Source organism: Gemmatimonadaceae bacterium, assembly GCA_019637355.1.
Taxonomy (GTDB): domain Bacteria; phylum Gemmatimonadota; class Gemmatimonadetes; order Gemmatimonadales; family Gemmatimonadaceae; genus Pseudogemmatithrix.
Map to the genome: position 1 here is coordinate 3050634 of JAHBVT010000001.1, position 55765 is coordinate 3106398.

The 55765-nt window shown below is 68.6% G+C and carries 61 protein-coding genes (2 of these 61 only partly in view); 28 read left to right on the forward strand and 33 right to left on the reverse strand.

What is annotated here, in order from left to right; genetic code table 11:
• The 4 genes in view from KF689_13945 to KF689_13960 are tightly spaced (each overlapping or abutting the next) and all read right to left on the reverse strand, a layout consistent with a single transcriptional unit that may run on beyond the window.
• Positions 1–820: the 5' portion of a threonylcarbamoyl-AMP synthase gene (locus KF689_13945; protein MBX3134479.1), read on the reverse strand. 191 nt of this gene lie to the left of the window's left edge; only the first 820 of its 1011 coding nucleotides appear in the window; its start codon is at positions 818–820; the stop codon falls past the left edge of the window.
• Entirely contained in the window at positions 817–2013 is a 1197-nt protein-coding gene (locus tag KF689_13950; GenBank protein MBX3134480.1) for an amidohydrolase, read from the reverse strand. Before KF689_13950 ends, KF689_13945 begins: the two co-directional genes overlap by 4 nt.
• Entirely contained in the window at positions 2010–3131 is a 1122-nt protein-coding gene (gene menC, locus KF689_13955) for an o-succinylbenzoate synthase (protein ID MBX3134481.1), read from the reverse strand. The genes KF689_13950 and menC overlap by 4 nt, the downstream gene beginning before the upstream one ends.
• Entirely contained in the window at positions 3128–3790 is a 663-nt protein-coding gene (locus KF689_13960; GenBank protein ID MBX3134482.1) for a hypothetical protein, read from the reverse strand. The genes menC and KF689_13960 overlap by 4 nt, the downstream gene beginning before the upstream one ends.
• A 177-nt stretch (positions 3791–3967) precedes the next feature.
• On the opposite strand from KF689_13960, the gene KF689_13965 reads away from it, so the two are divergent.
• Together KF689_13965 and KF689_13970 are read left to right on the forward strand one after the other, a co-directional pair.
• Complete coding sequence (locus KF689_13965; protein MBX3134483.1) at positions 3968–4798, forward strand: phosphatase PAP2 family protein; 831 nt, start codon at positions 3968–3970, stop codon at positions 4796–4798.
• On the forward strand, positions 4795–5319 hold the full coding sequence (locus KF689_13970) for a 2'-5' RNA ligase family protein (protein MBX3134484.1): 525 nt from the start codon (positions 4795–4797) through the stop codon (positions 5317–5319). Before KF689_13965 ends, KF689_13970 begins: the two co-directional genes overlap by 4 nt.
• A 46-nt stretch (positions 5320–5365) precedes the next feature.
• On the opposite strand, the gene KF689_13975 is transcribed toward KF689_13970, so the two are convergent.
• The 3 genes from KF689_13975 to KF689_13985 are packed head-to-tail and all read right to left on the reverse strand — an operon-like array spanning position 5366 to position 7677.
• Positions 5366–5875, reverse strand: coding sequence for a TlpA family protein disulfide reductase (locus tag KF689_13975; protein MBX3134485.1), 510 nt, complete (start codon positions 5873–5875; stop codon positions 5366–5368).
• Positions 5875–6591: a sulfite exporter TauE/SafE family protein gene (locus tag KF689_13980; protein MBX3134486.1), complete on the reverse strand. Its 717-nt coding sequence runs from the start codon at positions 6589–6591 to the stop codon at positions 5875–5877. The genes KF689_13975 and KF689_13980 overlap by 1 nt, the downstream gene beginning before the upstream one ends.
• Before the next feature lie 12 nt (positions 6592–6603).
• Positions 6604–7677: a succinylglutamate desuccinylase/aspartoacylase family protein gene (locus tag KF689_13985; protein MBX3134487.1), complete on the reverse strand. Its 1074-nt coding sequence runs from the start codon at positions 7675–7677 to the stop codon at positions 6604–6606.
• 201 nt (positions 7678–7878) lie between these two features.
• Here KF689_13985 and ettA point away from each other — a divergent pair, with 201 nt between their 5' ends.
• Positions 7879–9546, forward strand: a complete 1668-nt coding sequence (ettA, locus tag KF689_13990) for an energy-dependent translational throttle protein EttA (protein ID MBX3134488.1) — start codon at positions 7879–7881, stop codon at positions 9544–9546.
• An 86-nt stretch (positions 9547–9632) separates the two neighbouring features.
• Here ettA and KF689_13995 read toward each other — a convergent pair whose 3' ends face one another.
• Complete coding sequence (locus tag KF689_13995) at positions 9633–10205, reverse strand: hypothetical protein (protein ID MBX3134489.1); 573 nt, start codon at positions 10203–10205, stop codon at positions 9633–9635.
• A gap of 89 nt (positions 10206–10294) precedes the next feature.
• Between KF689_13995 and KF689_14000 the strand changes: the two genes are divergently transcribed.
• Positions 10295–11488: a hypothetical protein gene (locus tag KF689_14000; GenBank protein ID MBX3134490.1), complete on the forward strand. Its 1194-nt coding sequence runs from the start codon at positions 10295–10297 to the stop codon at positions 11486–11488.
• A gap of 40 nt (positions 11489–11528) precedes the next feature.
• Positions 11529–12437 carry an MBL fold metallo-hydrolase gene (locus KF689_14005; protein ID MBX3134491.1) on the forward strand — a complete coding sequence of 303 codons (909 nt, stop codon included), beginning with the start codon at positions 11529–11531 and terminating at the stop codon, positions 12435–12437.
• Positions 12438–12447: 10 nt separating this feature from the next.
• Here the strand turns inward: KF689_14005 and KF689_14010 are convergent, their stop codons facing one another.
• Positions 12448–13173 (reverse strand): DUF2490 domain-containing protein, encoded by a 726-nt coding sequence (locus tag KF689_14010; GenBank protein MBX3134492.1) that lies wholly within the window; start codon positions 13171–13173, stop codon positions 12448–12450.
• Positions 13174–13254: 81 nt separating this feature from the next.
• Here KF689_14010 and KF689_14015 point away from each other — a divergent pair, with 81 nt between their 5' ends.
• Positions 13255–14028: an SGNH/GDSL hydrolase family protein gene (locus KF689_14015; protein ID MBX3134493.1), complete on the forward strand. Its 774-nt coding sequence runs from the start codon at positions 13255–13257 to the stop codon at positions 14026–14028.
• A gap of 39 nt (positions 14029–14067) precedes the next feature.
• Positions 14068–14550 carry a glutathione peroxidase gene (locus KF689_14020; GenBank protein MBX3134494.1) on the forward strand — a complete coding sequence of 161 codons (483 nt, stop codon included), beginning with the start codon at positions 14068–14070 and terminating at the stop codon, positions 14548–14550.
• A gap of 67 nt (positions 14551–14617) precedes the next feature.
• Here KF689_14020 and KF689_14025 read toward each other — a convergent pair whose 3' ends face one another.
• Complete coding sequence (locus KF689_14025; GenBank protein ID MBX3134495.1) at positions 14618–17986, reverse strand: PD40 domain-containing protein; 3369 nt, start codon at positions 17984–17986, stop codon at positions 14618–14620.
• A 93-nt stretch (positions 17987–18079) separates the two neighbouring features.
• Here KF689_14025 and KF689_14030 point away from each other — a divergent pair, with 93 nt between their 5' ends.
• Together KF689_14030 and KF689_14035 are read left to right on the forward strand one after the other, a co-directional pair.
• Positions 18080–18679, forward strand: a complete 600-nt coding sequence (locus KF689_14030; protein ID MBX3134496.1) for a TlpA family protein disulfide reductase — start codon at positions 18080–18082, stop codon at positions 18677–18679.
• An 87-nt stretch (positions 18680–18766) separates the two neighbouring features.
• Entirely contained in the window at positions 18767–19237 is a 471-nt protein-coding gene (locus tag KF689_14035) for an OsmC family protein (GenBank protein MBX3134497.1), read from the forward strand.
• A gap of 34 nt (positions 19238–19271) precedes the next feature.
• Here KF689_14035 and KF689_14040 read toward each other — a convergent pair whose 3' ends face one another.
• The gene (locus tag KF689_14040) at positions 19272–20090 is read right to left on the reverse strand and encodes a hypothetical protein (protein MBX3134498.1); all 819 of its coding nucleotides are present in this window, start codon (positions 20088–20090) and stop codon (positions 19272–19274) included.
• A 37-nt stretch (positions 20091–20127) separates the two neighbouring features.
• Between KF689_14040 and KF689_14045 the strand changes: the two genes are divergently transcribed.
• The 4 genes from KF689_14045 to KF689_14060 all read left to right on the forward strand — a co-directional run bounded on the left by KF689_14045 (position 20128) and on the right by KF689_14060 (position 24043).
• Positions 20128–21174, forward strand: a complete 1047-nt coding sequence (locus tag KF689_14045; protein MBX3134499.1) for a S9 family peptidase — start codon at positions 20128–20130, stop codon at positions 21172–21174.
• Positions 21175–21178: 4 nt separating this feature from the next.
• On the forward strand, positions 21179–22441 hold the full coding sequence (locus KF689_14050; protein ID MBX3134500.1) for a threonine/serine exporter family protein: 1263 nt from the start codon (positions 21179–21181) through the stop codon (positions 22439–22441).
• Positions 22442–22730: 289 nt separating this feature from the next.
• Complete coding sequence (locus KF689_14055; protein MBX3134501.1) at positions 22731–23036, forward strand: FKBP-type peptidyl-prolyl cis-trans isomerase; 306 nt, start codon at positions 22731–22733, stop codon at positions 23034–23036.
• Positions 23033–24043: a fatty acid desaturase gene (locus tag KF689_14060; GenBank protein MBX3134502.1), complete on the forward strand. Its 1011-nt coding sequence runs from the start codon at positions 23033–23035 to the stop codon at positions 24041–24043. Before KF689_14055 ends, KF689_14060 begins: the two co-directional genes overlap by 4 nt.
• Positions 24044–24067: 24 nt before the next feature.
• On the opposite strand, the gene KF689_14065 is transcribed toward KF689_14060, so the two are convergent.
• Positions 24068–25324 (reverse strand): hypothetical protein, encoded by a 1257-nt coding sequence (locus KF689_14065; GenBank protein MBX3134503.1) that lies wholly within the window; start codon positions 25322–25324, stop codon positions 24068–24070.
• 320 nt (positions 25325–25644) lie between these two features.
• Between KF689_14065 and KF689_14070 the strand changes: the two genes are divergently transcribed.
• From KF689_14070 to KF689_14090, 5 genes are all read left to right on the forward strand, one after another.
• On the forward strand, positions 25645–26175 hold the full coding sequence (locus tag KF689_14070; GenBank protein MBX3134504.1) for a hypothetical protein: 531 nt from the start codon (positions 25645–25647) through the stop codon (positions 26173–26175).
• A gap of 163 nt (positions 26176–26338) precedes the next feature.
• A complete protein-coding gene (locus KF689_14075; protein MBX3134505.1) occupies positions 26339–26785 on the forward strand; it encodes a hypothetical protein in 447 nt (148 codons plus the stop codon).
• A gap of 118 nt (positions 26786–26903) precedes the next feature.
• Positions 26904–27392 carry a hypothetical protein gene (locus tag KF689_14080; GenBank protein MBX3134506.1) on the forward strand — a complete coding sequence of 163 codons (489 nt, stop codon included), beginning with the start codon at positions 26904–26906 and terminating at the stop codon, positions 27390–27392.
• Complete coding sequence (locus KF689_14085; GenBank protein MBX3134507.1) at positions 27392–28225, forward strand: hypothetical protein; 834 nt, start codon at positions 27392–27394, stop codon at positions 28223–28225. Before KF689_14080 ends, KF689_14085 begins: the two co-directional genes overlap by 1 nt.
• A 15-nt stretch (positions 28226–28240) precedes the next feature.
• A complete protein-coding gene (locus KF689_14090) occupies positions 28241–30823 on the forward strand; it encodes a hypothetical protein (protein ID MBX3134508.1) in 2583 nt (860 codons plus the stop codon).
• A gap of 35 nt (positions 30824–30858) precedes the next feature.
• Here the strand turns inward: KF689_14090 and KF689_14095 are convergent, their stop codons facing one another.
• The 3 genes from KF689_14095 to KF689_14105 all read right to left on the reverse strand — a co-directional run bounded on the left by KF689_14095 (position 30859) and on the right by KF689_14105 (position 33396).
• Positions 30859–31641: a DUF1080 domain-containing protein gene (locus KF689_14095; protein ID MBX3134509.1), complete on the reverse strand. Its 783-nt coding sequence runs from the start codon at positions 31639–31641 to the stop codon at positions 30859–30861.
• A 64-nt stretch (positions 31642–31705) separates the two neighbouring features.
• On the reverse strand, positions 31706–32518 hold the full coding sequence (locus KF689_14100) for a hypothetical protein (GenBank protein MBX3134510.1): 813 nt from the start codon (positions 32516–32518) through the stop codon (positions 31706–31708).
• A 56-nt stretch (positions 32519–32574) separates the two neighbouring features.
• Positions 32575–33396: a helix-turn-helix transcriptional regulator gene (locus KF689_14105; protein ID MBX3134511.1), complete on the reverse strand. Its 822-nt coding sequence runs from the start codon at positions 33394–33396 to the stop codon at positions 32575–32577.
• Positions 33397–33754: 358 nt separating this feature from the next.
• Between KF689_14105 and KF689_14110 the strand changes: the two genes are divergently transcribed.
• Positions 33755–34012 carry a hypothetical protein gene (locus tag KF689_14110; protein MBX3134512.1) on the forward strand — a complete coding sequence of 86 codons (258 nt, stop codon included), beginning with the start codon at positions 33755–33757 and terminating at the stop codon, positions 34010–34012.
• A 17-nt stretch (positions 34013–34029) separates the two neighbouring features.
• Here the strand turns inward: KF689_14110 and KF689_14115 are convergent, their stop codons facing one another.
• From KF689_14115 to KF689_14125, 3 genes are all read right to left on the reverse strand, one after another.
• Positions 34030–35109, reverse strand: coding sequence for a hypothetical protein (locus KF689_14115; GenBank protein MBX3134513.1), 1080 nt, complete (start codon positions 35107–35109; stop codon positions 34030–34032).
• Positions 35106–35444 carry a hypothetical protein gene (locus KF689_14120; protein ID MBX3134514.1) on the reverse strand — a complete coding sequence of 113 codons (339 nt, stop codon included), beginning with the start codon at positions 35442–35444 and terminating at the stop codon, positions 35106–35108. Before KF689_14120 ends, KF689_14115 begins: the two co-directional genes overlap by 4 nt.
• 106 nt (positions 35445–35550) lie before the next feature.
• Complete coding sequence (locus KF689_14125; protein MBX3134515.1) at positions 35551–36372, reverse strand: CPBP family intramembrane metalloprotease; 822 nt, start codon at positions 36370–36372, stop codon at positions 35551–35553.
• Between the two features lie 102 nt (positions 36373–36474).
• Between KF689_14125 and KF689_14130 the strand changes: the two genes are divergently transcribed.
• Positions 36475–36774, forward strand: coding sequence for a hypothetical protein (locus KF689_14130; protein MBX3134516.1), 300 nt, complete (start codon positions 36475–36477; stop codon positions 36772–36774).
• 37 nt (positions 36775–36811) lie between these two features.
• Here the strand turns inward: KF689_14130 and KF689_14135 are convergent, their stop codons facing one another.
• From KF689_14135 to KF689_14145, 3 genes are read right to left on the reverse strand one after another with little or no spacing between them, the layout of a single operon-like run.
• Entirely contained in the window at positions 36812–37369 is a 558-nt protein-coding gene (locus tag KF689_14135) for a dihydrofolate reductase family protein (protein ID MBX3134517.1), read from the reverse strand.
• A 10-nt stretch (positions 37370–37379) separates the two neighbouring features.
• Complete coding sequence (locus KF689_14140) at positions 37380–37958, reverse strand: GNAT family N-acetyltransferase (protein MBX3134518.1); 579 nt, start codon at positions 37956–37958, stop codon at positions 37380–37382.
• A gap of 1 nt (position 37959) precedes the next feature.
• Entirely contained in the window at positions 37960–38751 is a 792-nt protein-coding gene (locus KF689_14145; protein MBX3134519.1) for an ankyrin repeat domain-containing protein, read from the reverse strand.
• A gap of 194 nt (positions 38752–38945) precedes the next feature.
• Between KF689_14145 and KF689_14150 the strand changes: the two genes are divergently transcribed.
• Together KF689_14150 and KF689_14155 are read left to right on the forward strand one after the other, a co-directional pair.
• A complete protein-coding gene (locus tag KF689_14150) occupies positions 38946–39389 on the forward strand; it encodes a hypothetical protein (GenBank protein ID MBX3134520.1) in 444 nt (147 codons plus the stop codon).
• Between the two features lie 38 nt (positions 39390–39427).
• On the forward strand, positions 39428–41110 hold the full coding sequence (locus KF689_14155; GenBank protein ID MBX3134521.1) for a S41 family peptidase: 1683 nt from the start codon (positions 39428–39430) through the stop codon (positions 41108–41110).
• A 34-nt stretch (positions 41111–41144) separates the two neighbouring features.
• Here the strand turns inward: KF689_14155 and KF689_14160 are convergent, their stop codons facing one another.
• Entirely contained in the window at positions 41145–42590 is a 1446-nt protein-coding gene (locus KF689_14160; GenBank protein MBX3134522.1) for an insulinase family protein, read from the reverse strand.
• Complete coding sequence (locus KF689_14165) at positions 42590–44014, reverse strand: insulinase family protein (GenBank protein ID MBX3134523.1); 1425 nt, start codon at positions 44012–44014, stop codon at positions 42590–42592. The genes KF689_14160 and KF689_14165 overlap by 1 nt, the downstream gene beginning before the upstream one ends.
• A 77-nt stretch (positions 44015–44091) precedes the next feature.
• Between KF689_14165 and KF689_14170 the strand changes: the two genes are divergently transcribed.
• Positions 44092–44985: a GntR family transcriptional regulator gene (locus KF689_14170; GenBank protein MBX3134524.1), complete on the forward strand. Its 894-nt coding sequence runs from the start codon at positions 44092–44094 to the stop codon at positions 44983–44985.
• Positions 44986–45018: 33 nt separating this feature from the next.
• Here the strand turns inward: KF689_14170 and KF689_14175 are convergent, their stop codons facing one another.
• Positions 45019–46140, reverse strand: coding sequence for a hypothetical protein (locus KF689_14175; GenBank protein ID MBX3134525.1), 1122 nt, complete (start codon positions 46138–46140; stop codon positions 45019–45021).
• A gap of 140 nt (positions 46141–46280) precedes the next feature.
• The gene (locus tag KF689_14180; GenBank protein ID MBX3134526.1) at positions 46281–47312 is read right to left on the reverse strand and encodes an AraC family transcriptional regulator; all 1032 of its coding nucleotides are present in this window, start codon (positions 47310–47312) and stop codon (positions 46281–46283) included.
• 158 nt (positions 47313–47470) lie between these two features.
• Between KF689_14180 and KF689_14185 the strand changes: the two genes are divergently transcribed.
• Both KF689_14185 and KF689_14190 read left to right on the forward strand, forming a co-directional pair.
• The gene (locus tag KF689_14185; GenBank protein ID MBX3134527.1) at positions 47471–48193 is read left to right on the forward strand and encodes an NAD(P)H-binding protein; all 723 of its coding nucleotides are present in this window, start codon (positions 47471–47473) and stop codon (positions 48191–48193) included.
• On the forward strand, positions 48183–48896 hold the full coding sequence (locus tag KF689_14190) for a hypothetical protein (protein MBX3134528.1): 714 nt from the start codon (positions 48183–48185) through the stop codon (positions 48894–48896). Before KF689_14185 ends, KF689_14190 begins: the two co-directional genes overlap by 11 nt.
• Here the strand turns inward: KF689_14190 and KF689_14195 are convergent.
• Positions 48793–50004, reverse strand: a complete 1212-nt coding sequence (locus KF689_14195; protein MBX3134529.1) for a beta-lactamase family protein — start codon at positions 50002–50004, stop codon at positions 48793–48795. The genes KF689_14190 and KF689_14195 overlap by 104 nt on opposite strands.
• 207 nt (positions 50005–50211) lie before the next feature.
• Between KF689_14195 and KF689_14200 the strand changes: the two genes are divergently transcribed.
• Positions 50212–50445, forward strand: coding sequence for a hypothetical protein (locus tag KF689_14200; GenBank protein MBX3134530.1), 234 nt, complete (start codon positions 50212–50214; stop codon positions 50443–50445).
• On the opposite strand, the gene KF689_14205 is transcribed toward KF689_14200, so the two are convergent.
• The 4 genes from KF689_14205 to KF689_14220 form a co-directional block, all read right to left on the reverse strand.
• Positions 50403–50903 (reverse strand): DUF2938 family protein, encoded by a 501-nt coding sequence (locus KF689_14205; protein MBX3134531.1) that lies wholly within the window; start codon positions 50901–50903, stop codon positions 50403–50405. The genes KF689_14200 and KF689_14205 overlap by 43 nt on opposite strands.
• Entirely contained in the window at positions 50900–51055 is a 156-nt protein-coding gene (locus tag KF689_14210) for a hypothetical protein (GenBank protein MBX3134532.1), read from the reverse strand. The genes KF689_14205 and KF689_14210 overlap by 4 nt, the downstream gene beginning before the upstream one ends.
• Before the next feature lie 27 nt (positions 51056–51082).
• Complete coding sequence (locus KF689_14215) at positions 51083–51289, reverse strand: hypothetical protein (GenBank protein MBX3134533.1); 207 nt, start codon at positions 51287–51289, stop codon at positions 51083–51085.
• Positions 51290–51525: 236 nt separating this feature from the next.
• Positions 51526–52134: a hypothetical protein gene (locus KF689_14220; GenBank protein ID MBX3134534.1), complete on the reverse strand. Its 609-nt coding sequence runs from the start codon at positions 52132–52134 to the stop codon at positions 51526–51528.
• Positions 52135–52301: 167 nt separating this feature from the next.
• On the opposite strand from KF689_14220, the gene KF689_14225 reads away from it, so the two are divergent.
• Entirely contained in the window at positions 52302–52970 is a 669-nt protein-coding gene (locus KF689_14225; protein ID MBX3134535.1) for a hypothetical protein, read from the forward strand.
• Positions 52967–53944, forward strand: a complete 978-nt coding sequence (locus KF689_14230; protein ID MBX3134536.1) for an NAD(P)-dependent alcohol dehydrogenase — start codon at positions 52967–52969, stop codon at positions 53942–53944. Before KF689_14225 ends, KF689_14230 begins: the two co-directional genes overlap by 4 nt.
• Here KF689_14230 and KF689_14235 read toward each other — a convergent pair.
• From KF689_14235 to KF689_14245, 3 genes are all read right to left on the reverse strand, one after another.
• On the reverse strand, positions 53925–54713 hold the full coding sequence (locus tag KF689_14235) for a helix-turn-helix transcriptional regulator (protein MBX3134537.1): 789 nt from the start codon (positions 54711–54713) through the stop codon (positions 53925–53927). The genes KF689_14230 and KF689_14235 overlap by 20 nt on opposite strands.
• A gap of 93 nt (positions 54714–54806) precedes the next feature.
• Positions 54807–55436, reverse strand: a complete 630-nt coding sequence (locus tag KF689_14240; protein MBX3134538.1) for a dihydrofolate reductase family protein — start codon at positions 55434–55436, stop codon at positions 54807–54809.
• Positions 55437–55567: 131 nt separating this feature from the next.
• Positions 55568–55765, reverse strand: partial view of a hypothetical protein gene (locus tag KF689_14245; protein MBX3134539.1) — the end only. It continues 756 nt past the right edge of the window; the window shows 198 of its 954 coding nt (coding positions 757–954); the start codon falls outside the window, past its right edge; it ends in the stop codon at positions 55568–55570.

Genomic DNA, 55765 nt, shown 5'->3' on the forward strand with positions numbered 1-55765 from the left:
CGGGCGCGAGCGTGCAGAGCAGTAGGCCCGTTGCGGCGCTCGCGGGCTCGCCCACAAGCCGCGCCGACAGCTCTGCCGGCTCCAGCAGCTCGACGCGCGCGCGCGGCGCATAGTGCCGCGCCGCCATCCCCGGCGAGGCCTGTGCTGCATCGGCGCGAGCCGGCGCAGCGCCACGACTCACCGGTCCCACCACGGCCTCGAGCTCCTCGCGCGTGATGCTGCCTGGACGCAGTAACACCGCGCGGCCGCCGCTGACGTCCACCACGCTGCTCTCGATGCCGACGCGCGTGTGCCCAGCGTCGAGGATGAGATCCACCGCGCCACCGAGCCCGCGCGCCACCTGGGCCGCCGTGACGGGCGAGACTTCGGTGAAGCGGTTGGCGCTGGGCGCGGCGAGCGGCAGTCCGCAGGCGCGAATCAACGCCAACGCGACCGGATGGTCCGGCACACGCACCCCGAAGGTGTCGAGCCCAGCCGAGAGCGCTGCCGGAACCGTCGCCTTGCGACGCACGACGAGCGTCAGCGGACCCGGCCAGAACCGTTCAGCCAAGGCCTGCGCCATCGTCGGCCATTCGGCGGCGAGGCTGCGCGCCTGCGCTGCGTCGGCGACGTGCGCGATCAGCGGATTCTGTGCCGGTCGCCCCTTGGCGGCGTAGATGCGCGCGATGCTTTCGGGCGAGAGCGCGTTGCCGGCCAGTCCGTACACCGTCTCCGTCGGCATCGCCACGAGCCCCCCGCGGCGGATGACCTCGGCCGCCCGCGCGATGACGGCGGCGTCCGGCGCCGCCGCATCCACCGGGACGATGACGGGCGAGCTCATCCGCCTCGTAGTGCGCGGCTCGCGGTGCGCGCGCACTCGGCGAGGATCGCGGCGGCCACGAAGAGCGCGTCTTCGTCGGGATCGAAGCGCGGCGTGTGCACACCGGCGCGCGGCCGCCCTTCGCGCCAGGTCCCGATGCGCATAAAGCAGCCTTCCACACGTTCAGTGTAGAACGCGAAGTCCTCGCCGCCCATATTCGCCACCGGCAACGTGTGCAGTGATTCCGCACCGAGCAATGCCGCGGCGGCATCCTGCGCCCAGGCGGCGGCGCGCAGGCCGTTGAGCAGCGGCGGTGTGCCTTCGGATAGCTTCACTTCGGCCGTGAGCCGGTGCGCCGTCGCGACGGCGTGGGCGAGGCGTTCGAGCTCTTCGCAGAGCAGCGCGCGCGAGCCCGGCGTCGTGGCGCGGATGGTGCCGGTGCAGCGTGCGGTCTCCGGAATCACGTTCGGCGCCGAACCGGCCTCGAACTGGCCGACGGAGATCACGCCGGGCAGGGCAGGGTCGAGCCGCCGCGAGACGATCGTCTGCACGTCGCTGACGAAGGCCGCCATCCCGACGATCGGGTCGAGCGTGTCTTGCGGCCGCGCGCCGTGGCCGCCGCGTCCGGTGAAGACGATCTCGAAAGTGTCTGTGCTGGCTGCCAGCGCGCCGGCCGTGGCGACGAGTTCGCCAACGCTGTAGCGCCAGTCGACGTGCCCGCCGAAGATCGCCCCGACGCCCTCCAGCGCGCCCTCGGCGATCATCCGCGCGGCGCCCTCGCCGACTTCTTCTGCGGGCTGGAGGAACAGACGCACTTCGCCGAGGGCCGGTTGCCGCGCGAGCAGCAAGCCCGCGCCGACAGTCCAAGCGGCGTGCATATCGTGGCCGCAGGCGTGCATCACGCCCTCGTGCATCGAGGTCCAAGGCTGGCCGCTGGCTTCTTGGATCGGGAGCGCGTCGATGTCGCCGCGCAGGGCCACGGCCGGTCCGTCGGGATTGACGCCGGGGATCCGCGCTACCAAGCCCGTGTCGGCGATCGCGGTGATGTCGGTGATGCCGACGTCGAGCAGGGCCTCGCGCAGGCGCTGCTGCGTCTGCCGCTCCTGCCACGAGAGTTCGGGTCGTCGGTGCAGCGAGCGTCGCAGCTCGATGAGGAACTTGCGATCGGCGTCGGTGAACTGGTCGGCGACTGCTGTGGGCAGGGTCGGGGTCACGCGCGGAGCTCCTCGGTGCGGACCGTCAGGGCCCGGATGCGTTCTTCGTCAACGGCGACGCCGAGTCCCGGCGCCGCCAGCGGTACGTCAACCATTCCCTGCGCGTCCATCGTCCACTCGGGCGTGACGACGTCCTGCGCCCAGTAGCGGCGGCTCGGCGAGAGGTCGCCGGGCAGCGTGAAGTTCGGCAGCGAGGCCAGCGCGACGTTGTAGGCGCGCCCGATCCCGCTCTCCAGCATCCCGCCGCACCAGACCGGAATGGCGTGCTCCTCGCAAAAGTCGTGGATGGCCAGGCTCTGCGCGAAGCCGCCGACGCGGCCGGGCTTGACGTTGATGATGCGGCCGGCGCGCAGCGCGACCATATCCTGCGCCCGTTCGAGCGAGGTAATCGACTCGTCGAGGCACAGCGGTGTCCGTAGCCGCTTCTGCAGCTCGGCGTGCCGCACGATGTCGTCGTGCGCGAGCGGTTGCTCGATCATCATCAGGTTCAGGGCATCGAGTTGGGCGAGGCGGTCGGCATCGGCCAGCGTATACGCGTTGTTCGCGTCGGCCATCAGGTGCGCTTCGTCACCGACGGCGTGCCGTACGGCCGCCACCCATTCGACGTCGCAGCCAGGCATAATCTTGATCTTGACCTTCTGGTACCCCGCCGCCACCGATCGGGTCGCCTTCTCCACCAGCGTCGCGATGTTCGGCTGGATGCCGAGCGAGATGCCGGTGGCGATCTGCGTGCGCGTGCCGCCGAGCAGGCGCGCGAGCGGCAGCCCAGCCTGCAGCGCGGCCAGCGACCAGCAGCCCATCTCGAGCGCGGCCTTGGCCATCTGGTGTCCGCGCACGTCCTGCTCGAGCAGTTCGTGCACCGCCGTGTGCGCGACCGGCTTGCCGAGCAGGCGCGGCGCGAGGAATCGCACCAGGGTCGGCCAGGCGGTGTCGATGGTCTCCGACGAATAATTGGGCGCGTCATCCACCACGCTCTCCGCCCAGGCCATCGCACCGTCGCGGTCGTAGAGCTCTACGAGCAGGATGCGACGGTCGCTCCACACGCCGGACGAAATGCGGAACGGCTCCACCAGCGGGAGGCGGATTTCGCGGAGGACGATGCGGTCGAGCGTGATCACGGCTGCGTCCGGCTCAGGAGATAGCGGCCACCGTCGTCGTCGGCGAGGAAGCCGAGCACGCGGTAGCCGCGCGGGAGATAATGCGTGAACGCGCGTCGCGTGGCCGCACGCCAGCGGCGGGCGCTCGCGATGTCGTTGCGCACCAAGGCATAGATGTCGCGCGGCACGCGCACCACTACCTGCGGGGCCTCGGCCAACGGGAGCTCCGCGGCGTCGGCACCGACCACCAGCGGCGCGTCGTCCGGGATTGTCGCGAGCGCTGGGGCGCCCTGCGTCTCATCCACGGGCCAGGCCACGATGAAGCGATCGGTCGGCATATCGCCCTGCAGCGGCGAGTTGGTGGTCTCACCGTACATCGATTCCACATACTCGGCGGCGCGGGCGCCCAATCGCGTGAGGTTCAGGTGGGCGTTGCGCGCGACGAGTGGATCGAAGGTCCAATGGATGAACTCGACGCCAAGCGTTCGGCAATGCTCGCGCTGGAAAGCCTTCAGGCGCTCGCCCACGTGGTGCCCGCGCGCATCGGGATGCACCGCGAGCATATCGGACCAATGGGCGAGGCGGCCGTCGCGCAACCCGCTCATCCCGAGCACGAAGCCGAGCATCTTGCCGTCCTCGGCGAAGGCACCGGCGCAGATGCCGCCCAGCTTCTGCATCACGATGAGAATGGCGGGCGGGATTTTATCAGCATAACCGACGCCCCAGATGAGTTCCTGGAGTGCAACACACTGGGTGCGGTCAGCGTGGCTTTCGAAGTGGCGGATCTCGTAATGCACAAAAGGACGGAGGACGGAAGACGGAAGCGGAAGCACGGCGCCCCAGCTAAACTAGGCGCTATGCAATGGGTTCGCATTGGGGCATTCGCGTGGCTGCTCGTGCTGGCACCGACGGCGGTAGCCGAGGCGCAGGCTTCGACGGACAGTGCGCCGCCGCCGCCCTCGCCGGCGTTCAGCTGGCCGGAGGTGAAGGGGTTCTCGGCCACCTTCGCGCTGGGCGGGCTCGCCTACCTCGCGGACCAAGGCGCGCGCGACGCCGTGCGGGCGAGCGGTCCCCAGGGCTCGGCGGCGCTCGATGGCCTGACCGCGTACGGAAATGCCTTCGGGCAGCCGGGAGTGGTCGTCGCCGGAGTGCTCCTGTACGGTGGCGGTCTGGTGGCCAAGCGTCCGGTCGTCGCGTCAACGGGATTCCGGGCGCTGGAGGCCATCGCCGTGAGTGGTGTCGTGACCTCGGGGCTCAAGGGCATCCTTGGACGCGCGCGTCCCGCCGTTGCGCCTGATGCGCCAGATGATTGGCAGTTCGCGCGCGGGATGCGCGTTAAAGGGGGCGACTATCAATCGATGCCCTCCGGACACTCGACCGCCGCCTTCGCGTTCGCCACGGCCGTGACGCTCGATGTCCGCCGTCGCGCGCCGCAGCACGCGCGGTGGGTCGGGGCGCTGAGCTACGCGTCAGCGCTCAGCACCGCCTACGCCCGGATGCACGACGACCGCCATTGGCTCAGCGACGTCACTGTCGGCGCCGGCATCGGAATCGTGACGGCAATGGCGATTGACCGCTGGCACGCCACACGTCGCGACGATCCCATCGACGGGTTCTTCCTGCGCCCGCTGATCGCCGCTTCGCCCCACGGCGGGGCGATGCTCGGCGTGTCGATCCACACCCGATGAACAGCGGCATCTTCATCACTGCCGAGCTCGAGGGCGAACTCGCGGCGCAGATTCACGCGCTGCAGATGGAGTTCGACCCGAAGATGGCGCGCGCCTTGCCGCCGCACATTACGCTCACGGGTTCGTCCGGCGCCGGGCCGTTGCCGCCGGAGCTCTCGGTGGCGGAGCTGAAGGCGGCGATCATCCCCGTGACGGAGCGATTTGCTCCGGTGACGCTCGTGTTCGGCGCGCCCGAGCGGTTCATCGGGCGCAACATCGTCTCGCTGCGGCTGGACCCGCACGGTCCGCTGCGCGCGCTGCACGAGGCCCTCAAGGGCTGTGGGCTCCCCTTCCAGCCGGCGCGCTGGCCGTTTACGCCGCACTGCACGCTCAACTTGTATCCCGAGCTGACGCAGGAGCGCTTGCGCAAGATGCTCGCCGTGCGCATCAGCGAGCCGTTCACGATCCGTCGCTTGCACGTGTATCACACACGGGAGCCGCAGGCTCCGCGGTTGTTGTTCGAGGCGCCGCTGCTCGGCTAGCGCATCGGGACTGCCACGGGCGCGCGGCCCGCGCGCCCGTCGTGCCTCAAGGCCGCAGCGCGCGCTGCACCGCCGAGTCGATGTCCTGATCACCACCCACGCCGCCGTAGATCACCTTACCGCTGCCGTCGAGCACCACCACATAGCTCGTCGCCGGCACGTCATAGTTGGTGACCGCCTGACCACGCCGGTCATAGAAATGCGTGAACCCGCGCAGATGCTCAGCCACGTAGCGCCGCACGCGCTCGGGCGATTGGTTCACGCTTACCGCCACTCCCACGAAGCGCACGCGATCACCATAGCGGCGCTGTGCGGCTTCCATCGCCGGCTCGAGCTGACGGCAGGACGGGCACCACGTGGCCCAGAACTCGATCACCGTCGGCTTGCCTCCGCCGATAACGGAGCTGAGGTTCGCGGCAGCGCCATCGAGCGTCTCGACCGCGGCGGCGGGACCGAGCGTACCGAGCGGAAGGCCGGTGTCTTGCGCACCGGCCGTCGCGGCCGTGCAGAGAAGGAGCGCGCCAAGCGCGCGTCGGAGCATCGTCAGCGTCTTCATCAGAACAGCAGCTTCCCCATTTCAATGAGATAGTACTCGGCTACCGCGAGCATCACGACGCCGAAGCCCTTCTTCACCCAGTTCATCCACGCGCCGGCGCGCGGCAGGCGGGCCAACGCGCCACTCGAGAGCCCGACGACCACAAGCAGCGTGCACATCCCGAGCGAGAACACCAAGAGATACACGAAACCCAGCGTAGGGCTCCCTTGCGTCCCTACCCACGTGAGGATGGCGGCCATCACCGGCGCCCCGCAGGGCGCGGCGACGAGCCCGGACATCGCACCCATAACGAGGGCGCCGCTCACGCGTCCGGCCGTGCCCGCTGTGGCGGCGCGTGCCTGCCACGAGGCCGGCAGACGGATGGGAATCACGTCGAACATCGCCAGCGCAGCGAGGATCAGCACGTTGGCCATCGCGAAGTACAGCCACGGGTTGGTGCTGATGGTGCCGAACATCGTGCCCGTCACGCCGGCGATGATGCCGAGCGTGGAATAGACGGCGGCCAGACCCACCACATACGCCAGCGTCAGCAGCAGCGTGCGCCCTCGGGGCGGCTTCGCGTCCCCGACCGTCTGCCCGCCGACGATGGCAGCAGTAATCGGGATCATCGGGTAGATGCAGGGATTCAGGCTCGTGAACACGCCCGCGAGGAAGACCAGCCCGAGCGCAGTGAGCGGGCTGGACGAGAGTTGGGCGGAGATGCCGGTGAAGTCCACGAATCGATTCGGTCAGGGCGCGGCGACGAGGCCGGTGATGACGAGCGGAATGCCGGCTTGCACGGGCCCGGCCCTACGAAGATGCAACACGAGCCCGCCGTCTGGGCTGCGGACGGCTGACTCCACCCCCGACGAACTCCGCAGCCAGCCGGCTGGTTCGCCGGGGCGCAGGCTCTCGCTGGGTGTCGTCGCCGGACGCCAAGTGCCGTCGATCGCCGCGGTCACGACGGCACGGCGGGCCAGCAGGGTCGGCGCGTGCGCTTGGGTCGCGGGCGTCGCCGTAGGCATCGCTGCTTCCTCCAGCATCCCGAGCGAGGCCAGCACCCGCTGCGCCCCTTCGACGAACGCCGCCGTCGCTCGAGCGTCCTCGCGCGCGGCTCCGCGTTCAAAGACAGTGATGGCCGGCACACCGCTCAGATGCGCAGCCGTCTGCAAGAAGCGCGACTCGGCGAGGTCGCGCGGCCCGCCTTCGTCCCAGACGATGGTCGGCGTCGCCCAGACAGCCGCGAGCGCGCGCGCCGCCGAGTCTACGCGCGGGTCGAGGCCGGGGCGTGCCGCGTAGGCGAAAGCGCCGACGGCTTCGTCGCCATCGGAACCGTGCAAGTCCACGAGGTAGTCCGCCTGCGCGACGACCTCGCGCAACAGGCGCGCGGCCAGCCGCTCGGTCGGGCGGCCGTCGGGATTGCCGGGAAACACCCGGTTGAGGTTGAGGGAGTCGTCGGGCGAGACCTGGGCGAGCCCGGCAGCGAAGCCTGCGGCATTCGCCGGCGCGACGAGCAGCACGCGGCCGCGGCGTAGGCGGCCTGGTAGGAGCAGCCGAAGCGAGTCCACGGCGTGTACCGCCGCGACCTTCCCGCCGTGGACGCCGGCGACGAAGGCGACCGTCGGTCCAGCGGCCGGACCCGTGATCGCGGTCACGGGCAGCGCAGGAGCCGGCGGGTAGCGTTGCTCGGGCGTCCCGGTGCAGGCGGCGCCGGCCAGGACGATCCAAACCGCCAGCAGCCGGGTATACGCCTGAAACGAGAAGCGCCGCTCGCGCGTCCCTGTGGCAACCCCGTTCCGGAGACATCCCGTGTTCAGCCGCATCCGTGGAATGTATGAGGCCCTGACCCAGACCCTCGAGGCAAGCTGGCTGCCGCTGGTGGTGGGCTTGGCGGTCGTCGCGGTGCTGGCACGGGTGACCTGACGGGTCGGCGGGCCGCCGACCGGGGCGGCGCGAGTATCTTTCACGGCTGGATGCGCTCGAGTGCGCATCCAGCCGTTTCGATTTGACAGGAGAGATCCCGCGTGGCTCCGCAGTTCATTTATGTGATGAAGGCGCTGAAGAAGGTCGTGCCGCCTTCGCGCATCATTCTCGACGACATCTGGCTGTCCTTCTACCCCGGCGCCAAGATCGGCGTGCTCGGCGCCAACGGCGCGGGTAAGTCCTCGCTGCTGCGCATTATGGCCGGCGTCGACACCGAATTCCAAGGCGAGGCCTGGGCCCACAAGGGCACGCGCATCGGCTACCTGCCGCAGGAGCCGGAACTCGACCCGAACCTCGACGTGCGCGGCAACGTGGAGCTGGCCGTGAAGGCGCAGCGCGACGCGCTCAACGAGTTCAACGCGATCTCGGAGAAGTTCGCCGAGCCCGACGCCGACTTCGACGCGCTGATGGAGCGTCAGTCCAAGCTGCAGGAATACATCGACCAGCACGACCTCTGGAACCTCGACAACAAGATCGAGGTGGCGATGGACGCGCTGCGCCTGCCGCCGGCCGAGGCGCCGGTGACGAATCTCTCCGGCGGCGAGAAGCGTCGCGTGGCGCTCTGTAAGGTGTTGCTCGAGGAGCCGGATATGCTGCTGCTCGACGAACCCACCAACCACCTCGACGCCGAGTCGGTGGCGTGGCTGGAGCACTTCCTTGAGCGCTTTCCGGGCACCGTCGTGGCCATCACCCACGATCGGTACTTCCTCGACAACGTCGCCAAGTGGATCCTCGAGCTCGACCGCGGCAAGGGCGTGCCGTACGAGGGCAACTACTCCGGCTGGCTCGAGCAGAAGCAGCAGCGGTTGGCGCTGGAAGAGAAGCAGGCCAGTGCCCGCCAGAAGACGCTGCAGAAGGAGCTTGAGTGGGTGCGGATGGCGCCGAAGGCGCGGCAGGCCAAGAGCAAGGCGCGCCTCCAGGCCTACGAGCAGCTCGCCAGCGAGGCGCAGAACGACCGGGTGATGCAGAACGAAATCATCATCCCGCCGGCGCCGCGGCTCGGCAACGACGTGGTGCGCGCCAAGGGCCTCAAGAAGGCCTTCGGCGACAAGCTGCTCTTCGACAACCTGAACTTCGACCTGCCGCGCGCTGGCATCGTCGGCATCATCGGGCCCAACGGCGCCGGCAAGACGACGCTGTTCCGGATGATCAACGGGCTCGAGAAGGCGGACGGCGGCACGCTCACCATCGGCGAGACGGTGCAGATCTCCTACCAGGACCAGCACCGCACGCTCGAGGGCAAGCGCACGCTGTGGGAAGAGATCTCAGGCGGCCGCGAACAGATCGTCGTCGGCAAGAAGGAACTCAACAGCCGCGCCTACGCCTCGAGCTTCAACTTCAAGGGCGCCGACCAGCAGAAGCTCGTCGCCAACCTCTCCGGCGGCGAACGCAATCGCCTGCACCTCGCCAAGACGGTGATGCAGGGCGGCAACCTGCTGCTGCTCGACGAACCGACCAACGACCTCGACGTCGATACGCTCCGCGCGCTCGAAGAGGCGTTGCTCGACTTCTCGGGCTGTGCGGTGATCATCTCGCACGACCGCTGGTTCCTCGACCGCGTGGCGACGCACATCCTGGCCTTCGAGGGTGACTCGGAGGTGGTGTGGTTCGAGGGCAACTACCAGGCCTACATCGAGGACCTGAAGCGCCGGAAGGGCGCGGATGCGGATCAGCCGCATCGGCTGAAGTACAAGCCGTTGGTGCGGTGAAGACGGAAGACTGAAGACGGAAGCTTGAAGGGCGCGCTGAGCTCACTCGGTGCGCCCTTCAAGCTTCCGTCGTCCGTCATCCGTCTTTACTCGTGCCCGTGCATCCCCGCCATACTCCCGTTCGCGATGCCGAGGTGGTGCGGGGCGTGGTGATCGCCGAGCGCCACCACGCCGATGAAGCCGAGCCCGCGGATGCGGGCGACGGCACGCGCGTCACTGGGGTTGGCTGCGAGGGCGGCGAAGCGGACGCCATCGGGAACCTCGGCCACTGACATCCGGATCGCGCCGGTAGCGTCGCCGGTCCGCGCGCGCGCCTGGGTCATCCGGCGGATCGCCTCAAGCGTACGACCGCTCCCCGTCACGGTGAACGCGGCGCCCCCAGCTACCGATTCGGCCCGCACGGTCGCGCGCATCGTCACCTCGTCCATATCGATGAGGTGCTGCCGCAGTGCCTCGATGTTCACCTTGGACCAATCCGTGCGGGGGTCGGCATCGAGCATCCGCACGATCTCGGCGATGGCCGTGAACGCGGACTGCCCGCCTTCCTTGGGCGGGTCGGCGGCGGGATGCTGCATCCCCGGGGTGTGAACGTGATCCTGCGCCTGCGCCGGGACGGCAAGCGCAACAACGGCGGTGAGACACATCACGAAACGGCGCATCGGTTTCTCCGTAAGTTTGCGGTGCCGCCCTTCCGCAGATGCGGCGGCCACCATCAATGTAGTTGTACCACCAACCACCATCACCACGTATGCGTCGCGCGCTCAGCACGTTCATCGCTTTTCTGCTCCTCGCCACCCCGTTGTCCGCGCAGGACCTCACGATCACCACTGACGTCCTCGACCGCTTCGTCACGGCGCACGACCGCGAGCGCGAGGAGATCGCCGCGCTGGATCCGCAGCTGCGCGAGGTGGACCAGAAGATCCGTCGCTTCCGCGAATGCCGCATTGCCTTCGAGGCGGCGGGCTCAGCGTCACGCAGTCGTCTTGGCGGATTGGCTGCCCGTGCCGGCATCCGCGCCCGCTGCGGCGCCAATGACGAACAAGAAATCGCGCGCGAGAAGGAGACGCTGCGCACGCAGGCCACGGCGCGCGCTGCGCAGGCCGGCAACTTCACGGTGCCGCAGTTCTCGCGGCTGCGCCTGCGGCTCGAGCGCATCTACGCCTACGGCGACCGGGTCGGCCTGTCCGACTCCGAGCTCGACGCCGTCAACGCGCGGCGCGAACGCTTCGGCAGCATCTACGGTGTGAACGCCGCGGCCGTCACGGCGGCCGTCGAAGGGCTCGGGCGCAGCACAAGCGGGATTCCCACCGCCGGGCAGTGGACTCCTGACTACACGTGGCTGTACGTCGCCCAGCTCTGGGGAATGATGTACGGCACTGGCGCGAACGTCTTCGACGAGGCCTACCAGCCCGGGCAGTGGACGCGATGGGAGCTGGTCGGCGGCGGCGCGGACGAGAAGATGCTCATCGAGCGCGCCTTCATCAGCCGGGCCGAGGACGGCAGCGAATGGTGGCGCTACAAGTCGGTCACGGCCGGCGACACGCTGGTCCTCGAGGGGCTCTTCAAGAGCGCCGGCGACGGACTGCAGGAGCTCGTGCGGATGCGCGGGCGGATGCCAGGCGAGCGCGAGGCCAGCGAGTTGATGGTGCCCGAGAATATGGCGACGCTGCAGGCCTGGGGGATGTTCCGCTCGCGCCCGACCAAGGAGAGCGTGGACGGCGCGACGGTCGGCACGGAGAACGTGAGCACCCCGGCCGGTAGCTTCTCTGCGCGCCGCGTGCGCTTCGGCGGCGCAGGAGCGCGGCAGGAATGGTGGCTGAGCGCGCAGGTACCGGGGGGCTGGGTGCAGTACGTCGTGCGCGCTGACGAGAAGGAAGACGGCTTCACGATGCGCTTGGCGGCGCACGGGACCGGCGCCCGCAGCGAACTCGGGTCGCGCTGAGTCGCTCGACATTCCCAGTGGCCCGGGCGAGATTCGCGTGATGAACAATCTCGCCCGGGCCTTCGCGCTGCTCGCCGTCGCCGCGGCCCCCGCCGCCCCCGCCGCAGCGCAAGACACCAAGCTGGTCGTTCTCGGCACGGGCACGCCCAACGCCGATCCCGAGCGCAGCGGTCCGGCGCTGGCCGTCGTGCGCGGCGAGCGCTCGTACTTGGTGGACGCCGGACCTGGCGTCGTACGGCGTGCCAACGCGGCCGCCGCACGACACGGCCTCACGGCACTCACTCCGCCGCAACTGCGCACGGTGTTCCTGACGCACCTGCACTCAGACCACACGCTGGGCCTGCCCGATGTGATCTTCAGCGGATGGACGCTCGAGCGCGACGTGCCGCTCGTGGTGTATGGTCCGCCCGGCACGAAGGCGATGGTGGACCACCTGCACGCGGCCTATGCCGCGGACATCCGCAATCGTCTGGATGGCGCCGAACCGGCCAACGCCGATGGCTGGAAGGTGACGGTGCACGAGATCGAGCCGGGCGTCGTGCTGGACGACGGCAACCTGCGGGTGACGGCCTTCGCCGTGCCGCACGGTGACTGGGAGGTCGCGTTCGGATATCGCTTCGATGCCCCCGACCGCTCGATCGTCATCTCGGGCGACACGCGCGCCAGCGATGCAGTCGTCGCCGCTTGCAACGGTTGCGACCTCCTCGCGCACGAGGTGTACTCGGCGGTGCAGTTCCGCACGCGGCCTCCGGAGTGGCAGCAGTATCACGCGCGGGCGCACACTTCCACTGACGAGCTGGCGGCCATCGCCCAGCGCGCGCGGCCGGCGGCGCTGCTGCTGTATCACCAGCTCTACTGGGGCACCGACGACGCCGGCCTCGTGGCCGAGCTGCGGAGTGCGGGTTGGCGCGGTGCGCTGGAATCCGCGCGCGACCTCGGCGTCTACTGAACGCGACGCGTCAGCGGACCACCCACACCCACGAGAGCACGAGCGTGTGGTTCCATTCGTGCACCTGGCGGGAGGTGATGCGGCTCCATTGGTGCAGGTAGCCGAGCTCCACGCGCTGGCGTGCGTCGATGGGGATGCCGACGCCGACCTGCGCACGATTCTGAAAGCGGCGCTTCAGCGCGTCGTCGTGCCCGATGGGCAAGAAGAATTCGTTCGCCACGAAGCCCAGCGCCGGCCCCGCCGACGTCGGCTGCCACGCGAGCGGACGCTGCGCCCTCGCGAAGTATCGGACGCGCTGCTGATACGTGAACGGGCTGAGGTCCCCGTCCGGCTGCACGACGCCACCCCAGCGCTGCTCGAGTCGCAGGCGCTGCACCACGCTGCCGCTGCCCACCGCCGAGCTCAGCACGAGCTGCTGCCAGGTGCGGTGCTCACGGATTGGCAGCGGGTTGGGCGATTCGCCGTACGGCGCTGTCGCGATGTACGCGTAGCCCCCGCCCGCACGCAGTCCGTCGCGCAGGGTCACCTGCACGCCCGGACGCAACAGCACCTGCTGCGGCTCGGCGCCAAGGTCCATCCGGCGCCAGTGGCCATCGAACCACAGCGCCGTGCGCGGCGCCACGGCGTGGTCCACGAAGGTGTTGAGCCAAGTGGCCGGCTGTTGCAGGGTGGTCCAATCATCCTGCGCGGCGAGTGGTGCGGCGCCGAGCGCCAGCACGATGATGAGTCGTCGCATCCCGAAGGATAACAAGGTGCGCAGGGCGCGACCTCCCGCTAACTTCGCGGCATCACAACTTTACTCGCTCACGACGCAGCCTTGATCTACTCGCGGTACGTCGCCCTCGGGGATTCGTCCACCGAAGGGCTGGAAGATCCCGGCACTGACGGACGGCACCGCGGCTGGGCGGACCGTCTGGCGCAGCACGTAGCCGATGCCCAGCGTGCGCCGCTGCAGTACGCCAACCTTGCGGTGCGCGGTCGCAAGACGCGGCACTTGGTGGAGGAGCAGCTCGCGCCGGCGCTGGCGATGCAACCTGACCTCGCCACGGTGTTCTCGGGCACCAACGACATCATCCGCTCCAACTTCTCGCTCGATTCGGTGATGGCCGACCTGCGCACGCTGCACACGGCGCTGCGCGGCGCTGGGGCGACGGTGCTGACGATCACGATGCCCGACCTCAGCGAAGTGGCGCCATTCGCGCGACGCGCGCGACCGCGGCTGCTCGCATTCAACGAGGCGGTGTGTGCGCTCTGCGCGGAGACGGGCGTGTTGCTCCTGGATGTGGCGCGCTTTCCGAGTGCCTGCGATCCGCGGCTCTGGCACGAGGACCGCCTGCACGCCAACGCCGAGGGGCATCGCCGCATCGCCGCGGGGCTCGCGCACACGCTCGGCCTGTCTGGCTTCGACGATTCTTGGGCTGCGGCGCTGCCGCCAGCGCCAGCGCCGAACGCGGCGGCGCGTGCGGCGGAAGACCTCCGCTGGGCATCGAAGTATCTGTTTCCGTGGCTTCTGCGCCGTGCGCTCGGGCGCTCGTCGGGCGACGGGGTGGAGCCGAAATACCCGCAACTGCGTCCCGTGCTGCCCGGCTGACCCGCTTCACGCCGGGCCAGAAATGCGCCATACTGGGAAATGGCGACGCTCTACGAAATCCCCGTCACGACGATCGACGGCCGGGACCAGACGCTGGACGCATACCGCGGCCAGGTGCTGCTCGTCGTCAACGTAGCGAGCCAATGCGGCTTCACGCCGCAGTACACGGGACTGGAACGCCTGCAGCGCGAACTGGGTCCGCGCGGGTTCAGCGTGCTCGGGTTCCCCTGCAACCAGTTCGGCGCGCAGGAGCCCGGCGACCCGGAAGAGATCAAGTCGTTCTGCTCGCTACGCTACGACGTGAGCTTCCCGATCTTCAGCAAGGTGGAGGTCAACGGCAGCGGCACGCATCCGCTGTTCGCCAAGCTCAAGCGCGAACGCCGCGGCGTGCTCTGGACCGAGGCGATCAAGTGGAACTTCACGAAGTTTCTCGTCGGCCGTGATGGTCGCGTGCTGGCGCGCTTCGCGCCGAAGGACACGCCGGAGATGATCCGCGGCGCAATCGAAAAGGCGCTGGGGTAGTCCCCCGGCGCCTGTTCGACTGCCTTGCGCTGCCCGCGTCTTGCGCGTTCCGGTTCGCGCTGCGCGCTCAGCGCATTCCGGCCTTGGTGTCCGGATCGCGGCGCAGTCCGTCCACGCTCGGGCCCGGCCGCTGCCGCGGCCATTGCTCGGCCAGCGTCATCCCGTCGTAGAGCCGGCCGTTCTTCATCACCGCGCTGATGCTGTTGGTATTGCGCAGGTCGGCGAGCGGGTCGCGATCGAGGATCACGAGGTCGGCCAGCTTGCCGGCTTCGATTGAACCGAGCTGCTGTCCCAGCCCGATGGCGTCGGCGCCGACGGTGGTCGCCACGCGCAGCACGTCGTGGTTGGACCAGCCGCCTTCCTTGAGCAGCCACATCTCCCAGTGGTAGCCGAGGCCCTGGAACTGGCCGTGACTGCCGATGCCCACGCGTCCGCCCTGCTGGAAGATCTTGTACGCATCGGCGGCGTGCTTGGGGAAGGCGTACTCGTCATCGGAGAACCAACCACCCGGCGTACCGTCGGTGGGGCGGCGGCCGACGCGGCGGCGCGTGTTGGCCGCGAGCTCCGCGTACGGCATCCAGCGCCGCACCTTGGGATCGTCATACGGCTTCTCGCGTGTGTAAAACCAGTTCTCGCCCCAGGGGCCGCCGTAGTTCACGACCAGCGTCGGCGTGTAGGCGATGCCCGTCCACGCGAAGAAGCCCGTGACGTCGCCGTACAGCGGCGTCACCGGAATGTTGTGCTCCTGGCCGCTGTAGCCGTCCTGTGCCATCGAGAGGTTGAGACGGAAGTCCAGCGAACCCTCGGTGGTCGGCATAATCTCCTGTTCGCGCGCGGCCTGGATGATCCACTGCCGCTGCTCGCGATTGCCGGCCACGTACATCTTGATGGTCTTGGTGTCGTAGTAGCGGCTGTAGCGCCGCAGCACGCGCCGCGCGTCCTCGAGGTTGCGCACGTTCTCTTCCCAGAACACGCCCGGGCCGGTGCTGTACACGCGCGGGCCCATCGAGAGTCCCGCGTCCACCATATCGCCGTAGGTGAGCACGTCGGTGGTCGCGGTCTGTGGGTCGCGTGTGGTCGTCACGCCATAGGCGAGGTTGGCGAGGTACATCCACGGCTGCGCCTTATGGATGCCCCACGACGGCCACATATGCGCGTGGGTGTCCACGAAGCCCGGGATCACCGTGCGTCCGCTGACGTCGCGGATGGTGGCGTCGGCGGGAATCTCCACGCTGCCGCGCGCGCCCACGGCGCGGATGCGGTTGTTGACGATGACGATGTCGGCGTTCTCGATGATCTCGGTGCCGCGCATCGTGATCGCGCGGCCACCGCGCAGCACCAGCGTCCCGCGCGGGATGTCCCGCGCGATGGGCACGCTCACGCGGCGCTCCACCGGCTCGTAGGGCTTGGGCTTGAGCGTGGTGTCGGCGCGCCAGGTCGCAGAATCGCGCAGCGCCAGCTCGCGCACCCGCGCCGAGTCGATGTCATAGCGCGCGATGGCATTGCCGATGCCCCAGAGCACGGAGCGGCCACTGGTGAGCCACGACGGGAACTGCCCGCCGATGTCGGTAAGCTTGCGCGACGGGAACGCCGCGTTGTCGACATTGGCGACGGAGATCGTCACCGCCTCGCCACGCACCTGCGGCACGGTCACCACGTAGATGTGGTTGCCGACGGTCGCGAGCGCTTGGTCGCCGCGCGGCGCCATTATCGTGAGGCTGGCCGGCGGTGGCGGGTTGTCCTCGCGCGGATCGTCGCTGTCCTCCTCGCAGTACACGTGCGACTCGGCGCACTCCACCGAGCTGCCGGGCGCGATCGGACCGGTCACGCGCACGATGCGGATCTCGTCGGTGCCGTCCCAGCGGATGGACGAAAGCCCCTGACCGCTGGAGAGGACGATGCGTGAGGTATCCTGCGTGAAGTGCGGCCGCGTGCGGCCCTGCGTCTCGGCGATCACCGTCGCGGCGCCGCCAGCGGCCGGCACCCAGACGAACTCCGTCGCCGCGCCCGGCGCACCCTGCGCGACGGCGTCGGCGAAGGCGCGAGCAGGGCCGCGGATGGCGACTACGCGACGGCCGTCCGGCGACCAGGCCGGCTGCTGATAGAATGCCGGCTCCGTCGTGAGCGGGGCGGGGGAGGCGTTGCGTGCATCGAGCGCGATGCGCATCACGCGGCCGGCGCTGCCGTCCCAGGTGACGTAGGCCAGCGTGCGCCCGTCGGGCGACCACGCCGGCTGCGCCTCGACGACATCGGCGTTGGTGACGCGCCGCGGCGTGCCGCTGGGCCAATCCATCACATAGAGGCGGTCGAGCACGGTGAAGGCGAGGCGACGCCCGTCCGGCGAGAGCGCCGGATCACGCAGTTGCCGCGCGACGAAGGTGGACGAATCCGACACCGCGTACTCGAACTGCACGCGGGGGCCGGCCGCGATCTCGGCCTGCACGCGGAATGGAATCTCCGCCTGGCCTGAGCCGTCCATCGCGATGCGCCAGAGCTTGCCGCCGTACGAGGCAACCAGGCTGCGGCCGTCTGGCGTGAAGGCCATTCCCGGCAGCGCGTCGAGCGCGGCGCGCGATTCCATATCGTCGCGCTGGGTGGGGAAGGCCAGCCAGCGGTCCTCGCCGGTGACGAGATCGCGCAGGCGCAGACCCGTCTGCGCGTCGAAGCGCGAGCCGTAAACGACGACGCGATTGTCCGGCGAAAGCGTCGGACGTGCCGCCGAACCGTACGAGAAGGTCTGCGTCACCGAGCGACCCGTCTCGCGGTCGTAGCGCACGAGCTGGTACTGCGGGAAGTTCGCGTTGTAGTGCCAGGCACCGTTGCGTTCGGCGAACCACACGTAGCGTCCGTCGCGGGTGACCGCGGGGCCGGAATGCGCCTGCGTGGCGGCGTTGCCCGTGGTCGCGATCAACTGCGTGCCGCTGCCGCCGTCGCGATGGTAGATCCACAGCTTGGTGGTGCCGCCGCGGAAGGGCGCGCGCGCCGCCACGAGATACTGTCCGTCCGGCGTCCACGTGGGCGACACGTAGCGGTTGGTCTTGCCGCGTGTCAGTTGCGTCTTCTTGCCGCTGGCGACTTCGAGCAACCAGAGGTTGTCGCCGCCGTCCTCGTCGCTCACGTAGACGATGTGCTTGCCGTCCGGCGAGAAGCGCGGCTGCGCGTCGAAGGGCATCCCGCTGGTGAGCGCCGTCGCCGTGCCGCCGCCGATCGGCATCGTGTACAGGTCGCCGAGCATATCGAACACCAGGGTGCGGCCGTCGGGCGAGACGTCCACCGAGAGCCACGAGCCTTCGGTGGTGTTCAGCGTCCAGTTCCGCGTGGCCTCCAGCGGCAGGCCGCGGCGCGCCGGGCGGGTGGCGGCGCTGTCCTGCGCCGGCAGGACGAGCGGGAAGAGCAGGGTGCAAGCCAGCAGTCGCAGGATCGCGGGAACGCGCATCGGGGTGCTCCAACGGGGGGAGACGGTCCGCGCACGCTGCGCGGAGCTACAGGCGGAGAACTTCTCCTCGCCGCCGCGGATTGTCCACTCACGATGCCCGATTCCGACGCCACCGACTCTGCCACACCCGCCGAGCCGCCGCCGTCGCCGGCAACGCGCTGGCAGCGTTTCCGGCGCTACGTCACCTGGACCAACGCGCTCACGCTGCTCCTGCTCGCGTGGGTCGCGCCGCGGTTGCTGCCGCACCTCGGCGCCGTGGTCGGCGTGGAATCCGGTCCGGCGACGACGCCCGCCTACGCCTACGTGGGGCTCGACGGCGAGCCACTCTCCGACGAATCGCTGCGCGGCAAGGTGGTGCTCGTGAACTTCTGGGCGACTTGGTGTACGCCCTGCCGCGTGGAAATGCCGGCGCTGGACCGGATGCACCGCCGGCACGAGGATGCGGGCTTTGTAGTCGTGGGGCTGGCGGTGGACCGCGTGAGCACCGAGGCCGTGCGCGACTTCGTGCGCGAGCGAGGCGTCAGTTATCCGATCGCGCACGTGGACCCAAGCGCTGAGGCGACCTTCGGCGGCGTGCGTGGATATCCGACGTCGTTTCTGCTCGACCGCCAAGGACGCATCCGGCACACGGTGATCGGGCCAGTGGCGCCGGTGAGCCTCGAGCCCGCCGTGCGCCGGCTACTGGCCGAGTAGGTGAATCACCGACTTGCCGCTCGGCGCCGCCATCGTAATATTACTTGTTGGTTATACGACGATTGACAATCCCAGCCGGAGCACGCGATGGGCACGTACCACGCCACGATCAAGTGGAACCGCGGCAACGACGAGTTCCTCCGCCAGAAGTACTCGCGCGGCCACACCTGGCACTTCGACGAAGGCATCACCGTGCCGGCGTCGGCCTCGCCGCTGGTCCTGCGCGCGCCGCTTTCGGTGGCCGCTGCGGTGGACCCCGAGGAGGCCCTCGTCGCCTCACTCAGCAGTTGCCATATGCTTTTTGCGCTCTCGCACCTCTCCAAGCACGGCGCGGTCGTCGAGTCGTACGAAGACGCGGCCGAGGGCGTGATGGAGAAGCGACCCGACGGCAAGACGGCATTGGTGCGCGTCACGCTCAAGCCGGTGATCACCGTCAGCGCCAACGCGCCGGACGCCGAGACCTTCGCCAAGCTGCATCACGACGCGCACGAGGAGTGCTACATCGCCAACTCGGTGAACTTCCCGGTGCTCGTGGAGCCGCAGCTGGTCGTCCGCTGAGTGCGCGGCGGGCGCGCCGCTGCGGCGCGCCCGCTCAGTCCGCCACGAGGATGCCGCGCACGTCGCGCGCGATCACCTGGCCGAGCTCGTCCAGCGGCAGGTCGTTCTTGTCCGTGCCGAAGGGCTCCTCGATCTCGCCCGCCAGCAGCTCGAGCCCCATCGTCGCGAAGAACGTGAACATACAGGCGATCACCGTGCCGTAGCCGAACTCGAGCACCAGCCCGAACGGCATAACGAACGCGTACAGCAGCACGAACTGCTTCACGTAGCTCGAATACGAGAACGGGATCGGCGTGTTGCGGATGCGTTCGCAGGAGCCGGCGATGTCGTCGAACTGCTGCAGCAGCGGCGTGAGGCGCAGCAGCGCGTCCGGACCAAGCGCCCCGCCCTCGGCGTCCTGCCGGACCTCGGCGTGGAGCTCGCTCAGCAGGCGGTTCGGCAGGTGCGGGCCCTGGCTACCCACGGGCCGGCGCAGGTGCGTCGCCAGGGTCGGCGGGAAGTCGGCGAGCAGCGTCGCGTAGCGCGCCCGGCGCTCCAGCGGCGCGGCGGCGAGATGCCGAGACAGCCCGCGCGAGACGTTCACGAGCTGGCCCCAGAGGCGTCGCCCCTCCCACCAGCGTTCGTAGGCCGTGTTGGTGCGGAACACCAACAAGAGGCCGAGGATGATGCCGAGGATGGAGAGGAACGAGGGCCCCAGCGGGACCGCCACGCGGAACAGGTCGGTCTCCACCCAGACCACCAAGGCGGCCCAGGCACCGGCGCCGAGCACGTCGAAGAACAGCGTCCGGAAGACCGGGCTCCGCGGGAAATCCAGCAGCACGCGGACCCACTGCTTGGGGTCGTAGGCGATCATACCGATATTATACCGAGTCCCCGAACCCCCATCGCCTATGCGCTCCGCCATCCTCGCCCTGCTCCTGACCGCCTCGGCCACCGCCGCCGCCGCCCAGCAGCGGCCCGTGCCGATGGACAGCGCCCGCGCCCGCCAGCTCTACGTGAGCAACCGGCCGGAAGACCATCCGGTGGCCAACTACGCGCAGCACATCGCCGCCAAGGCGCGCACCGACAGCATCTTCGCCGCGCGCTCGGCCGGCGTGATGCGCTACGAGAAGATCACGTACCGCTCGCAGGTGGACGGGCTCGAGATTCCGGCCTACGTGTTCTCGCCGCTGACCACGCGCCCGCGCGGACACGCGGCGATGGTCTGGGTGCACGGCGGCGTGCACGGCAACTGGGACCAGAACTACCTGCCGTTCATCATCGAGGCGGTGCAGCGCGGATATGTGATCCTCGCGCCGGAGTACCGCGGTTCCACCGGCTACGGCGAGGCGCACCACAACGCCATCGACTACGGCGGCAAGGAGCTTGACGACGTCGAGACGGCGCACAGCGTGCTGCAGGCGCGGCCCGAGGTGGACCCGGCTCGCATCGGCATTATGGGCTGGAGCCACGGCGGCTTCATCACCGCGCACCTGCTGATGCGCGGGGCGCGCACGAAGTTCGTCGCCGGCGTCGCGATGGTGCCGACGACCAACCTCGTCTTCCGGCTGTCGTACAAGGGCCCGGGCTACCAGCGCTCGTTCAGCACGCAGGAGGGCATCCGCGGCCTGCCCTTCGAGCGCCGCGAGGAGTACATCAAGCGCTCACCATACTACCACGTGGATTCGCTCGCGCGTCCGATCCTCGTGCACGTGGCCACCAACGACACCGACGCCGACTTCGTGGAGTCGCAGCCGCTGATCGACGCGTTGCGTGCCCGCAAGCCGGAGCTCTCCGAGACCAAGGTCTACGTGGATCCCACGCCGGGCCCGGCCAGCGGCGGACACACCTTCAACCGCCGCGTGAACCGCGAGACGCTGTTGCGCGACGATTCGCCGGAGCAGATCGACTCCTGGAACCTCACCTGGGCCTTCCTCGAGAAATGGCTCAAGCCGTGACCTCGTGAGCGCGCCGCTGGCGGAGCACCGCGCGGGCTTCGACGACCGCGTCCGCTTCCTCACGGAGCTGGCGCGGCGGCTGCACGTGGTCGGGGTGTCGGCCTCGCGCCTGGAAGGTGCGGTGCGCTCCGTCGCGCTGAGCATCGGCGTGCGGGCCGAGATCTGGTCCACGCCCACCGGCCTGCTGCTCTCGCTCAGCGAAGCGGCGACGCCCAACGCCACGCAGGAGACGCGCGTGCTGCGGCTCGAACCGGGCGACATCCAGCTTGGCGCGCTGGCCAAGCTCGATGCCATTTCCGAATCGGTGGCGGCGGGCACGATGAGCCTCACCGACGCGTGGGACGCAATGCACGCGCTCGACCGACCGGTGAGCATCAAGCAGCAGTTGGCGACGGTGGGGGCATTCGGATTGGCGGCCGCCGGCGTGGCCGGCCTGCTGCGCACCGCGTGGATCGACGTGTCAGTGGCGGCGGTGATCGGGTTGGTGATCGGCTGGCTGGCGATCCTCAGCAACACGCGACCGCATCTCTCGGCGGCCTTCGAGGCCGTGGCGGCGCTGGTGGCGACATCGCTGGCGACGGCCTTTGCGCACTTCGTGGCGCCGCTGTCGCTGCAGACCGTCATCGTCGCGGCGCTGATCGTGCTGATGCCCGGCCTCTCGCTCACCACGGCGGTGTCGGAGCTCGCGTCGAATCAGCTCGTGACCGGGACCACGCGCTTCGCCGGCGCGCTGACCGTGCTGCTCAAGCTCACGTTCGGGTCGGTGGCGGCGTCGCAGCTGATGCTCGCGATCGGCTGGACGCCGATGCCGGGGACGCCGGAAGCCTTGCCCAAGTGGGTGGAGCTGATCGCGATGGTCGCGGCGGCCGCGTCCTTCGCGGTGCTCTTCCGCGCCTCGCGCCGCGACATCCCGCTGGTGATGGGTTCGGCGATCCTCGGCTACGTGCTCACACGCTTGGGGTCTGGGTGGTTGGGGCCCGTGGCGACGGGGACTTTCGCGGGGTCGGTGTTCTTCTCGAGCCTCCTGATGGCGGCGCTCGCCAACCTGTACGGGCGGCTGCGGGGCCGGCCGGGGACGCTGGTGCGCGTGCCCGGGATTATGCTCCTCGTGCCGGGGTCGGTGGGTTTCCGGGCCCTCAGCTTCGTGATGGAAAAGGACTACACGCTCGGCTTCGACACCCTCGTCGCGGTGCTCAGCGCCATCCTCGCCTTGGTCGCGGGGTTGCTGTTCGGGAGCCTTTTGGTCCCCCCCAGGCGCCATCTATAGAAGGGGAGGGGGGCCACATTGCCCCTCGGCGGGGTAAATTGGGGGGTTGCCCGGGTGACCGGGCCTGTTCGCTGACCGTCGTCCCCCTGCAATGCGCGCGTTTCGCTCCCTGTCCGTCCTGATCGTCGTGGCCTTCGTTGCGAGTTGCCTCGACGGTGCGCCGTTCGAGCCCAATATCGAGAAGGTCTACTTCGACCCCGCGCTCAACGTGAACTTGGCGGCCTCGACCAAGACCGCGTCGGGGCTGTACTTTCGGGATCTTCAGGTTGGCGACGGGACGGAAGTCCTGATGGTCAACGGCGACTCGGTCGGTGTGCGTTATACCGGTAAGCTTCGCAATGCAGTACAGTTCGACAGCAACGTAGACGCTACGACGCCCCTGCGGTTCCGGACGGGATCCGGCTCGATGATCGCGGGCTTCGATGAAGGTGTGCGCGGGATGCGGGTCAACGGCCGACGCCAGTTGATTATCCCGCCGGAACTCGCCTATGGCCGCGCCGGCCGCACGGGCATTCCGCCCAACAGCATCCTCGTCTTCGAAGTCACGCTGCAATTCATCTACGACTCGGATTCGACCCCAGCCCCCGTCCCGTGAAGAACGCAAATCCCACCATCGCCAGCACTGACTGGAAGGCGATTGTCGCGAAGTACGCCGGTGCTGACGTTCGCGTCTCGCTCTGGCAACTGTTCTCGACGCTGTTCCTGCTGTTCTCGGCGGTGTATATCGCCTATTGGCTGTTCGATTACGCGTGGTGGGCGAGCGCGCTGATGGTGATCCCGATCGCCGGGCTGCAGACGCGCACGTTCATCTTTATGCACGATTGTGCGCACGGCTCGTTCCTCCCCTGGTCCAAGGCCAACGACGCAGTGGGCTTCATTACCGGCGTGCTGACCTTCACGCCCTATCAGGCCTGGCGCCGCGAGCACGCCATCCACCACGCCTCGTCGGGCGACCTCGACCATCGCGGCTGGGGTGACGTGACGACGCTGACGGTGGCCGAGTACCAGGCGCTTTCGCGTTGGGGCAGGTTCAAGTACCGGCTGTACCGCCACCCGATCGTGCTCTTCGGCATCGGGCCGCTGCACCTGATGGTGCTGCAGCGTTTCCGCTTCCTGCCCAGCGAGGCCGCCGGGGCGAAGCAACTCTGGAACATCTGGATGACCAACGCGGCGATGGTCGGCCTGGCCGTCATCGCGTATATGGTGCTCGACTGGCGTTCGGTGTGGTTGCTCTACGTGCCGGGCTTCTACGTCGCCGGCGCCGTGGGCATCTGGCTCTTCTACGTGCAGCACCAGTTCGAGGAAGCGTACTGGGAGCGGAGCAAGACCTGGGACTACGCGACCGCCGCGATTACCGGCAGCACGCACCTCAAGCTGCCGGCGGTGCTCAACTGGTTCACCGGCCACATCGGCTTGCACCACGTGCATCACCTCGGCCCCAAGATCCCGAACTACAAGCTGAAGAAGGCGCACGAGGAGAATCCGGTGTTCCAGGAAGCGCCGGTGATCACGCTGAAGTCGGCGCTCAAGTCGCTGCGCCTCGCGCTGTGGGACGAGGAGCGCGGCCGGATGATCGGGTTCCGGGAGTTGCGGACGAACTGAGCCCGGCTTGGGGCGTGCCAGGGCTTAAGGTGTCGGTTGCTGTAGGACCTTGAGCCCGCCGAGCCCAGCGGCCACGAACAGCGAGCCGCCGTAGACCCCCACCATATTGCTCGACACGCCGGGCAGGTCGAGGCGACCGATGGGCGTGATGGCGGGGGTCAGGTTCTGCGCCGTGCTCGACCAATTCCCGCGCGCCACCCACACGCCGGCGCCACCGTTCGCGGCGTACGCGTACGAGCCGCTGACGGCCACCGCGTTGGTCACGGCGTCGTCGTCGTGCACGCCCGGTACGCCGGCGGGGCTGCCCCAGCTCATCAGCTTGGTGCCCGTCACGCTGCCATTCTGCCGAATGCGCGCAAAGACGACGCCCGAGTCGCCAGCGGCGACGAAGGCCCAGTTGGCTACGTTGGCAATCGTCGCCTTGTGACCGGGAGCCGTGAGCCCGCCGACCCCGAACTCACTAATGAACTTCTGGCTCGCGGCGTCGTACAGGCGCATCCGCGCATCCGAACCGAGCAAGGCGGTCACGACGCTACCGTTCACGGACACCGCGCGAACGTCGGCGAGCGTCTCCTGCATCGTGATCTCGAGCGTGGCGGCGTCCAGCACCGTGAGGCCACCGGGCCGCTTCTCGCTCGTGCCCGATGCGACCCAGACGTTTCCTTGGGCAACGGCGATGCCCGTGACGACGTGGCTGGGCACCGCGACGCGGACACTACGCGTGCTCAGGCGACCGCTCTCGTCCAGTTGGATCGTCTCCAGCACCGCCGTCGCGTCCGGATACTTCTCGTTGGCGGTCACCGTGCCGAGGTAGAGGCGATCGCCTTCCACTGCCATCGTCGTGATCTTGGTGTCGCTAAACCGGGCCGACGAGATGAGGCTCGGTTTCCAGGGCGTCGAGATGTCGAACACATCGACCGCGCCGACCAGCGTCTCACCGGCGGGCGCATACGATACGTAGGCCCGTGTGCCGCGGAATGCGATGTGACTGGCTGGCAGCGTGATTGAGGAGACGACGGGCGCGTCGATGGTGACCTGGAGCTTGTAGCTCATCTCGTTGTCGTCACCCTTGATGGAGACGAGGTACGGATTCGTCGAGACGATGCCGACCGCGCTGCCACCCGCATCGTGCACGCGCGCGGCCAACACGGCTGGGGAGTTCTCGATTGTCACACCGGGCCGCGATTCGAAGAGGGAGTTCCGCGGGGCGATGGGCGAATCGCCCTGGCAGGCGCTGAGGGCGAGGATTGCGGCGGGGGCGAGCAGCTTGATGTGGCGCATAGTCAGGTTTGGTTGATTGGACGCCCCGAATATTGACACTGGCCACTTTCGACACAACAAAGGCCGTTCTATCGTGATAGATCCAGCGAGTTCAGTGTTGGACCGCAACTCGGGAATGGCTGTGAGTGACCCGTTTGAGGCGGCAGGCAAGCAAAGTCTCCAAGTGTCACATTGTGCGACACTGACTAGTTTCTGCTTGGCATCTGGGCCTCACGCAGTTAGGGTTCGCTTGTGACGCGGGGTTGCCTCGCGTCACGGTTGCTGAATCACCGGGCTGTTTTCAGCAGCCTCGGTATCCCCTTTTCGGAGGTCGTCCCACGATGCGCGTGTACTCAGCACTTTCTGCCCTTGTCGTTGCTCTCGCATTGGCCACCAACACCGCCAGCGCTCAAGTCAGCGGCAATATGACGGTGAACACCACAGTGGGCGCGGCGTTGGCGGTGTCTGCTGCGGGAGGCGCGGCCGGCCAGCTCCGCTTCGGTACCTTGGCGCAGGGCGCCGCGTCGACTACGGTCCTGCCCTCGGACGCGACTGCAGGCCGTTTTGACGTGATCGGCATCGCGAGCACGGCGCTCGACATCACGTTCACCGCGCTGCCCGCGACGCTGAACGGGCCGGCCGGCGCCACGATTGCGGTGACGAACTATCAGGCTTGCTTTACGGCCACGACGGTGAACGCCGGCTGCGCCGCGCAGGGCATCACGGTGGGTCCGTCGATGACCGGTGGGCCAGCGCTTTCGGCCGGCGGCGTCGGGTACGTGTGGATTGGTGCGACGCTCGGCGCCATCGGTGCTGGCCAGACCACCGGCGCATATACCGGTACGCTGTCGATTCAGATCGTCGCGTTGTAGCCGTCAGTGGGGCGACCACGTGCCGCTCCGCACTCCTTCTCGTCCAACATTGCACACTTCACTAGGGAGTAGACCCTCGATGCAGCGTTTTTCTCGAGTTATTGCTGGAGTCGGTTTCCTGGTCCTCACTGCGAGCACCGTCTCGGCTCAAGTCAGCGCGAATATGACTGCGACCACCACGATTGGTGCCGCGCTGGCGGTCTCCGCCGCCGGCGGTGTGACCGGTCAGGTCCGGTTCGGCACACTGGCGCAGGGTGCCGGCGCGACGACGGTGCTGCCGTCGGCCGCGACGGCAGGCCGCTTTGACGTCGTGGGCATCCCCAGTACCAGTCTCTCGATCACCTTCACGTCGCTGCCCGCGACGCTCAACGGTCCTGCGGGCGCCACGCTGTCGATGTCGAACTATCAGGCTTGTTTCACCACGACGACGGTCAATGCGGGCTGCACGGCGCAGGGCATCACGGTCGGACCCGCGATGACCGGTTCGCCCACACTGTCCGCCGGAGGGCTGGGCTACGTCTGGGTGGGCGCGACACTCGGTGCCGTCGGGGCCGGTCAGACCACTGGCACCTACACCGGAACGATCTCGATTCAGATCGTCGCACTCTAGGGTGTGAATGCGCGCGAGTCCGTTTGCCGCGTTCGCCGATTCCCGCGCCTTGGCGCGGGTTTCGGCGTCTCGGTGTCCGTCCCATCAGGGGCATCGGCACTTGCGTTGCGCGCGAGGCTTGCATCGCTGGAGGCGCCTCGCGACGCTGCTGTTGACCGTCATCGCGACGGCGGTCATCGCCGCCGCTCAGCTCGAGGCGCAGCAGACCCTCCGCGCGAACGTCTTGCGTCCCTTGCAGTTCAATGCTGTATCGGGGGGAATAACGTCGGCCGGGTCCCTGCACGCGCCGAGCGACACCGGCGCATTTGAGGTGATCGGCCGTGCGGGCGCGCGCGTCGAAGTGTGGTTCAACCTTCCGGCCACCTTCAATGGGCCGCGGGGCGAGGTCGTGCCAGTGACCTTCGATGCCACGTCGGCTGCCTACTCGGCCGCGCAGACACCGGTCGACGGGCAGCGGTTCGACCCGAGACTGCGCCAGACGTTCACCGTGCCGTCCACCGGTCGGTTCTTGATCTACCTCGCCGGTCGCGTTGCGGTGCACGCGGCGCAGTTGCCGGGGCGCTATCACGCCCAGGTCGTTCTCTTTGCCAATGAGGTGCCGTGGTGATGCGCGTTCGCTGGTCCATACTCGTCGCGCTGTTGCTCGTCTCGGCGTCGCTCGCCGCGCAGGGCGTGATTGTGTCCCCTCCGGTGCTCGCGATGGACCATCGCACGCGTGCCGGTGCGCTCGAGCTGTTCAATCCTGGTGATCGACCGACGGAGGTACAGGTCGAGTTGGTGTTCGGCTATCCCGTCACAGACTCGCTTGGGCAGTACCGACTGGAGACTCCGCCGACGGTGCCGACGGGAATGCGTGCCGCGACCTCGTGGCTGGAGGTGTATCCGGCCCGGCTGACGATTCCGGCCGGTGGTCGCCAGACGGTGCGGTTCCTGGCGCGCCCCCCGGCGACGTTGGCCGATGGCGAGTATCTCACGCGCATCGTCGTCGCGTCCAAGTACGCGCCGCGGGCCGCCGCAGAAGAGTCGGCGGCCATCAGCACCGAGCTCAGCATCGAGGTGAAGGCGGTGACCACGCTCCTGTACCGTAAGGGCGCCGTCGAGACCGAGATTGCGATCGCGCCCCCGCGCGTCCGGCAGCACGGCGATACGCTTGATATCCGCCTCGCCCTGACGCCGGCCGGGACTGCCGCGTTTCTCGGGACGCTGCGCTTCACGCTCGAGTCCACGGACGGCAGCGTCGTGGCGACGCACGATCAGCCGGTAAGCATCTACGTGCCGGTCGATCCGCTCATTCGAATGGCGATTCCCGGCCTCGCCGCAGGCGACTACAGTTTGCGCATCACACCGCTCGCTGTACGCAGCGATGTGCCGCCCGGAACACTTGCGCCCCTGCGCGCGAGTCCGGGATTCCGGCTCCCGCTGCGCGTCACGCGTCCGTAGGGCGCGATCGCGCGCGTGCGCCGATCCGGTCGCACACTGCCGCGCGCTGCGCGGCTGGCGTTGCATTGTGCCCTCCTGTGCACGGCGACCGTTGGTGCACCGGCGCTCGGCGCGCAGGACAGCGTCGAGACGGTGCTTGTCAGCGTGGTCCTTCCCGGTTTGCGCGCGCAGGTCCTTCCGGGGTTGCGTCGCGGCGAACGCATCGCACTACCTCTGCGCGACGTGCTCACTCTCGTCGACGTCCCCGCGACCGGCGATGACTCCGCCGTCGTCCGATTCGTGCGTCCGCGGGATGGCGCCGTCGTGCGGCTTGAGGCGGCGCGTGGCCGCATCAGCGTCGGGCGGCGCGCGGGCGCACCCGCGCCTAGCCACGTTCTCCTGCGCGAGGGCGTGGCGTATGTGGATACCGAGGAACTCGGCAACGCAATCGGCGCACGCCTGGTCGTGGAATGGGCGTCCCTGAGCGTCGAGATCGTCGACGCCGAGTCGCTTCCGCCGGTCGACGCCGTCAGGCGGGCGCAGCGCCACGCGCGACTGCTGGAGCCAACGCACGTCGAGCCCGTCGGCGCGGCGCGTCCGCTGTCGCGTGACTGGGTCGGTGGCGGAACGCTGGACTATCTCCTGCAGGTACCCGATAGCCGTCCGCTTGGCACCGGGACCTATCTCGCCTCGATGGGCGGCTCGATTCTCGGCGGCGCGCTCGAAGGCATCGTCGCCGGCCGCCTCGACGGCGAACACGCGCAGCATTCGGCCTCTTGGCTCGGGGTGTGGCGGGACCGCCGGTGGCTTGCGCAGGCGCGTCTCGGCGATGGTGCGGCGAGCGGGCCGCGCGGCACGGCGTTGCGCGGCATCGCGCTGACGAACGCGCCGTTCCTGCGCCCTCTCGACTACGGGCTCATTCCGGTGCGTGCCGCGGGGGACAGCACCTGGGAAGTCGAGAGCTTCGTGAACGGCAGGCTCGTCCGCGTCGACACGCTGCGGGGCTCACGTGATGCCGTGCCCATCGCGGCGAGTTACGGCGGCAATGTCATCGATCTGGTGGCCCGCGGTCCGGGTGGGGCGCTGTTACGGACGGAACGATTCCTCGCGCTGACCGCGGATGAATTCCTGCCGGCCGGGCGCGCCGAGTATGGCCTGAGCGCCGGGCAGTGCCGTTTCACGGTCTGTGATGTGGCGGGGAATGCGGATTTCCGCGTCGGCCTTACGCCAGTCCTGACGTTGCGCGCCGGGGCTGACTACCAGCGCGGCGTCGGTGGGCGCGGCGTGGCACGCCCGTACGGCGCGGTCTCGTGGCTCGCGACCACCACGCTCTCCGCCACGGCATTCGCGCAGTCCACGAGCGACGCCAGCGCGGTACTGCGTTGGCAACCGTCGATCGATCGCGCGGTGTTGCTGGAGCGCAGCAGCACCGCGCGCAACAATCCGTTTGCCGGTGGACCGGGCACCGGCGCGCAGGAACGGTTGAATGCAACCGTATTCCTGCGCCCGGCGCGGTGGAACGACGCCGTGTTCGTGAACGGACTGTGGCGCGGCGAACACGGCGACCACGGGCGCGCGACGCGCGCGCGGGTCGCGCTTGGCCTGCGCTCGCGGGTCGGACAGGTTTTTCCGTATCTCCAGTACGACGCGGCCGCGCGTCCGCTCGCGGCGCCGTCGTCGCACTACGCGAGCGGATTCGCCTGGTTCGCCTCGCCGTCACCCCGGTGGGGCCCGCGGTGGTCGCGCTACTGGGGTTATCTGTCGGCCGACCTGCGCGATGATCGCCGGGGGACGCTCAGCGCGACGCTGGCGCGGACGCTGTCAGCCGCGCTGCGTCTTGAGCTCACGGCCACCGGGGCGTCGGCGGCGCCGCCGCACTTTGGCTTGCGCGTGTACACGGATTTGCCGCGCGCCCGCATCATCTCGTCAACGCAGTATGATGCCGTCGGCGGGTATCAAGGAACGCATCAGGTGCAAGGGGCGGCGTATGTGGATGCGCCGCGCCGCGCCATCGGCGCGGTGCGCGGCCCGCTCCTCCTGCGTGGCGGCGTCGGAGGTCGGGTGTTCCTCGACCTCGACGGCGACGGCGTACTGGGTCCCGACGAAATGCCACTGGCCGGTGTCTCGGTCCGCGTCGGTGCGGCGACCGCCAGCACCGATGCGGGCGGCTGGTACCACGTCTGGGACGTCCTGCCGTTCGAACCGGTCCGCGTCGAACTGGACGCACTCACGCTCGAATCGCCGCTGTGGGTGCCCGCGTTGGCAGGACTCGAGGTCGAGCCGACCCCCAACAGCGTCCGCCGCGTGGACCTTCCCGTGCTCTCGGGAGGCATCGTCGAGGGCGTCGTGCAGCGTCGCGTCGATGCCGATTCGACCGTTCCCGTGCCCGCCTTCGCGCTGACGTTGAGTGCGACGGATGGCGGGCGCCGGCACCGCGTGACGACGTTCAGCGATGGCGGGTTCGTCATCTTCGGCTTGGCGCCGGGTAGCTATCGGGTCGAAGCGGCCACGGCGCCGTGGGTCGTGCACACGCCGGCAACGATCGAGGTGCGACGCCTGCCCGACGGTGACCGCGTCAGGGGCCTCCGCGTATTCGTCAGCGTCCTCGCCGACCCGTGAGCATCGATCACGTCAACGTGCGCAGGTTCCGCCCCTCAGCGCGGTGCCTCGAGCTCGCGCACCCACACGTTCCGGAAGCGCACCGGATCCCCGTGATCCTGCAGCGCGATCGGTAGCCGATCCTCGTGCGCTTCATACCTTGCGGCACGCATATGCGCCGTCGCGCCGGCGAAGGCGACCGCGTCGTGCACGAGCACCCCGTTGTGCAGCACCGTGATGCGCGCCGGTTCGAGGACACTGCCGTCAACGCCGAAGCGCGGGCGGCGAAACACGATGTCATAGGCTTGCCACTCACCGGGCGGCCGCGCCGCATTCACCAGCGGCGGCTGCTGGCCGTACAGCGCTGCTGCCTGCCCGTCGGCGTAGGTCTCATTCTCGTACGAATCCAGAATCTGCACTTCGTAGCGCCCCATCAGGAACACGCCGCTGTTGCTGCGGTTCTGTCCCGATCCGCTGGGCGGAGTTGCGGCGCGCCACTCGATGTGCAGTTGGATGTCGCCGAAGCCGCGTGCGGTCTGGATGCCGCCCGTACCGCGCACGACTTCCATCGCGCCATCCACGATGCGCCAGCGCGCGGGCTGGCCGTCGCCGCTGCGCCAGGCCGCGAGGCTCGCGCCGTCAAAGAGCACAATGGCATCTGAGGGAGGCGCCACCGGCGCACCCGCAGGTCCTGGCGTGACCACCGGCGGCTTGGGACGCTCCATCGAATGCACGGGCCAGGTAGGCGCGGCTTGAGCCGCGGCGATGCCCTGCACGTTTGGAGTATTTCCCACGAGGGCCATCGCGAGTGCCGTGACGCAGGTCCAATAGCGGGGCATTCCTCAAGGTACCCCGCAGTCTTCCGAGCGGCAAACCCGCGCGCCCGCGCCACCTCCGCCGCGCCTATCCGCCGCGTCCCGTCCAGATCGCGACGATCCCGCAACTGCCGCGTCCGCCCATCGCGCGGGCCTGAATTTCCGCCGGGGCGGTCGCGGCGCTCGGGTACACCTCGATCGCCGCGATCTCGAGTCCGTTCACCAGTTCGTCGATGCTCGTGTCTTCGCGTTGGCGCGCCGTCCCTCGAGAATTGATGGACGTCGTGCCAGCGGCGTTCTCCTCAAGCGTGCGAACGCGCACGCCGTCCACAAGAATGGTGTAGCCGCAGCGGCCACGCCCCAGCAGCGTCGCCACCTGCCGCGGGCCGGTGCGCTGGATGCTCACATACTGCGATCCCCGAAAGGCCTGCGACGGCCTGCTCGGCGAGATGCGCTCGAGGTCCTCGGGCGTGATGAACTCACCGGTGTAGGCGCCGGCGCGCACGCGATCGAAGCGATCGTAGAACCCACGCGCGACGAGCAGGTTGTTGCGACGCTCCGAGATGACGATCGCCGAGAGTGAACGCGCGACCGGCGTCAGCACGATGAGCGTCGGCGCGTTGCCTTGGCGTAGCACTGCACTGGTCGGCTGGTAGCCGATGCGCCGCACCGTGACGAGGATGGAATCCGCCCGCTGCGGGAGTTCCAGGCTCGCGCGGCCGAGGCTGTCCGCAATGCGACGGCCGCCGAGGTTCGCTTCGAGGAGCGCGAAGGGGACGGCCACGCCGGCGGTGTCCGCGATGCGGACCTGGATCGACGCCTGTGCGGTGAGTGGTGCGCCGCCGACGATGGTCATCAACGAAACAATGCAGGCCAAGCTGCAGCGCAGGCGTGAGTCCATCGGAAGAGTGTACGGCACAGCCGGCAGGCGCGCCAGACGCTTGTGCCGGCACCCGACTACGTCGTGCGCGCCCGATAGCGCGCCGGGCTCTCGCCAAAGGTCCGGTGGAACGCGTTGGTGAAATGGGATTGGTCGTAGAAGCCCGCCTTCAACGCGATCACGGAAAGCGCTTCACCACTGCGGCGAAGCTCCTCGGCCGCCCACTCGAGCCGCAGCCGACGCACGCGCTCGCCCACGCTGACGCCAAACTGTGCGCGATACGCCCGCGCCAGCGCGGACGGACTCACCTGGACCTCGTGTGCGACCTGGCTCAGCGTCAGCGGGGTCGCGAAGAGCGTGTGGACGATCTCGTCCGCGCGCAGGAGCCACGCCGGCGTCCGGCGACCGGCGTCGCGCACGTGCTCGCGGGCGAGGCGCGCGAAGAGCTCGAGGAGCGCGCTCTCGACCACCAGCGGCGCGATGTCGTCACCGGACTCGAGCTCTGCGACGATGCGACTGAACGTCGCCCGCGCGCCCGAGCCGCGCAGGTAGAATTCGCCATCGAGCAACCGCGCGATGGAGGGCGAGTCCACGAAGCGCGCCGGGTCTACGTCGACGCGCACGCCGCGCACGTCGCTGTGGGCGAAGCGATCCGAATGCTTCTCGCCGACCGCGGTCAGCTTGAGCGTATCGCTGGTGCAGTCCAGTGCGCGGCCGCGGGAGTACTCGTCGAAGCGTCCGTGCAGCACATAGCACAAGGACGGCTGATCGTGCCAATGCACCGCCAACGCGGAGCCCACGGCGTGCGTGCCGGTCATCACCTCAAACCCTGGAACGCGCACGGAGCGGGAGGTCGGCGGCGCCGGTCGCGAGGCGCGAGCGGTGGGTGGGGCTGACATTCCCTCCTCCTGGGCAACGGAATGGGCGGAGCGTCCAAGCGAGCCACGATGCTCCAAGCGCTTTCGGCGTACCTCTCCTACCCTGAATGCACGAGGATGTGTCACGACCGCTCCCGCTCTCGACGAGGATTGGATGGACCGAGTTCGGCTTGGAAGACCGGCGACCGCAGCACGCCGTCTCGCCGTCGCGCTACTCGTGGCGCTGACCGCGGCAACGGTTGCGTGCAGTGACAGCGGAACGCCATCCGGCCCGGGGGCGGGTCCCGGTCCCGGTCCCGGGCCCGGACCCGGACCAGGACCTGGACCTGGGCCTGGACCTGGCGGCGGCGGCGGCGGTGCACTCACCGCGGATGTCGCAATGCTGTCGGCCGACGGCTACGAGAGCGGCAACAGCTTCTCACCGCAGTCCGTCACGATCACGGTCACCGGGTCCGTCACGTGGTCCAACGCGACGCTCGGCGTGCACAACGTCACCTTCGCCACTGCCGGCGCACCCGCGAACGTCGCCAATATGAGTGGTGGCACGGCGACCCGGAGCTTCCCGACCGCCGGTACGTTCGAGTATCAGTGCACCAATCACTCAGGGATGACAGGTACCGTCGTCGTCACGCCGTAAGCGCGCGCGATCCGCGTTCACGGTGTGACGATCACCAACCCTTTCATATGCGGGTGCGGCTCGCAGACGTACTCGAAGCGGCCGGGCGTCGTGAAGCGCCGCAGGTAGCGTTGCTCTGCCATCAGGAATCCGCTGCGCCACGCGCCCCCTGGATCCGCGACCGTGTGCGGCACCGGGTCGTCATTGATCCACTCCACCCACTGACCCACGCGGATGTGCACGGTGTCCGCCTTGAAGGCGAGGTCGCGGACGCGCACGCGTACCGTGTCCGATGCCCTTGCCTCGCCGACGGACGGATCGTCGTCCCCGGGACGGAACACGCGCCTCCACTGCGCCGCCGAGCCCAGCGGCGCGATGAACGTGAAGCCGTAGCGGCGGGGCTGCGGTCCGATGACCTTGGTGCGCGAGGCACCCTGCAACGTCGGTGCGCCGCCGTTGGACGCGTGAAAGGCGAACTGATGTCGCGTCCCGGGAATCGCCAGCGTGATGCCGCCGGTCCACACGGTGCCGAAGGTGTCGGGACTGAACGTTCGGCCGAGGTCGCCACCGACGCTCAGGTACGGCGTGAGCGCGAACGATGCGCCACCACTGGCCGCCACGCCGGCCGCTCCCGTGCCAAACGCATCGCTGAACCCCCGCGCCTCGGCCACCAGCGTGATCCGGCCGCTACGCGTCGTGGTGGTTGCCGCCACGTCGACGCTGCGCGCGGCCGAGTTGTAGGCGAGCAGCGTGCTGAGCCCGAGGCGCGTTCCCGACAGCGCGCGATAGGCCACCCACCACTGCCGCTCATTGCCACCGAACGACTCGGCAGTCACTTCGCTGTTGGACGTGAAGTCGAGTCCGATGGCGATGCGCTCCGTGACGGCGGTGCCGACCACGATCAGCGGGACATTCAGCAACTCGTCGCCACCGCCGATGAACTCAAAGCGGTGCGAGAGCAGCAGCGCCGGTTGCCCGGGTGCCATCGTCCACGGCGCGCGCGTGTTCGGCGTGGCGTCCATCGGTCGCTGCGCGTGGGACCGCGACGGTGCCGCAAACAGCAGCGCGGCGAGCATCACTAGCGCGCCCGGGCACCACCAGCGGCAGCGCAGCGTCACTGGACGGTGATCGAGCCGACCATCCCGGCGTGGTTCGTGCAGGAGAAGTCGAAGGTGCCCGCGGTCGGGAAGCTGCGCGAGTTCTGTCCCGAACTGTGGTCGCCGACGTTCGCTGGCGAGCCCGCCGTCGAGAAGGTCACGTTGTGCAGCACGCCGCTCGGATTCCGGAAGGTCACCGACTCGGTGGCGTCGATGGTCAACGATGCAGGCACGAAACTGGTCGAACTCATCGAGATGGTGTTGCCTGCAGGCGCGGCGGGGCCGTCACTGCTGCAGGCCTGCGCGGCGGCCAGCAGCAGGGCACCACAGATCACGGAACAGGGCAAGCGCGACATCACGGCCTCCGGTGTGCACGAAAAGGACAGCACGGAGGATATCGGAGCGTCTGCGGCGCGGCTTGGAATGGGGAGCGCGAGTTGGACGGGCGTGACTTGCTCGTACTCAGCGTGAGGCCGGTGTCCGCATCGCACTGATGTCAGCCTTCCGCATCTGGAACAGCAGCGGAACGGCGACGACCCACGAAATCGCCACCGTGGCCCACGCCACCAGCGAGCCGCCAAAGGCAACCGGCGCAATCGTTCCGCCGACCGCCGTCGGCACGATGCCTGTCGTGTTGTTCACCGCGGAATGCAGCAGCATCACGAGGAGCAAGCTTCCGTCGGTCTTCCAATAGAGGTAGGCGACGGCGACCGACAACGCCATCACGTGGAGCAGGTACACGAGGAACGACTGCCCCGTGCTGCCGCTATCCGGGAGCACGAAGAGCGGGATGTGCCAGGCCGCCCACACGACACCGAGCGCAAGACTCGCGCCGCCGAGTCCCAGGTATGCCGAGAGGCGTGGAAGGGCGTAGCCGCGCCAACCCACTTCCTCACCGGCCTGCGCCAAGGTCGAGAAGGCGATGCCGAGCAGCAAGATCACTGCGGGCGTCGTGCCAAACAGCGGCCACTCACCCGTGAGAAGGCGGTGCACGACTGCCGCGCTCAGCTTGATGACCGCGAAGTAGACGATCGCGAAGACGTACCACCGCGCGCTGACGCGCCAATGCCCGATGCGCGCGAGCAACTGGGCAACGCCGACGCGACCCTCCGCGCGCGCCGTGAACGCCAGCGCCACGATCGCCGGCGCGAAGACCCCGAGCAGGAACACCGGTCCTTGGCCGCCGAAGAATCCGGTGTTGCCGGGTGCTGCGAGCCTTGATGCAAGCAGCCACAGCGACCAGGTGACGAAGAACGTCGAGGCGAAGTAGGCCAGTAGGCGCATCGGCTAACGTTGGCGTCGCCTGCCGACACGGCACAAGATGCGCAGCCAGTATCAGGCGGAGGGCAACGTTGACGGAGACCGCGATAGGGCGGAGATTGGCGTATGATCCTTGGATCCGGCGACCCCACCCCGTACGACGCCACTCTGCAGATCACACTCGTGGTGCTCGCCGCGCTGCTGCTCACGGGTGCGCTGACGCACGCCCACTGGTCACCGATGGTCGCTGCGGTCACGCGACGCAGCGCCGTCATCATCGGTGTGATCGCGTTCATCGTCGTGCACCTGCGCACGCCGAGCGAGGGGAGCATCGTGGCAGCGGGACGCATCCTGACGCTGTGGCCTGCGCTCGCGGCGGTGGTGCTGATCTACGGGATCTGGAGTTGGCGAGCCGGCCGGCTCTAGGCGCTGCGAGCAAGGCGCGCGCGGGCGCCGTCGCGACCTAGCGCTCGCGTCGGTAGTGGACGGCGATGGCACCGCATTTGAGCGGCGTCGACGAGACCAGCTGCAGCCGTCGCGTGCTGGGCAGTCCGCCTTGGAACAACGTGGGGCCGTGGCCGACGATCCTCGGCTGGACGAGGAACTTGTACTCGTCGATCAAGTCCAAGCGATCAAGTTCCGTCGCGAGGGCGCCGCTGCCGAGGAGTACGCCGGCGGGCGTCGCATCCTTCAGCCGCTGCACGCTCGTGCGCAAATCGCCGGCGAGGTGATGGCTGTTGGTCCAGGGATAGTCCGTACGCGTCGACGAGACCACGTACTTCGGCTTGGCATCGAGCTTCTCCGCCCACTCGCGGAGTGCCGGCGGGGCGTCGACGTCTCCGCGGGCGACCGCCGGCCAGTAGCTCTCCATCATCTCGTAGGTGACGCGCCCCCACAACATCGCGCCGCCCTCGTCCATCATTCGCGTGAAGAACGCGTGGGTCTCGTCGTCAGCGATTCCTACGCGGTGGTCGACGCAGCCGTCGAGCGTGACGTTGAGGCTGAAGGTCAGGAGGCCCATGTGGGGAAGTCTACTCAGGGAGCCGCGCAAGCGCCGCGATGTCCTGCCATCCATAGTTGCCGCTGCCGGGATCCGCGTCGCATTTCTCCGCGCCCAGCGCCACCCAGGCTCGGCTCGACGGGTTCCGCGCGTCGCCGTAGAGCCACATCGACGTGATTCCGCGCGCGACGAACCGACGCGCCACCCGTCCGACGAGGCGTCGCCCCAAGCCGAGTCGCTGGTAGTCCCGGAGCAGGTGGATCTTCGCGAGCTCGCCCTCGTACGCCGGGTTATCGCTGCGGTTGGCTTGTGCGAAGCCCACCAGCGCACCGTCCGCGCGCTCGACGACCAGGCAGAACCAATCGGGGTCGTCCTTCGCGAACTTCGCGCGCCACTGCTGCTCGCGGACGTCCGCGCTGGGGCCCTTCAGTCCGAACACGCCGTACGTCGCGTTCCAGGTCACGACGTGCAGCCGAGCCAAGGCAGGCACGTCCGTCGCCGTCGCGTCGCGGATGGTGAGGTCCGCGAGCGACTCGCCGCGCGCGCGGAGGCGGCGGAGGTTTCCGCGCGGTGTCGGCCGGAGGAGTCCGGCGATGAAGCGCCAGATCACGCTAGGGTCTCGGACGCGATTCCCAACGCGCCCGCCGCGCCGCGCGGCGCGCCTCGTAGTCGGCGGCCGTGCGTCCGCAGAGATCCGCCCGGTCGGGGTCCGCCCCCCGCGCGCGCAGCAGCGAGTCGAGTTCGAATCCGTACTCCAGCATCAACAAGGTTCCGCCTGTCAGGTCGGTGGCGTTGGGGTCGGCACCGCGGTCAAAGAGTAGTTCGAGAACCTGGCGTCTCGTCTCCGGCGTCGAACCATCGCCGTAGCCCAGCGTCGCGTGTGTCAGCGGAATCGGAGCCGACACTTGGCAGTCGAAGCGGCGCATCGTCTCGGCGAATCGCTCGGGCGCAAGATCTGCCTCCGGTATACGCACCTGGTCGAACCCCCCGGGCCCGGCGGCCCATCCGGTCACGTCCTGGCGAACACTTCGCATATCCAGACCCGCCCCCCGCTCCAACAGGAGCGTCGCGATGTCCACGCGTCCCATCGCCGCCGCCGCGACGAACGCTTCGAAGTCGGCACGCGGGTCCGCTCCACGGTCGAGGAGCAGTCGCACGATGGAGATGTCACCGGACTGCACCGCGAACCACAAGGTGCTCTCCGTCAGCGGTGCCGGAGGAACGGGCCGCGCACCGGCATCCAGCAGTTGGGTCACGCGGGCCAAGTCGCCCCGTCGCGCCGCCATATCCAGCTGGTCCGAGCCGGTCAGCCGGTAGCGGAAGCCGCTGGCGGAGGACCCCGCACAGGCGACTGCGCTCAGGATTGCCGTGAGGAGTGCCGCGGCATTGGGGAGCCGACGCATAGAATCTCCGGTCTGAAAAGCGCGCGTGCTGCTCCATAATGGCTCCAGATTCGCTGAGGCGCCAACAGCGCATTCAAGCTGCCGTTCATCCCGCGGTAGGACGGCTCGCCCCAGCCGCGTGACACGCGTCGTTCAGTCGCGGGTAGCCATCGGTGGACGCTGTTACTCACTGACTCTGGCTCGAGGAATCGACGATGCTCAAACACTGGCACTTCTTCATTCCGCTCGTGCTGGCGACCGCGGCCTGCGCCGCCCCAACCGACGCGCGCCGCATCGTCGACGAGTTCGCGCTGGTCGAGATCATCACGAGCGCACCTGCGGCGCCCAGTGCGCCGGTCGCCGACACCATCCGCCTCTACGAGGCCGGCCGCGGCGAGAAAATCACGCGACTGGCCTTCCCCGGCACCGCGCCTCGCCGCTTCGTCGTGCCGTTCGAGTATCAGCGTGAGGATGATTACTTCGTGATCTCGTGGGGCTGTGTGGACGTGATCAGCGTACGCTCCACCTGCGTTCAAGGACCGCACGACGCCGGCAGCCTGCTCGCGGGCGAGCTGCGGCTGGATTCTATGCGGTTTCCGGGCGACTACCAGACGGTCTGGGTACGGACGGCGCGCTTCTCTCAACGCGCCGGACTGTGAACCGCACGGGCTGCCTTCGACTCGGCGCGCTCGCTGCAGTGCTGACGTGCGCTGCGGCGCAGGGCGGTGCCCAGGAGCTGACGGCCAAGTCGGCGCACGACGAGATCCAACGCGCGCGCGGCCGCGCGGCCGCATTGCTTCGGGCGGGTGATTCCGCCGGTGTCACCGAACTCGAGTCGCTGCTCTCGCGCTTGCGCGAGCCGCAGCTCCGCGACCTCGCCAATGGCTATCCGTACCTCGCCAATCGCGCGCTCAACCTCGAGATGGATCTGGCGCGCGCCGGACTCGCTCGAGGCGACACCGCCGCGGCGCATCAGCATTTTCTGCGCGCCCTGAACGCCGATCCCCCGCCGAGCAGCCCCTTGTCGGAGTTTGACTCCACGCTCACACGTCTGCTCACCGCTGACGAGGCCCGCAGCTACGACGCGGCGTGGCGCACCCGCACTGGCTTGCGACTCGCCACCGCGTTCCGCTCGGAGTCGTTTGACGTGGCCGATCGCATCGCGGCGCTTTCGCTGCTCTGGGCCGAGGTGCGATGGGGCTTCCCGAACATAGAGCGCGGTGCGATGCCGGTGTGGGACTCGCTGTACCGTGCGGCCATCCCGCGCGTGATCGCCGCCGAGGCCGAGTGGACGGCCTGGCAGGAACTCCAGCGCCTCGTCGCGCAACTCGAGGACGGACACACGAACGTGTATCCCCCGCCGGCGCTGGTGGATCGTCACTGGGCGCGGCCCCCGATCACGACGGAGCGGGTCGAGGGACGCGTGGTCATTCGCGCGGCGTCGGCGGCGGCCCGGGCGCTCGGTGTGGAGCCCGGTGCCATCATCGAGACGATTGATGGTGAGCTGGTCGACTCGTATGCCGCACGGGAAATCGCGCCGTATGTGTCCTCCTCCACGCCGCAGGATCGCGAGGTGCGGGTCTACGGCTACCACCTGCTGCGTGGTCCGGTGGACCGCGACCTGCGACTCGGCCTCGCGTCAGCGAGCGCCCCGCGTCGTGAGGTGGTCGTGCCGCGTGACACGCCGCGCGATGCGACGGTTGGACGTGCCGTGCGCGACAGCATCCTGCCGAACGGCATCGGCTACCTGCGCATTGACCACTTCGAGGACGAGCGCATCGCGGCGATGGTGCAGGAAAGCCTCGCACGCCTCGCGGGCACACAAGGGCTGATTGTGGACCTGCGCCGCAACGGCGGCGGCAACTCGTCCCTCGGGTTCGGCCTGCTCCGCGCACTGGCGGATGCACCAATCGTGCTGCCGACCTCGTGGATCCGCACGATGCCGTCGTTCTGGAAGGCGCGCGGGTTCCACAGTCTCACGATGCACCTTCCCGCGGACACGCTGGCGCTTGACCCAACGATTGATCGCTACGACGCGCCCGTAGCGTTCCTCGTGGGCCCGATGACATTCTCGGCCGCCGAGGACGTCACGGCGATGTTCCAGGGGATGCGGCGCGGCGCGATCGTCGGGCTCCCCACGGGCGGGAGCACGGGGCAGCCGTATGTCTTCCGGCTGCCGGGCGGTGGACAGGCACGCGTGCGGACCAAGCACGATGTCGCGCCGGGCGGCGTGGAGTTCGACGGCGTCGGCATCGCTCCCGACGTGATCGTGCCGCAAACACTGGATGGCATCCGTGCTGGCCAAGACGAGCAACTGGAGGCAGCGGTCCGGCACCTCGAGGAGCGACGCCGCGGCCCTCGCGGCGAGCACGACTTCTAGAAGCGCTGCCGACGCACGTACTGCGCACCGCCCGTCAGCGGACGGGCCGCCCCTCGACATCGTGAATGACGATCGGGCCGAGTTGGAGCTTGGCGAGCATCGCCTCGATGGTGGCGCGGTCCCCAGCGACGGCGACAACCATACGGTCCACGTCGAGGTAAGTCCGAGCCACGCGGACGATGTCCTCGCGTGTCACCTCTTGGTATCGCCGCGCCAGATCGATGTAGAAGTCTTCGCCCGCTCCCTGCTGCACGATGCCCCGCAGGGCGAACGCCGTCGACTGCACGGTCTGGAAGCGCCCGACCAGCGACGACGCGATGGCCTGCCTCGCTTGCTCGAACTCCGCCTCGGCAATCGGGATCTCGCCCGCGATGCCCCGCAGTTCGCGCAGGATCTCCACGAGTGCGCTGTCGGTCTTGCTGCGTTCGACCGCCGTGACGACACGGAACGCGCCGGGCCCACGCCCGAACTCGAAGCCGGCCCAGATGTCGTAGGTGAATCCACGCCGCTCTCGGAGATTCTGGCTGAGTCGCGATTGCAGCCCCGTGCCCAAGATCTGCCTGAGCATCACCGCGGCGTAGAAGTCCGGCGATGCACGCGGCATCGCCGGAAGTCCGATGAGGAACTGCGTCTGCGTCGCTCCCGGGAGATCGACGAGGTGGATGGATGCTCCGGTGCGGCGAGGAAGCGGCGGATAGTCGAACCGCGTTGGCGCGCCATCGCCGGACCAGCCACCGAAGGCTGCCTCCACCTGAGCGCGCACCGTTGCCGGATCGACGTCACCCACGACCAGAATGGTCGCACGGCCCGGCTGTAGGTACTCGCGGTGCACCGCGCGCAGGTCGTCCAAGGTGATTCGTGTGAGCGGCTCGGTGGTACGCAGTCCCTTCGCGTAGGGATGCTGCTCGCCGAAGACGGCGTTGAGGAACGTCCCGGTGGCGAGCGCGTTGAGCTGGCTCTGCCATCCCGTCACGGTCTGGATCGCACGACGGCGGACGAGTTCGAAAGCCGCTGTGTCGAACGCGGGTTCCGCTGCGAGCCCGGCGACGAGATGCATCGCCGACTCGAGGTGGTTCGGCATTGCCGTGAAGCCGATCGTGCCGTCCTCGCGGCCGAAGTTCAGCGCGATGCGAACGCCGAGTCGCTGGCTCGCTTCCGCGAACTGCTGTCCTGGATGGCTTCGCGACCCTTGCTCCATCAGGTTGGCGAGCAGCGACACCGCGCCCGGAAGCGCTGGGGGATCGAACGACGATGCACCGCCGCCAAGTTCAAGGGTAAACGACACCAAGGGCACACCGGTGCGGCGCGCGACCACGAGCCGGATTCCGTTGGGAAGCTCGCTGGAGACGAACGGAAGCCGCTGGATGGCCGGAGTCGGCCCGGGTTGCGGCGGCACGCGTCGATCGACGGGACCTTCCTGCGCGACGGCAGCCGCGGCACCCACACACACGGCGACGACCAACAAGGCGACGCGCAGCATCACGGCACCTCCGTGATGTCGTAGCCACGGCCGTCTGCGGCGATGCGCACGCGCGCGCTCGTGCCAGGGTGTGCGCTGAGCTCCGGCTTTCCGGTGGGGACCACGCTGAGCACGACGCGTCGGCTGCCGAGGTGCCGCCGCGCCGCGTCGCGAACCTGCGCGGGCGTCATCTCGTGCAAGCGCCGCAGGTACGTCGCGTAATGCTCGGGATCTTCCGCTTGCACGCTCCCTTGGATCAGGCGATATGCGCGCTCGTCCGCGGCGCTGAGGCCAGCGACCCAAGTGGTCATCAGCGTGGCTCGCACCATCTCAACCTCCTCTGCAGTCGGACCGTGTGCGGCTACATCCGCCATCAGTGAGTCCACCACGGCGAGAATCGCCGCGAGCGTCTGTCCCGGTGCGGGTTCCGCCGTGAGCTTGAACTCGCCCGTGTGCTGCCAGCCTGACTGGCTGACGGTGACGCGCGACGCCAACTGCCGCTCCTGCACGAGCACACGTGTGAGCCGAGAGTAGCCCGTCTGCGCGAGTACCGCTGCGAGCGTCGCCAGTGCCGCGTCGTCCGGCGTGCCCAGTGCCGAGCTCGGCCAGTACACTGCTAGGCGAGGAGCGGCGACGTTCTCCTCGTAGACCAGGTGCCGCTCGGCCCTCAAGGGCGCCGAAGGCACCGCGACACGGCGAACCGCCTCTGGGCCGGTGAGGTCGCCGAACCAGCGCGCGATCTGTGAGCGCACCACGGCAGGGTCGAACCCTCCCGCAATCGCGAGCGTGGCGTTCGCCGGCCCGTACCAGGTGCGATGAAACGCACGGATATCGTCGAGCGACGCGGCGTCGAGATCAGGCATATAGCCCGCAGGAAACCACCCGTGCGGATGCGACGCACCGTACATCGCCCAGAGCATTATCTCGTGCATCCGACCGTACGGCGCATCTACGATGCCGCGACGCTCGTTCTTGACAACTTCGCGGTCGGCCAGGAAGCGCGCCGAGTCGAGCGACGAAATGAGAAAACCCATCCGATCGGCCTCGAGCCAGAGCACCTGCTCAAGGTGGTTCGCCAACACGCTAACGAAGTAGCCGGTGGCGTCGTGATTGGTGAACCCGTTGCTCCACCCGCCGCCCTGCCGGATGAGCCGCTCGTACTCGCCGGCCGGTGCGTGCTGTGAGCCGCCGAACATCACGTGCTCAAATAGATGTGCGAAACCCATCTGCCCGCTCGGCTCGTCGCGTGAGCCGACGCCGTACCAGAGGTGCAGCCCAGCCATCACCGTCGTGGAGTCGGGCGCGAGGATCACCCGAAGCCCGTTGGGGAGTTCGTACCGCTCCACGTCGAGATGGATAGTCGGCATCTGGGACGCGACGCCGACAGGTAGCAATGCGACCAGCATCCACGCGACGATGACCCCACAGAGCTTGCGCATTCTCATAACAGAACGTAATGTGTTATGTGTTATTGTTATATATTCTGACACAGCGTACCCTGCAGCGCGAGGCCAGTCAAGCCGTGACACCGCATCCGTATCAGCAGCTCGTTGACCGTCTGCGGTTCGCGATCGCCACCGGTGAACTCGCACCGGGCTCAGTCCTGCCATCGTTGCGCAGCGGCGCGCAGGAGTACGGAGTGCACCTCCACACGGTGCGACGCGCGTATCACGAGTTGGCGCAGGCGGGCTTGGTGCGCGTGGATGCGCGCCGCGGCACCATCGTGCTCCCCGTCGTCGGCGCGCAATCGAGTCTCGATGCGTTCCTGGGGGAGATGCTCGCGGCGGCGCAGCAGCGCTACGGTCTGTCGAATGCGGAGGTGGTCGCGGCACTCGAACGACGCCGGAGCGCGTCAACACCGACGGTCAGTGTCGCCGAGTGCAGCCGCACGCTTGCCGGATCCATCGCACGCCAGATTGCGCAACGGTGGCGCGTGACGGCGGTGCCACACGTGCTCGGCGACGGTGCGCTCCCGAACGGGCGCCTGATCTCGACCTACTTCCATTATCGCGAGGTGACGGCGGCCACCGCACAACGTCCCGGCGACGTGACCTACGTGCGGATCGCCATCGCGCGCGCGCTGGTCGCCACGTTGCTCAGGGCTCGCAGCACGGGGAGGCTCCGCCACCTCGTGCTGCGCGAGACGGACGCGCAGTTAGGCCAGCAAGTGGCCGGGGCCCTCCAATACGCGCTGCGGGACCAAGTCGAGATCGAAGTGCAGGTGACCGCTACGGGTGCTCCGGTCGCGGCGCCACCGGCCGGTCAGATGCTCCTCCTCTCGCCCCGCCAGTGGGATGCACTGCCGGCGTCAGCGCTGCCACCGCGCGTCGCACTACTCGAGTACGATGTGGATCCGACAGACCTCGAGGGGCTCGGACCGGTGCACGGCTGGGTGCCCGTGCCGCCGCGACGCTGAAGTGGCCGAACGTGGCTCGCGCATCGGTGGCGCTTACGGGGCGCCGGTCAGCCGCAACGCGCGCACCACGACTCTCGGCACTTGATCCTCGTCGGTGCGGTATCCGGCAATGCGACCATCGGCGAGCAACCACGGATAGAAGCCCGGGATGACGGTGGTGGCAATCAGCGCCCCCCGATCAGGATCGATCACATCAACGACGGTCTCATACAGCAGCTGTGGAATGCGGTCGAGGAGCGTCCACCCGACGACATCCCCTGCACGAACGCTCGGCGTTCCGACGCCCTCCCGCCAACTCGGCGCCGCACGCGTAACGGCGATCCACAGGCGGCCCCGGTCGTCCACGCGTAGTGATTGCAGGACGGGCAGCGGTGCGCGGGTGTCTGTGGCCCCGGGGTCAACTTCACGCGTTGGAAACCAGTCGGCGCGCCGCACCAAGCTGCGGCGCAGTGCGCCGTCGAGCGTCCACTCGTCAAGCCGGTAGCCGAGGCGCTGCGCGGCCCATACGCCGTGGACGGACGCGGCCAGTGCACGATCGAGACTTCGAGGCGCGACCCCTGCCCCTGGTGCCTCGGCCGTCGCGATTCCCCTGATGTGCTCTCCTTCGGCGCCGAATACCTGCAGCAACGTCACCCGACCATCTGCGCTGGCGAGCGGCCGGCTCGTCACAAAACGCTGGTCGCGGAGCAAGCGCACGTCGCTCCACCCGGTCGGTCCTCGCACGGATCGCACGTACGACCACGGATCGGCCGGCGAATGCACGGAGCGCCGAGCGGCGCGGACATCGAACACCCACACGGAGTCCTGGGCGTCGGTAAGCGCAGCCAGCGCGAGGCGGAACTCTCCGGGACCGCCACCGCTGCCTCCAATGCGGCGCACGAAGCGGCCGCTGCCATCGTACACGAACGGACCGCCCTCGTGAACCTCCTCAAGGACAAACGTTTGCCCGTTGGCGCCAGAGCTGACCCACACCGGAGCCCGATTCAGCTCAGGGGTATCGGGGTCACCGAGAGTTACCTCACTTCCCGCGACGATTGCGCAGTTACGACAACTCGGGATTTCCGGCACGACGATGGGCTGTTGTGCGATTGCGACTGCGGCGATGACCGCCAAGAGGCCGGAGACTGCTCCGGACTGGGTGAGCAACTGCGACATCTGGGAGCTCTCCTTGGGGACGCGGGAACCTTCCGTTGGCGACACGCTGCACTGCACTGTCCGTCACGGCGTGCCGGCCAACGGTTGCTGCGATTCGTCCCGTTCCACGCTGGAACGCGCCGTCGCGCCCAGCATTCCGCCTAGCGCCGTGCCGCCCGCCAGCGCTGCGGCGGTTCACCCGTCCAGCGCCGGAACGCGCGGAAGAACGACGCCGGCTCGCTGAACCCGAGCAAGAACGCGACCTCACTCGCCGTCAGCCGCGGGTCGGAGAGCAGGAACTCCGCACGCTCACGGCGCATCGCCTCGACGAGCGCCGCAAAGGTCGTGCCCTCGGCCGCGAGCCGGCGCTGCATCGTGCGCACGGACATCGCGAGCCGCTTGGCCACGACGCCCTGTTGCGGCTCCCCCGACGGCAACTCCGCCGCGATCTCGCGACGCACCATCGCCAGTGTGCTGCCGCTGTCGGGCACTTCCTCCAACAGCCGCTCGGCCTGCTGCGCGAGATACCCGAACAACCGTGGGTCGTGACGCGGCAGCGGCCGGTCGAGCACAGCGGCGTCGAAGGCGATCTCGAAGCGCGGCGCACCCCAGGTGATCCGGCAGCCAAACCACGCCTCGTGCGCGGCGGCGTCATCCGCGCTCGGAAACGGATAGCTGAGGGACCGCACCGCAACCGGCGCTCCGGTGAGCCCACGCAGCAGCGCGCGGGCAGCGCTCGCGTAGGCGTACACCGGCTCCCGCAGCCGCGCGAACGGCCCGGCCATCACCTTGCTGAGCACGAGCCGCCGACCATTCGACGTGGAGACTTCGTCCATCTCGGGCACGAGTTCGGGATGCAGCACCGCCCGATAACGCTGGAACCACTGCAGCGCCTCGCGCACCGTCCGCCCGTGCTGCATCGCGTAGCCGACCGCGCCGAGCGTCGTCGCGCCAAGCTTCTCGCCCAACGGAAGCCCGATCGGGCGATTGGACAGCGCGAGCCACACCGCGAAATCGGCGGTGACGGGAACGCGGGCGTCCGGATCGGCGAGCACCGCGGCGTCCAGACCCGAGGCCGTGAGGAGTTCCGCGCGCGGAACGCCGAGCGACTCAGCGGCAGCGATGACGTCCGCGACGACCGCCGCGAGGACCGTGCCTTCGACCGGAAACGGAAAAGGGATGGCGCCAGTCACCCCGCAATGCTCGCTACGCCGGCCCGGGGGCGCAACGGGTCGGCGGCTGGCACTTCGGCGGCGCGTGGCGCCCTTAGTCATATAGAAGTCGGCTTCGGTCAAGGTGGCGCGGCGGCGGGCGGCGCAAGCTTCGGTGTCCTCTCTCACCTGAGCACAAAATGACCGTCAGTCCCTCCCTCGCCCCCCTCCAGCGTCCACCGAAAGCGGCAGACGCACCTCGTCTCGTCGTCCTCGGCGCCAGCGGCGGCTGCGGCAGTTGGGTCGTCCGCCTGGCGGCCGCGCGCGGCTGGCAGGTCACCGCCACCGTGCGGCCCGGCAGCAGCATCGCCGTGCCCGCTGGCGTGCAGGTGCGCGTCGGCGATGTCACCGACGTGCGGTTCCTCGACGACGTCCTGCCCGATGCGACCGTGGTCGTCTCCGCGCTCGGCCTGCGCCGAGCGGGCCTGAGTCCGTGGGCGCGCCTGCTGTCGCCGCCGGACCTCACCTCCGGCGTAGTCGAGCGCCTGCTGCCGGTGATGCGCTGGCACGGCGTACCCCGCCTGCTGGCCATCAGCGCCGGCGGCGTGGCGGAAAGCCGCAGCCAACTCTCGTGGACGATGCGGCAAGTGGTCGACTCGGGCAATGTCGCCGTCGCGTATCGCGACCTCGAGCGGATGGAAGCGACTCTCGCTGCGAGCGACGTGGACTGGGAAGTCGTGCGTCCGGTGACGCTGCTGTCGGGCCGCCCGACCGGCCGCGCGACCGCTGTTGACCGCTACACGCTGACCTCCACGGTGAGGCGCGCGGACGTTGCCGCGCACCTCGTGCGGCGCGCGGCCAGCGGCCATCCGCTGCACACGCGCGCCGTCTTGCTGGGCCAAGGAGCGACCGATGCACGCTGATTCGCGATACCTCCGCGTCGTCGGGCAGTTGACGCTGCTCTCGGCGGCGCTCGCCATCGCCAGCTTGGCTGTCGGGGCGATGGCTGTGGAGTTCGACTTCGACGCCTTCAGCGACCCGACGCGCACCTTGGCGTACGCCGAGCATCACGCACTGATGTTCTGGTTCGCCATCCTGGATATGTTCGGCTACTACCTGCTGTTGCTGCCGGTGGTGCTGCAGCAGCACCTGTGGTTGCGCGAACGCTCGTCGTGGGCGCCGCTGATCACGCTGAGCGGCGTGGCCTACGCCATCATCGGTGCGGTCGGGGCCGCTGTTCTCGCGGCGGTGTGGCCCGACCTGCTGCAGCAGCTGCGCAGTGCCACTGCCGACGACCAGGCCGTGATCGCCTACATCTTCACTACCGTGACCACGGCGGTGACGAAAGGCCTGTGGAACATTCTCGAAATGGTGTTCGCCGCGTTGTGGTGGATCGGGGCCGGCCTCCTTCAGCGGGTCGCGATGCCGCTCGTGGGTTGGCTGTCGGTCGCGACCGGCACCTCCTGCCTGCTGGACCTAGTGGGGAATCTCGGCGGCGTGGAGGCGCTCAGTGCAGCGGGGCTCAATCTGTATCTCGTGCTCGCGATCGTGTGGGCGGTGGCAATCGGGGTGCACTTGCTTCGCGCGACGCCTGGTCAGCCACCAACACAGCGAGAAGCTCCTTGAACGGCGTCTCGACCGCATCATCGGCGACATTCGTTACGAGCAGCACCGCGAAGCCTTTGCGCGGAGCGAGCGTCGCTTCGGCGATCCAGAAGCTGTTGCTCCCGATATGCCGAAGCATCTTCCCGCCAGCCCAGTCCTGTTCGGTCACCACCCAGCCCGGTGAGTAGGTCCAGTCCTTTCCGCCCGCCGCGTGCAGGCGCTGCCAGGACGCCGTCGAGAGGAATCGTTCATCGCCATTCTCGCCACGCAGGTGTGCGGCGACGAATCGTGCCCAGTCGGCCAGCGTCGTGTGGACGGATCCCGCGGGTCCGGTAGCCGCGGGGTTGTCGGCGTTCGGTCCGAGTGCGACCGGCCGCCATCCGTCCGCGCCGCGCCGGTGTCCCAAGGGTTGATCCAGCGCCCCCGGCGTACCTGGCGCGCCGAAGCCCGTCCGCGTCATCCCAAGCGGTTCGAATACCTCGCGCTGCATCAGGTCTTCCCACGGGGAGTCGGTCAGCATCTCCATCATCACGCCGGCGACGAGGAGGCCCGAGTTGGAGTAGACGGTCACGGTGTTCGGTGTGTTCGTCGGTGCCGTCCTGAGCCCTTGTTCAACGAAGAATCGTCGTTGCTCGCGGGGTGATCCGCCGCGCGCGGCCATCTCCCGCCACAGGGCATCGCTGAAGTTGAGTGGCGCGCCAGAGCGATGGCTCAGCAACCACACGATCGGCACATCCTTCCACGCCGGGTCGATTGTCGATCCGAAGACGGCACCGATCGTGGTCTCCCAATTGAGCACGCCACGATCAACCAGGCGCGCGGCGAGCGTCGCCGTCATCGCCTTGGTGCACGAGCCGATATGCCACTGGTCGTCCACGCTTACCTGCTGCGTATCCGCCCACGAGCGCAGGCCGACAGCGCCGATGGCTTCGAGTCCGTCAGCGCTCACCACGGCGGCGCCGAGCGCAGGGATCTTGCTCGTTTCGAGTAGCGGCGCGATGATTCCGGCGAGATCCCGTGGCGCGCGTGCCGCAGCGGACGTCTGTTGACTTCCTTGCCCGCAGGAGCTGGCCGCAAGGCTGAAGAGCGCCACGGTTCCGAGACGTGCGGCGGGAGATCGGAGGTACATCGGGGACGCTCTCCTCGTTGCTGCAGTTGTGGGTGCGCGCAGTGTCCGCGAGTTCGGACGTCATCGTCTCCGACACAGGCTGCCGGGAAAAGGGTTGCCTTCGCTGCGGCTCAAGTCCCCGGCTGAGTCAGACCCGATGACGTGGAGCGCCGTCGCCTCGGCGCCACTAGTCTCCAGCGCACATTCACAACTCACTTCGAGACGACCGTGCCCCTTCCTGCCCAACTCAAGTTTCTCGCTGCCGCCAACATCGGCGCCTACCTCGTCATCAACGTGCTGATGCTCGTGCTCGGTCCAGTGACGCGCGGACTCTCGCAATTCGGGATGACCGCCATCATCGTCCCGCCGATGGTCCTCGCGATGGTGTTCCTCGTGATGCCTATTGCGCGTCGCGCCGCTCAGGCGAACAGCCACGCTGAGAGCACGCGGGCGCAGGCATAAAGCCCGAGCCCGTACACGCTGTGCGTCGCAAGGCTCTTGATGCGAGCCGCGAGCGGATCGCGTGTCGCTGACGATGCCAGTCCGAGTCCAAGCGCCGGCTGCAGCACGAAGAACGGCAGCGCTACGGTGACCACGCCAAACCCCAGCGCCGGTAGCACCGTCGGACGCAGGAGCCAGTCGGCCCCGGCCGCGCCGACGAACACCGCCGCCAGCGCGATGCCGATGCCGTAGTGGGCGATCCAGCCGAGCGTGCATTCACAGCGAGCCAGCTCGGCGTCGGCGATGCTGCGGTGCCGGAACACACCGTGGCGCAGGTGGCTCACCCAGCGGTCCAGGAGGCAATAGTTGAGTGACGCGATGCCCGCCACGCGCCGCAGGGCGTAGTTCCACGCGTCAATCGCTGCCGTCGCGCCGGCACCCAGGGCGACGGCGGCAGCCGCGTGCAGCATCGGGCTCATCGCCGCTCCAAGCGCAGGCCCACGAGCACCGCGAGATCGTTCCGCGTGCGACTGCCGGCACCCGTCACCGCCGCGCTCGTGGACGGCGCGGAGTCGGTGCTGCGTCCGGCCGCGAAGGCGCGGATCGACCAGCTCGAACGGAGCTTCGCCATCCGCAGCAGCGATGGCTTTGTCGAGAACTATGGCCCGCGCTCGTCTCGCGCATCAGCAAGGCCGCTCCGCGCGTGCGTCTGCGCTTCGTTCAGAAGTCCGGCAAGGACCGAGGGCCATTGCGCGACGGGCTGGTAGATCTCGAGACCGGCGTCGTGGACGCCGTGACCGCCCCTGAGTTCAAGATGCAGATGCTGTTTCGCGATCGCTTCGTCGGCATCGTGCGTGCTGGGCACGCGTTGGCCAGCGGCCGAGTCACCCCGCGGCGGTCGCCATCGTGCGGCAGAGCGACCTCGTTGCCGTCGTGCCTGAGCGACACACGGCAAACCTCTGCGAGGGGTTAGTCCGGTTCACGCTGCCGTTCACGACCGACGCGCTCGTGGTCGCGATGCTCTGGCATCCACGACTCGACGCCGATGGTGCACATCGTTGGCTTCGCGAGTGCGTGCGGGCGACGTGCCGTGATGATGCGTCACCCGCGCGGTGAGGCAGCCAGACGCAGGCCCAAGAACGTCGCGCTGAAGTCCGAGATGCCACCCCGCGACTTCTCGCCGAACACGTTCACCTGCTTGGCGAATACGCCGACCTCATAGCCGCGCACGCGGCGGCCGACGTCCACGTACGGCGCCAGGAATGCACCGTCCCCCTTGAAGAACGCCCCCGTCGACGCGCCCTGCGACGGCGCGGCGCCCTGACGCGCCATTGCGTTCACGATCAATCCGCCGCCGTGCACGCCGGCGGACACATACCAGGTCCGCCCGTACCGGAACTCCACTACCGGCCCCGCCGCCTGATAGTTCATCGTCGTCACTTGGTCCTTGTCGGAACTGGCGACCAACGTCTCCACACCCACGCGCAGGTATGGCTTCAGCGCGTACATCAGAAAGAAGCCGGACATATGCGGCCCCTCCGGTCCATCAGGCGCGAGGTCGTCGAAGGCCGGGTCAAGCCCTGAGAGTGTCATCGGTGCCGTGGCCAGAGCCGACCGAATGCCAGCGACGAGTCGAGGTTCACGCTCCTGCGCGCCAGAGAGGTTCGGCAGCATCGCCGACAAGAGTCCGAGTAGAACGAGTTGCTTCACCATCTGTTACCTCTGCGTTGAGTGAGTGCCATCGGCCAACGCAGGGAGTGTCGCTGGAAGGGGGGCTCGGGCGATTGAACGAGAGGGCTAACCTGCGCCGCCGGGCCGCGACGCAACTCAGCCGCTGCGTTCAAGCCGAGTGCACCGGGTGGCCCTATCCTCCTGCTATGCCTATTGCCTTCCGCCACCGCCGCGATGCCAGCCCGTTCAAGCCACCGCTCCTCGGGATGACCGTACATCGCGAACTCAATCCCGACGTGATGGCGCGGCTTCAGGGCCGCACGCGCGAGGAGATCGACAATCGCTTTGCCGGAGGCCATCGCGCATACATCGCAAGCATCGATGGCGCGCCTGCCGCCTGGGGCTGGGTCGCCACGACGGCTGCGACCATCGGCGAGCTCAAGGCGTCGTTCGTCGTGCCGCAGGCCGACCGATACCTCTGGAACTTCGTCACGCTCGCCGCGTATCGTGGCCGTGGCATCTATCCGCGGCTACTCGATGCCATCGTCGACGCTGAGTCGGTCGATGGCGAACGATTCTGGATCGCCTACGCACCGGAGAACCACGCCTCTGGCATCGGCATCCAGAAGGCCGGCTTTGCGCTCGTGGCCGAGCTCTCGTTTGACCTCGCCGGGCGTCCCGTCGTTCGCGACATCCGTCCCGAGGGCGGTCGCGCGGCGTCGCGGCTCCTGGGGCTTCCCCTGATCACCGAGGCCGTCGCTCAATGCTGGAGGTGCGCGCGCAGCTCCGCACCTTCCGCATCGAGCTGCGCTGGCGGCGTGTGTTCCTGCGACTATCAACGGGCTGAACAGCCCTGCACCTTGGAGACGGTATGAAAGCAGCAGTGTATGAGCAGTATGGAGCGCCCGAGGTCGTGTCGATCCGCGAGGTCCCGACGCCCACGCCGGCGGCTGGCGAAGTGCTGATTCGGGTGCACGCCACCACCGTGTCCACTGGCGACTGGCGGGCGCGCAGTCTGGAAATGCCTCCGGGCTTCGGTCCGTTCGGCCGGCTCTTCTTCGGCATCTCGCGCCCTCGGCAACCGATCCTCGGCACGGAGCTCTCGGGTACCATCGCCGCACTCGGCGCCGGCGTCAGCAACTTTGCGGTCGGCGACGAGGTCTTCGCCTTTGCGGATGCCAAGATGGGCGCCCACGCGGAGTTTCGGTGCATCGCGGCAGACGGCCTCGTGGTCAAGAAGCCAGCGCGGCTCACGTTCGAGCAGGCCGCCGCCATCTCGTTCGGCGGGATGACGATGATCGGCTTCTACGATCGCGCAGCGCTCCGACGCGGCGAGCGCGTGCTCGTGAACGGCGCGTCGGGTGCGGTGGGGTCCGCCGCCGTCCAGCTCGCGCGTCACGCGGGTGCCGAGGTGACGGCGGTGTGCAGTGCGGCCAACGCCGATATCGTCCGTGCGCTCGGCGCGACTCACGTGATCGACTACGCGCGCGAGGACTTTGCGACCACTGGGCAGACGTACGACGTCATCGTCGATACCGTCGGCAACGCCCCTTATGCACGCGTGGCAAATGCGCTCGTCGCGGGCGGCCGCCTGCTCGCGGTCCTCAGTGGTTTCGGTGAACTCCTCCGCTCGCCGCTGGCGGGTCGCTCGCGCGGGCATCGTGTAATCGCAGGTCCGTCGGTGGCACGCGTGGAAGACCTGCAGCGGCTGGCCGCGCTCGCAGCGGCCGGGGACTACACGCCGCTGATTGACCGCACCTATGAGTTCGCCCAGATCGTCGAGGCACATCGCCGCGTCGAGACCAAGCGCAAACGCGGCAGCGTCGTCGTTATGGTGTCGGCGGCGTAGGGCCGGCAGCGACCTGCAGCAGCGATGGGGGGAATCCGAACATCCGGTTGGAGGTGCGCGTGAAGTGCGCGGCATCCGCGAAGCCGGCGCGGTGCGCCGCGGTCGAGATCGACTCGCCCTGCGCGAGCAGGTCCCACGCGAGGATGAAGCGTCGCCACAGGATGTACGGGCGCATCCCCATCCCCGTCTGCTCGACGAACAGGTGGCGGAATCGGCCGGGGGAGAGAAAGACGTGGGCCGCAACCGCGTCCAGTGTCACATCCGTGTCGAGATGTGTGCGGACGAACTCTATGGCGCGCAGGATGCGGTCGTCGGTGACGGTTGGCGCTGCGGCGCTGGAGGTGAGCGCCGCGATCACCCGAGTGGCGCCGGTGATGAGTTGCGGCTTGCTGCTGCCGGCGAGCCAGCCGGCGAAGAGGTCGGTACACACACCACGCACTGCCGCCTCGTCGATGGAGGCGAGGCCGCCTGCGGGCAGGCGGGCAGCGAGCGTGCGGCCCGCGGAGGTCTCTGGCTCGACGAAGATCACGGCATTGTAGGTGGCTGCCGTCGCATCCATCGAGTGCGACTGGCGCGAGGCGACGATGCCGAGTGGATAGGGCAGCCACGGTTCGTCATCGGAGCGACGTAGCCCCACGGGGCCTGCGTAGCCAAAGGCCACCTGAATCGCCTGGTGGGCGTGCGTGGGAATGACCCGGTTTGCGTGCCCGATGAGAAGCACGCCTCCATCCCAGGCAACGAGATCGCCGACACCCACTGGCGCGGACACGGACGTGAGCCTCTAAGAGAAGTGATGAGAAAAGATGTTCGCGCTGCGTGTGTGGGTCATCACGAGATCGTGCTCGTTCCTGTCATCCGGAGCTCACGCCCTGACATAACGCAGGTGTGTCGCGGCGGGTCCGTTGATGACACGATCGATGCGGAACTGTGGCCCGGGCTCGGCAATGTTCTCGAAGAGCCGTCGTCCGCGGTGAAACAGCACCGGTGCGAGCGCGATCTCCAGCTCGTCGACCAGGTCGCGATTCAGGAATTGCTGGATGACATCGGCGCCCCCGGCAATACGGACGTCGCGGTCGCCCGCGGCATCCCGTGCGAGCGCGAGGGCGCGCTCAGGGCCGTCGGTGACGAAGTGGAACATCGTGCCGCCCGGGCGCGCCCAGGGTTCTCGGGGGGAATGCGTAAGCACGTAGACCGGCGTGTGGAACGGAGCTTCTTCCGGCCAGGCGACCTCGCCTTGGTCGAACATCCGCCTGCCCATAATGTTCGCGCCGATGCGCTCGGTGGTGTGTCGAACGAGATCGTTGATTGGGCCCGTCTCGCCACCGCCGCCGATCTTGAGGTTCTCGCGGAAGTACTGGGTGTTAACGATCCAGGCCATCAGCGCGCCCCACTTGGCTCCCCACCCCATATGGCCGGGGTCACTCATTGTCATTCCTTCCGGGGCGAGGTAGCCATCGAGGCTCAGCCCGATGCTGACGAAGACCTTGCTCATTTGTCCGTAGGTGTCAGTGTCAACTGGCCAGCCCACGCTTCTGGCGATTCCCGACCACAGCAACCCTCGAGATGCTAACGCCTCGTGAGCGCCACGTCTACGAGCTCCGGCGGCCCTCTAGGCGTCGTCCCCTAGCGCTTCTGTCCCGCGGCAGCCCCGTGGGCAGCGCCCTGTAACCGCCGCAGCGCCTTCGCCATCGCCTCGCGCAGCGCCGGACCCTCGAGGCGCAGCAGCGTCTCGAACGGCAGGTCACGCGCGAGTTCCCGTGCCACCAGATAGCCGACGTAGTAGCCGAACCGTGGCGGCAAGTCGCCGCTCGCGGCGGCGAG

Bases quoted from the DNA above. Each gene is read 5' to 3' on its own strand.
- KF689_14165 (MBX3134523.1), bottom strand. From the start codon at position 44,014: ATGAGAATGCGCAAGCTCTGTGGGGTCATCGTCGCGTGGATGCTGGTC.
- KF689_14055 (MBX3134501.1), top strand. From the start codon at position 22,731: ATGGTCAACGGCGACTCGGTCGGTGTGCGTTATACCGGTAAGCTTCGC.
- KF689_14185 (MBX3134527.1), top strand. From the start codon at position 47,471: ATGACCGTCAGTCCCTCCCTCGCCCCCCTCCAGCGTCCACCGAAAGCG.
- KF689_13970 (MBX3134484.1), top strand. From the start codon at position 4,795: ATGAACAGCGGCATCTTCATCACTGCCGAGCTCGAGGGCGAACTCGCG.
- KF689_14130 (MBX3134516.1), top strand. From the start codon at position 36,475: ATGATCCTTGGATCCGGCGACCCCACCCCGTACGACGCCACTCTGCAG.
- KF689_14120 (MBX3134514.1), bottom strand. From the start codon at position 35,444: ATGTCGCGCTTGCCCTGTTCCGTGATCTGTGGTGCCCTGCTGCTGGCC.
- KF689_13995 (MBX3134489.1), bottom strand. From the start codon at position 10,205: ATGCGCCGTTTCGTGATGTGTCTCACCGCCGTTGTTGCGCTTGCCGTC.
- KF689_13985 (MBX3134487.1), bottom strand. From the start codon at position 7,677: ATGCGGCTGAACACGGGATGTCTCCGGAACGGGGTTGCCACAGGGACG.
- KF689_14135 (MBX3134517.1), bottom strand. From the start codon at position 37,369: ATGGGCCTCCTGACCTTCAGCCTCAACGTCACGCTCGACGGCTGCGTC.
- KF689_14070 (MBX3134504.1), top strand. From the start codon at position 25,645: ATGCGCGTGTACTCAGCACTTTCTGCCCTTGTCGTTGCTCTCGCATTG.
- KF689_14240 (MBX3134538.1), bottom strand. From the start codon at position 55,436: ATGAGCAAGGTCTTCGTCAGCATCGGGCTGAGCCTCGATGGCTACCTC.
- KF689_14100 (MBX3134510.1), bottom strand. From the start codon at position 32,518: ATGGACTCACGCCTGCGCTGCAGCTTGGCCTGCATTGTTTCGTTGATG.
- KF689_14010 (MBX3134492.1), bottom strand. From the start codon at position 13,173: ATGCGACGACTCATCATCGTGCTGGCGCTCGGCGCCGCACCACTCGCC.
- KF689_14210 (MBX3134532.1), bottom strand. From the start codon at position 51,055: ATGGCGAAGCTCCGTTCGAGCTGGTCGATCCGCGCCTTCGCGGCCGGA.
- KF689_14040 (MBX3134498.1), bottom strand. From the start codon at position 20,090: ATGATCGCCTACGACCCCAAGCAGTGGGTCCGCGTGCTGCTGGATTTC.
- KF689_14020 (MBX3134494.1), top strand. From the start codon at position 14,068: ATGGCGACGCTCTACGAAATCCCCGTCACGACGATCGACGGCCGGGAC.
- KF689_14160 (MBX3134522.1), bottom strand. From the start codon at position 42,590: ATGCTGCGCGTCGCCTTGTTGGTCGTCGCCGTGTGTGTGGGTGCCGCG.
- KF689_14125 (MBX3134515.1), bottom strand. From the start codon at position 36,372: ATGCGCCTACTGGCCTACTTCGCCTCGACGTTCTTCGTCACCTGGTCG.
- KF689_14175 (MBX3134525.1), bottom strand. From the start codon at position 46,140: ATGTCGCAGTTGCTCACCCAGTCCGGAGCAGTCTCCGGCCTCTTGGCG.
- KF689_14005 (MBX3134491.1), top strand. From the start codon at position 11,529: ATGAACAATCTCGCCCGGGCCTTCGCGCTGCTCGCCGTCGCCGCGGCC.
- KF689_14065 (MBX3134503.1), bottom strand. From the start codon at position 25,324: ATGCGCCACATCAAGCTGCTCGCCCCCGCCGCAATCCTCGCCCTCAGC.
- KF689_14190 (MBX3134528.1), top strand. From the start codon at position 48,183: ATGCACGCTGATTCGCGATACCTCCGCGTCGTCGGGCAGTTGACGCTG.
- KF689_14205 (MBX3134531.1), bottom strand. From the start codon at position 50,903: ATGAGCCCGATGCTGCACGCGGCTGCCGCCGTCGCCCTGGGTGCCGGC.
- KF689_13965 (MBX3134483.1), top strand. From the start codon at position 3,968: ATGCAATGGGTTCGCATTGGGGCATTCGCGTGGCTGCTCGTGCTGGCA.
- KF689_14110 (MBX3134512.1), top strand. From the start codon at position 33,755: ATGCTGTCGGCCGACGGCTACGAGAGCGGCAACAGCTTCTCACCGCAG.
- KF689_14230 (MBX3134536.1), top strand. From the start codon at position 52,967: ATGAAAGCAGCAGTGTATGAGCAGTATGGAGCGCCCGAGGTCGTGTCG.
- KF689_14095 (MBX3134509.1), bottom strand. From the start codon at position 31,641: ATGCCCCGCTATTGGACCTGCGTCACGGCACTCGCGATGGCCCTCGTG.
- KF689_13975 (MBX3134485.1), bottom strand. From the start codon at position 5,875: ATGAAGACGCTGACGATGCTCCGACGCGCGCTTGGCGCGCTCCTTCTC.
- KF689_14195 (MBX3134529.1), bottom strand. From the start codon at position 50,004: ATGTACCTCCGATCTCCCGCCGCACGTCTCGGAACCGTGGCGCTCTTC.
- KF689_14000 (MBX3134490.1), top strand. From the start codon at position 10,295: ATGCGTCGCGCGCTCAGCACGTTCATCGCTTTTCTGCTCCTCGCCACC.
- KF689_14225 (MBX3134535.1), top strand. From the start codon at position 52,302: ATGCCTATTGCCTTCCGCCACCGCCGCGATGCCAGCCCGTTCAAGCCA.
- KF689_14025 (MBX3134495.1), bottom strand. From the start codon at position 17,986: ATGCGCGTTCCCGCGATCCTGCGACTGCTGGCTTGCACCCTGCTCTTC.
- KF689_14030 (MBX3134496.1), top strand. From the start codon at position 18,080: ATGCCCGATTCCGACGCCACCGACTCTGCCACACCCGCCGAGCCGCCG.
- KF689_14075 (MBX3134505.1), top strand. From the start codon at position 26,339: ATGACTGCGACCACCACGATTGGTGCCGCGCTGGCGGTCTCCGCCGCC.
- KF689_14045 (MBX3134499.1), top strand. From the start codon at position 20,128: ATGCGCTCCGCCATCCTCGCCCTGCTCCTGACCGCCTCGGCCACCGCC.
- KF689_14105 (MBX3134511.1), bottom strand. From the start codon at position 33,396: ATGTCAGCCCCACCCACCGCTCGCGCCTCGCGACCGGCGCCGCCGACC.
- KF689_14150 (MBX3134520.1), top strand. From the start codon at position 38,946: ATGCTCAAACACTGGCACTTCTTCATTCCGCTCGTGCTGGCGACCGCG.
- KF689_14145 (MBX3134519.1), bottom strand. From the start codon at position 38,751: ATGCGTCGGCTCCCCAATGCCGCGGCACTCCTCACGGCAATCCTGAGC.
- KF689_14035 (MBX3134497.1), top strand. From the start codon at position 18,767: ATGGGCACGTACCACGCCACGATCAAGTGGAACCGCGGCAACGACGAG.
- KF689_14085 (MBX3134507.1), top strand. From the start codon at position 27,392: ATGCGCGTTCGCTGGTCCATACTCGTCGCGCTGTTGCTCGTCTCGGCG.